The following is a 57,671-nucleotide window of genomic DNA, read 5'->3' on the forward strand; positions in this document are numbered from 1 at the left end:
ATGTTAGGGCGACCAGACATTTTTATTGGCTCCTTTACTTCTTACATAAGTCTATCACATCTTTAAAAAAATGGTATAACATAAATCCCCTGTTGGTTGAGCGCCGTTAAATGCGTCTCGTATTTAGGAGCTTGTTCGGGACAGAAATAGCAATAGGAATGTTCTTCAGAAACGGTAGTGGAATAGATTTCGCTATCCACCAAACCGAGAGCGTAACAAAGCGCGTAATTGTGAATTACCGGCTCTGTTTCGTAAAGTCTCCCTATCTCGCGAGTTGCAAAATAAAGGCTATCGTGCAACTCGATTTGACAGCGGTAAATAAAAGCCACGATTTTTACTCCGTAGGTGCAACTGCTTTCTTACCTTTCTTGCCTTTTTCAGAACTCTTTAAGATATGTTTCTGAGCATAAGCTGTTGATTCGGTATTAGCTTGAGTCAGCATTGCTTGCAGTTTAGTTTCATCGCTGGCAATCGATTTTACTTCGTTCAAAAGGCTATTAAAAGATTCCCCTAGAAAATCGCGGTGCGAGATGCACTCTCCATCCATCAGTTCAGAAATTGCTTGATTTGCATGAGTCAAAACATCATTTTCATTGAGAGGATCTGGGGGATTAATTTTGCCAGCAGCACTCATCAAATCGTAGATTTTTTGCGTCCACCGCAGATTGCTAACAATCTCGCCATCAGCAAAAATTACTCCGATCAATTCATTGCGAACTCGACCCGTGCGAGTAGTTTGCGCTCCGTAGTGTCGCGTTCGGAGAATGTTGTTGAAAACGTAGATAAAACCTGTTTCTGTCGGGTCTTTCAACGTTACAATGCTGGGAAAAAAGACTTGAGGCAAAATGTGGTCTTGACTGTTAATGCGACTGGTAACTTCCCCCTGACGGCTCATTGTTCCACTTTCAAACGGTGCATTGAGGGTGAAATTGAGGTGAGAATCGTCGAAGGGAGTGATGGAATAAGCAGTGTCTACAACTACCTTGGATTTCTCAGAACCCGAATCGCCGATCGCAAAACCGTACAAAATACAATCAGGAGTAGTTTTACTAAAATCAACGTTGTAATCGCACTTTTCCCAATCGCCAATTTTGTAGTTTCGCAGCAATTCTCGTCCGGTTAAACGTTCGGGTGTAGACTGTTTCCGCTTAAACATTGCTAAACGGCTGATGTGCGTTTTGTCTTCAATCCCAGCACTTACTCTGGCTTTATTCAATTCGCCGTCAGTCTGAAACAGTGGATAAGATTCGGTGACGCGGATGGTGATAAAATGAGCGTATTTTCCCATCGGTTTTGCGGGAATTTCATCGTGAAAAAATTTAGAATCGAGAGTTTTCAGAAATTTCATCGTTGTTTCTCCAGTACAAGTTGATTGAAAAAAAGCGGATAATTTAGGCTAATTCTGTTTCTGCTTCGGGAACTTCATCAGGTTCTTCCTGCTTGCGATCCCTGCGTTCTTTGTCATCTTCCAAGCGATAAAGGTAATCGCAAGTATCCCGGATTAAGTTGAGTTGACTGCCTGCTAAACGCGCGCGATCGCCCTTCAAACTTCCATTAAAAATCACCTCCACAAAATACTTGGCAAAATCATAAATTGCTTGCCGTTCTTCCTCAGAATTCAAAGCAGGTTTCCACTTCCCATCCACAAAAGCAAGTGTTGGTTTTCCTTCTGCGGCCCGCCGCCGCACGTTATTCATCAGCTTTGACAAACGCCCGGCCACAATATCTGTTAAAGATTCGGTATTGTTGGCTAAAGCTTTGTCAAATTTCAGAATAACGTCAGCAGCTTCGTCAATAGGTTTCAGGACGGCATTAGCTTTCGCATATTGACTTTTTGCCCGATAAAAGCGGCGGTACAGTTCGGTCAATTCTCGCATTTGATTCACGGTTTTTCCCTCTGGTTCAAAGTAGTAGTAAAAATTTAGGTACAGCCGGATTTTGGCAATGGGTACGGACTCAATTTTGTCTTGTTTCCGCAGCCATTTATTCAGGTAGTGAAAGACATAAAGAGGACTGGTTTCTAAATCTCGCGCTAAATCTGACAATTTCCCCCAGTCGGGATTGCCATCTTTTTTGCGGTTAACTTCTAAGTGAATGCAGTAAGCGGCACTTAAAGCATTTAGCGGTGAAATTTTAGGCGGATTTGATGGGGGAGGCAAAATGCCGTCTAAGCGATATTCATTTTGCTTAATTAAAGAACGAATTGCTTGATGTTCGCCATCAATCACAACGGTTTTTTCAAAATCTGCACCGCTAATGAATGGCGGTACTGGCGACTCGGATGCCACTGTTTTGACATCGAGGATTAGCGGTAAAGCAAAGGCTAACCAAGTCGGCATTACCCAAGATTCCGTATCTGTCGCATCTTTTCCTGGTGGCAATGCTAGGAAAAAAAAGGTCAGCGGTTGATTGTCGGGATAGCTGATCTTGAAAGTGCGATCGTCTTCTGATTGCAAATTCTCCTGAATCAATAATGAATCAACCTGTTGATAATTGTCAAGGGTAAAATTAGCAATTTGTTTCTCAGTAATTAAATGCTTGCGGATATCAGCATCAAATCGCGTTCTGGCAATCCAACTGTAAGCTTTCTGAAGAAACTTGTTGGTTTCTGGAGTAAAGAAGTAAGCTGGGTAAAGATAGAGATAGCGATATTTGCGCCCTTCAAAGTCTCCTCCCGTGGCATTGGTTTGATTCATCAAAATTTGTCTCAACATAATCTCGATCGACCAAATTGAGCAAATCTGACGCTTGGCAGCTTGCGCGTTAAACAAAATTTGGCGGTTGCTGTAAACTTGGGGAGTAAACAAAGTCGCCGCCTCCATTTGTTCCGTCACAGTGTAAGCCGAACTCGACATCGCACAAACATTTTCGCGTCCTCTGCCTGTGATTTTTGCTGCACTGTAGCGCGCCAATTCTAGTAAAAAAGGATCGGTTTCGGGTTTGACAACTGCCCCCGTCGGCAAGGAAACAATGCGGCTGACATAAGTCCGCAAATCGTTCCAGCCGTCGGGAATTTCAAACTTTTCGGCAATGGGTTTGATGAAACTGGTTGCACATTCAACCATATTGCTTAAAACGTCGCGCAATTCAGCTTCATTCAATCCTTTCTTTCGCTGCAAATACCGTGCAGCTAAGTAATACCAATCCAGAGGAACGCCACCTGTTTTTTTGAGAGATTGGATGGCTTTTAAAGCCGGGATTTCGTCAGCCAAACCCAAATGTTCTGCCAGTTTTTGAGTTAAATCTAATTCCGGCACATTTTGCCGTTTAGCTTTGGGCAGTTCTTTCTGAGAATTACTCAAGCGTTCTTGCCATTTATTCCAAATTCCCCGACACAGGATATCCCCAAATTCGGCTAGCCTATCAATCCGATAATCTTCGGGAAATTCCAGATTTAATTCACCGGGCAAATCTCCATCTTTTTGGAAACTTAGCAAGCTGTCGCTGCGCTTTTTGGCCGAGGATACTTTGGTGCTGGTAATGAGTTTGCAAGCTGCGTCGATGCTAACTCCCATGAGTTCGATTATATCAAAAAACAGCCAATAGAATTCACCAAATTTAAAGCCTTTTCCGTCTCGACTAAATCCGGTTGTTTTGAGCTTCAATCTGTCGGCACAAAGGCTGCGAATTTTGGCAATAACTTGGTTAGGGATTTCAGCAGTTTCGATAGCCGGTGCATTGGTTTTAGCTAGATAAACAGCACCGTCTGGCAAATACAGCAGCGGCGTATAAAACTCGCTGGGATGAGCGTCCATCAGAGCATTGTTAATGATATTTGTCAATACTCCGCGATTGTCAGAGAGCGAGTGATAGCTAAATTTAAGTTGTCCGTTGCTGAGGGAAGTCAAAACTTCAGATAAACCGTTAGTTTCGGCATCGCTGGGATGTTTGATAACTGAGACAAATAAGTCGGAAAGTCTGACTAAATTGGCTATAGTTCCTCTGATTCTACCATCGAGTTTAGGCTGCAATCCGCGAATTTCCAGACCGCGATCGCTATCATATTTGACTCCGGCATTGTTGCTCATCCACACAATATCATCGATGTGCGATCGCCAATTTTCGCCTAATAAACTATCTAATCCGAGTTGTTGAATTTTGAGAGCCACATAATCGCGTCCGAAATTGGGGGCTTCGTCTTTATGGGGTGGTTTGTCTCGCCAGTCTCGGTTGGCAAATTTTCCCTCTAAATCGTTAGTTTTCAGCCATTCACAATAATCGGGAAATTTGTCGAAGTCGTGCAGGATGTACGATGCTATGAACAAAGCTATTTCTGTTTCACCGCAGTTGCGTTTAACAGGATTGGTTTCAGGTGTATTTGTCTTGAGTTGTTTGAGAATTCGGTAAGTTGGGAATAAGCCGTTAAGCAGGTGAGAAGTAAATGATTGATCGTGTTTGCTGCGCTCGACGTTGTTGCCTTTGGCGCGCATATCTTCTGTAAATTGACCGCCTTTGGCTGTGGCTCCAACTAGCTGCTGAATCAGTTTTGGTAGGACATTTTCGGCGAAAGATGTTAAAAGGCGATCGCCCTGATTTCCTGCCGTTTCTCGAATTGCTTCTTTAAATAAGCGAACTGTCAAAAGTTCGTATTTTGCAGGCGTTTCACTGTCATCATCATCATCATCGGAAGAATGCAGCCATTGGTAAAGTTTATCTACATTCATGATTCTGTTTCCTCTGGTTGAGTGGGTTGATATTCCTGAATCGTACCCTGTCGAATAATCCACAATTTCCCAAAAACTTCGGCTTGCTCTAATCCGAGGATTAACGTTTCTATTGCTTCTCTCCACTCTGTAAAATTGGCACGAGATGTTAGCCGAATTACAACAATCCCCGCATACTCAGATGGATTAAACCGCATCCGATTGCCAAATCCGCGATCGGCAGTAACTAAACATCTTTCCTCTTGACGGCAAACATTAATCAGTTCCACATCGGGTGCCGAAGTCAAACCTTCATTTGGTACTGTTTCTACGTCATGCCCAGCCAAACGTAACAAGGTAACAACGCGAAGATCGACATTTTCATCTAGCTTTAACTTCACGTAGTTGCTTCCTCCTTTTTTGCTAATGGAATGTCGGTATAATAATCTCGCGTTACTTCGGCACCGTAAGCAATACAAGCGAATACATCGTCTCTTTCTATGCTGGGATATGCTTCTAGGATTTCCTCAACAGTCATTCCTCCAGCTAGGTAGTCAAGGATTAGGGAAACCCAAATCCGATGGCCGCGAATGCAAGGTTTTCCAAAACAGATATTTGGATCGATCGAGATTCGGGACAGTAAATTATCTCTAGTCATTGGTGTTCCTCCAGTAGCGTACATCTTTAGCAAATCCACCCTTCATCCTGCTGCGGCTTCCAGTGCCAAATCAGCGTCTCCAGCAACAGCGCCGATCGCCCAAATGCTATGGTGTAATTCGGTTTACCATCAAATCGATCGCTCAAAGCATAGGCTTGGAAATGCACGGGCAATCCACACTTGGCGCGTAAAGTAGCGCGATCGCGATCGGAAACAAAGCACACCAACCCCCGATTAGATAATTTGCGGCTAATCTCGTTAGTTCCCCCTGTCACTTCCAAATCTTTGAGAATTTGCACCTTGCCGGATTTAGCAATCTCGCTGAGGTCATCTCGCGAGCAATAAAACTGCCAATCCTCTCGCAATTCCCGATATCCAGTCAATTTCAAATAACACAAAGCTTTCTCAAAGCGGCTGACTGCTAACCCGGCTTTTTTAGCTCGATCCATAAACTCGGCGCTTGTCATCAAATCAAAATGAAAGTTACTCAGCAAACTGGGAATATTGTAAGTTTTAAACCGTTCTTTCTCAGGTTCGTCTGGATTAGTAATGTCATAAATCCCGCAATCTAACTGGCTGATACCGCGAAAACTTCTAGCCTCCTCAATAATTTTCTTTTTCTCTTTTTCCATACAGCGGAAAAGCTGTGATCGCATCTGTTTAATCGTAACTCCCAAAGCTTGCTCAATATCGGCTGCAAAATTATCCGCTGCTTCGGGATATTGGGTTTTCATCTGATAATTTCTTTCTAACTCAAAATGCACGCAAGCTGACTGAATTCCGCCCCAGCGTTTGGGATATTGCTTAAACTCGTTGACATAGCCGTAATGCTGGCGGATAGCGTCGGACAAACTAATGCGATCGCGCGTTTCGCCATCTTGCAGCGGGTGATTTTCCGCCTCAAACAGCCTCTCTACAATAAAGTTGGGCAGCAAAGCATAAGCTTGATAAATGTCAAAGCCTGGATGTCTCCCCAACCTGCCAAAACGCTGAATAAAATTCCCTGCATCCGCCGCTTCAAATACTAAAAAGTTAATCCGAAAGTCAACTCCCACATCAATTGTCGATGTTCCCAAAAGTAAATCAGCATCTTCAACAGATTTAGACTTCTCTGTCTCGCCAGTCAATCCGGTATTTTCTCGGACTTTCAATCCCAGCGGTTCAAAAATTGCTTTAAACTTCGGGACTAAAGTTTTAACAGCGGCGATCGAGTTGAGAATGATTGCGCCTTTACTCCCAGGGTTATCTTGAAAAAATTTCAAAATCGTTGTTTCGGCATTTTCGACAATCCAGTTATAACTGGAACGTAGATTGGGTTCTAACTTTTGCGGGAAACTCAAGTTAATCGGATAACTAATCTGCCGCCAGTTGTCACCGGCTGCAAACTGATAACCTCTCTGCTTGACTGGATTGATGATGCGATACTTTAATCCAGCTTTAGATAAAAACTCCTCTAACAAATCGTTCGGTGTAGCAGAGAGGAATAAAAACTTTTTGCAGGGAAATGTGTGTTTAATTAACAGGATGGCATTGATGACGCTGGCAATTTGGGGAGATGAGAAGATGTGGAATTCGTCAAAGATAAATAGTTTGTAGTTGTCGTCAATCTTGGCAAACAGGCGATCGGGGTTATCTCCTTTACCTTCTTTGTTGCGCCGCAAATAGCGGAAGTCGTGGATGTAGTGAAAGATATCGGGATTTGTCAGCAAAATCTCTGAGTTGTCCGCGCGATCGCACAATCCTGCTAATTTTGAAGAAAGTTTATTTGTGGCAATAAAATCCTCAAGAATCGCCGCATTCAAACGATAAATCTGCGGGTCGTTTTCCGGTTTAAACAGTGCTTTGTAGCCCCTTACCTGTTTTTCCTGATCTCGTGCGAGTTCATTTGTTGGGTACATTGCTAAAGTGTACGTGCGATTGGTCACGGCTGCCAGAAAAGCTGCTAAACTTTTACCGTCCCCTGTCATCGCTGTATTGAAGACCACATCAATGGTTGGGTCTTGCAGTGCTTCGTAGGTTTCGACTTGATGCCGCGAGAGTCCGTCCCAGCCCCCAGGTAAGGTAATGCCTGATGGAAGCGTCTGGGCGGGACGTGAGTACACGGGTTTAAGAGTGATAGAATAATTTGCCATTTTTAATCTATTCCCGATATATTATTGTCTCGAAGAGAATCTAGATAAGTAGTGACTTGCCGTTGATAAATCGGGTATTTCTGCAATACAATATCGATGGCTTGATGCACTTTAACAGGATCGATTGCGTCATACAGATGTACCAGACGGTTACGCAAAACACCGGATTGAGATAGGATTTTAGCTAACTCCGCTGTTATGATCCCACAGTTGCTAACTTCTATAAAAACATCAAAGTTGCTATTCGGTTGCTGGACTTCTAATCGCTTGAGCAAATATCGATTGACATCAATTGCAACTTGAATTATCAGTTGCAACAATCGTTCTATAATTAACTGCTTTCCCCGATCGCTGAGATATTCTTCTAAAGTAATCGACTCAAAAGAACTTAAACTCTCTAGATAGTCTGTCATAAAATCCAGCTTAGCGAGGACTATCGCAGGCTCAATCTCCTTCATAATCCCCTCCTTTGCAACGCCACCTCGATTTTTTGTCGCAGATTATGGCGCAGCATTTGTAGTTCTGCATCAGTCATCAAGCATTGTTGTTTAAAAGCTTCAAATTGACCTGATTCTGATTCGTAGAGTAAAATTCCATCTCGCGCCACAAAATGAGCAATTAGCGACGAACAGCGATGTAATTCCACAACATCAATTTCATCACTATTGATTCCAAAAACTTGACCCAAAATTCCTGGAACTTCAAACCAAGAAAATCCCCGGTCTTGGCAATATTCTTCCCTAAGCTTTTCATCGTAAAGTGCGGCAAAATCCCAGTCACTTTTGGCATGAGTATCGCCTCTGGCACGAGAACCAAAGAGAATTAGCATTTTGAGGTAAGGAATTTGTTCGGGAAGTTGTGAAGCAATTTCCTGAAGTTCAGTCAGCGTTGGGGAAATTTGGAGCATGATTAACTTTTGTAGAGTAAACAAATTCGAGGACTAGGACAGCAAATTTTCTGTTGTCAGAATAGTTTGTCTCTAGCACTTGATCTTTACAGGGAGATGGGAAGAAAATTTTCCCCAACCCCTGACAAAATAGCCTTACACCCTATTATTGACGTTCAGCAACAATCGGTTTCGTGCTACTGCCGGCTCTGGTGGCGTTTCTCAAGCTGATAGCCTTTGTTCTCTCAGCGGTTTGTACTTGCACTAAAATTATATTTGCATTGAAAACCAAATCTGTCAAGTATGTAGTTACACTTTTGTTGATGACCCGCAAAAAAGAGACAATTACACTTTCAATTCCGACCGGAACCAAAGAGCAGCTAGAGGCGATCGCCCTTCGCCTCGGTATCAAATGGGGCAAAAGTCCCAGTGTATCTGGGTTACTGGTCGCGATCGCCCAACAAAAAATCGAAGTGGGCGAACCCTTTACCCTAAATTCAGTGCAGGTACAATCATTGAACAAAGCCGTCAAATTCCTCAACGACTCTGGCGAAGTCGAAGCCGCCCAGATCGTCATGGCATTACTTTTGGACAAAGCCAATCTGGAAACCCCTTTCCGGCAAAAGTTGCTCGAACAAGTCAACCAAACTGCCGAAGCGTGGCGGCTTCGACTCAATCAACTGATTGACGATCGCCAACCGTTCAGACTGTTTTACCAGTCAGGCAAAGACAAAGTGAGCGAATTTACTGCCCGCAGTGCCAAAATTCGCCTCTACGACAAGCGCCTATACCTAGAAATCTGGTGCGACGATGCTGACTCCAGAGAAATCCCGGAATTAGCTCACAATCGGTGTTTGCGCTTAGACAAAATTGTTAACTTGCTACCTGCAAGTGAAAAATGGCGCGAAACCATAGACTACTTAGAAGTACACTTACACTTTTGGAGGAGATTGGCTGGGAACTATGAATTCAAAGCGGATGAAGATGTGGCAAATGAAATGGTGGGAGACGTGCGCCATGTAGTGAAGCGGGTATCCAGCCGATTCTGGCTGTTCCGAGATGTGCTGCGGTACGGCAAAGACTGCGTAATAGTCTCGCCCCAGAATGTGCGCGATCGCTTCCAACAAGAACTGATCGACCTCTGCCGCCAGTACAACCTGGAAATCCGCGATTAAATCAAAAAAAAAGCAGCCGGTAAAGGCTGCTTTGACAAAAAAACCGTTGTTGAGTTAGAGGAGAAAACTTTTAAATCGAATTCAAATTACCGCTGTTTCCACTCCTGCCTGAGTTTCCACTATTTTCATCTACCGCTGACTCACCCTGCCTTCAGAACAAAACTTCAAATCCCGATTAGAATGCTGCTGAAAGTTCGTTGACTACTTTCACTCGGCCTCGGAGCACGGCCCGCAGCAAGCGGTTGAGACAGCCTCTGTCTTCGTCATTCAGAGAGTCGTCGAAGGTGGCGGCCATCAAACCGTAGCGATCCGCCAGAGTCAAAACGCCTGTATCGGTTACAGAAGCGAGGATTTCTGAGATAGCGCCGGGGAGGAGTTGTACGGGGTGCATGGCAGTGCGGTTGAATTCGATATATTTATCATCTTCTGATTTCCTTAAACTATCGGTGATATTAATAAGGTCGCGAAGGTGATTCTCTAGGGTGAAAGCAAGTGATCCGAGTAGAGTAAAGTTGTGACTTGGGTCACAGGGTCACAGGTTGCTGCAGGCAATTCCATCCCGCGCCGATTTTTTGGTAGGACGTGGGGCTGACGGCATTTCGCTAAAATGATCGTTAATGCCCCAACCAGTTTAATTTTTACCCCAGTACCGAAAATGCTTGATTTTCTCAATCCCATCTTGGGCCGCAAGCCCGATCGCATCAAAGCCAATGTGGAAATCTATACTTGGCAAACCTGTCCCTACTGCATCCGCGCCAAAACTTTGCTGTGGTGGAAAGGCGTAAATTTCACGGAATACAAAATTGATGGCGACGAAGCGGCTAGAAAAGCAATGGCCGTTCGCGCTAACGGACGCCGCAGCGTACCCCAAATTTTCATTAATAACCAACACGTAGGCGGCTGCGATGACATTCACAAACTCGATGCAGATGGAGAGTTAGATCCGCTGCTAGCTCAACCAGCAGTTTAAATTAGTGTAGGTTGGGTTTCCTTCCACCTGCTCAACCTACAAATTTACAAATCTTTGGCAAATTTACTTAGATTATCTTGCCGCCATTTAGCATCGGCGCGCCTGTCTGTTTGCAATTCTAAGACGCGAATCCCGCTACTTGGCAAAAAACTTAATTTTTGTTTGAACTGTTCCCAATCGTCTATTATCTCGTGTTCCACGCCGTAAGTTGCACACAACTGAGCAAAATTGATATGCTGCGGCGTGGCAAAAAACTCTTCAAAGGGCGGGTCAAATTTGGCAACGGGCAACATTTCAAAAATTCCGCCACCGTTGTTGTTAATTAATATGATTGTCAGATGACCAACAAATTTATTTTTAATTAAAAAACCGTTCGTATCGTGCAAAAGTGTTAAATCGCCTGTTAGCATGATGCTGCTTTGATTGCGGTGAGAAACTCCCAAAGCTGTTGATAATGTGCCGTCTATGCCGTTAGCGCCGCGATTGACAAAAGGTTTTATTTCTAAGTGGTTTGGCTTCCAGAAAAACTCGACATCTCGGACGGGCATACTGTTGGCAATAAATATCGGTGTTCCAGGTGGCAAAATTTGGGAAAGCAGCCAGGAAACTTTGGGCTCGATTATGTTGTTAATTGCTGATATTTTTTGGTCTATTGTTTGTCTGACTTGGATTTCGGTGTTGCGCCAAAGTTGGAGGTATTCGTTGGTAGCAGGGGATCGATCCCCCCCTAACCCCCCCTTAATAAGGGGGGGGACAAGAGTTGATTCCCCATTGGTCAGGGGGGGGATTTGATGGGAGATATTAGTGGTAGCAGGGGCTAGATCCCCCCCTAACCCCCCCTTAATAAGGGGGGGGACAAGAGTTGATCCCCCCTTAATAAGGGGGGGGACAAGAGTTAATATAGTTGCGAGATTAGTTGCGAGATTTTCTACGGAGGTTCGCAGGTGAATTGTTTTGCCGTGTAGCGGATCGAAGTTGTGGTGGCTGGGGTCGATTACGTAGCGTTTTGGTTGGGTTTTGTCTAGCCAGTTTCGCAGTTCTTTGCTTGTGGGTAAGTCTCCGATTTGAATGGCAATTTCTGGGGTTAATTTATCTGCTAGTTCGCGGTTTCGCAGGATTAAATCGTAGGTGGAAATTAGATAAGGATTGAGTTGGGCGTAGTTTCTGACTGGGGATAGTCCTTCTGCTAAAACAGGCCAGTTTAAGGATTTGGAAATTTGGCCGATCGCACTACAGTATTTTGCGGCAAATTGAGGCTGTGCAACGCCTGCAATAATAATCCCTTTGCTGCACTTTTGCCACTGTTGCATGGTACTTTCTTCTCCCCCGCTTAACAAGGGGGGGCTGGGGGGGGTAGAGCTTTCTCTCGCGAAAATAGGTTCTAATCCTGCAAAGAAATCTTCGGGATTAAATTCTGTTTCTAAAGCTTCTACGGCTATGTCTGGAACGGGTACAAGCGGGTCGCGAAACGGGATGTTGAGGTGGACGGGGCCCGGTGTTGGAAATTGCGATCGCTCCCAAGCATACACGATCGTCTGCCGCAGATAGTCTAGCATTCCTGTGGACGCAGAAGGTATCGCTAATTCGGCTTGCCAGTTCGGATAATTGCCGTATATTTTCACTTGGTCGATCGCTTGTCCGGCGTGACAGTCCCGCAGTTCGGGAGGTCGATCGGCGGTGAGTATTAGCAGCGGAATTCGACTTTCTCTGGCTTCTATGATAGCAGGATAAAAGTTGGCGGCGGCGGTTCCCGACGTGCAAATTAGTGCGGTTGGCAAATATGATTTTTTGGCGGTTCCTAATGCAAAAAAACTTGCTGAACGTTCGTCGAGTATGGGAATAGTTTCTATTTTTTTGTTTTGAGCAAAGGCTATTGTTAAGGGTGCCGATCGCGAACCGGGACAAATGACGGCGGTAGTTAATCCCAACCGCTGCAAAGTTTCTGCTAATACGGAAGACCAGAGGGTGTTTGTGTTGCGAAAGTCAAGCATTTGGTTGTTTTGGCGATGATATTTTTATGATATATTCCTAAACTAAAGCATTTAAAAGTGGTTGTAATTTGAGCTGAATTTCTGCTAGTTCTTTCTCTGGTTCCGAACCCGCCACAATACCAGCACCAGCATAAAGTATAGCCCGATCGCCATCGATTAAAGCCGATCGAATTCCCACGGCAAATTCGCCGTTGCCGGTGCGATCGATCCAGCCGAGGGGTGCTGCGTACAAAGAGCGATCGCAGCTTTCGCAGCGGCGAATTTGTTCGAGGGCAACATCTCTCGGCACGCCCGCTACCGCTGGGGTTGGATGCAGTTGAGCTAAAATCTTTAATAAATGAATATCAGGGGGAATTTGAGCTGTTATCGGTGTCCACAAATGCTGAATGTTTGATAGTTGCAGCAGTCTGGGCACTGGGGAAAATTTGGGAGTAATGCCGAGTTTAGACAGGCGATCGACAATAAAGTCAATCACAACTTGATGTTCTCGAATATCTTTCTCGCTTTCTAGCAATCCTTGGGCTAATTTCGCATCTCCCACCTCAGTTTTTCCTCTCGGTGCTGAACCTGCTAAAGCATCTGTTAATAACTGATTGTTGTGAATGCTAATTAAGCGTTCTGGACTAGCACCGATAAAATTTTGTCCTTTGCCGTTACTGGTTGAAAATACATAGCAATCTGGATAGCTGAGGCGCAAGTTGTTTAATGAATCTATTAAACTGAAAGGGGTTTGAGAAATCACATTGATTGCTTGGGATAAAACAATTTTACTAAAATATTTAGAGGCGATCAATTCTAAAGCCGACTTGACTGATGTTTTAAATTGAGTGGCATCATTGACGGGGATTTGTTTCAAAGAGATCGAACTGTCGATCGCAGTTGTTAGTTTATGGTATTTGCGAGATTCAATTTTATCAAAGGTTTGCCAAATATTTTCAGCAATGTTTTTAACGTTTCGATCTTTTTCTATGATGGCATTTGCGACGAGAATGCAGCTATCTTTCTGTCTGGTGATCTGCCATTTGGGTAAAAATATGGTGGCGGGCGGAAAGTAAGAATTAGCAGCAATGTTCTCATCAAAAAAAGCAAAGCTACAAAAAAAGTGAGGCCCGCTAAATGGCAAGCGTTCCGCACCAATGGTAATTGTATTGGCAACTGTTGAACGAATAAAGTTTTGAGCTGCTACAAATCGATCGCTTCCTGCTACGGTGAGATGGATTGCCGAATCAAGGGCGGCAATTGCAAAACTTTTGCCGGCAATGGGGTCTCTTTTTTCAAAGTAAAAGTGCCGCTGACAAGGTTCGGAAATCTCTTGCAGTACAGCTAGCGGATCGAGGGGATAAATTTCCTGAGAAATACTAACTATTTTTGTGCGATCTTTTTCGGTTAAAGACTGCTGGCAATTTAACAGAAACTGATGCAGTTGATTGCGGTCTTGCAAGAGATTAGCGCGGTGCGGTATTACTGTCATGAAAGCGAGAATAGCAGATTTGTCAGATAGAGTGTGGGTTTGTCCGGCTAAAACCCCTATTTCGATCTAAGCACGGGAGGGCGATCGCAAAACACGACCTTTTGAGTTTCCCTCCCTGTTTGGGCTCTGTTGGGGAAAAAAACCCCCGTCGGGCGATCGATCGAAACATTTAGACACAAAACTTTAAGATCGATCGGCTAAATTTCGCAAAAGTCGATCGCCCCCTGCAGAGGTTTACAGACGGGCTACTTGCGCTGTTTGAGTAGCGCCACAGCCTCTGTGTGGATGTCTGCCGCGCACTCAACCCGATCGAGAGTAGACTTTGTTCACCAATAAAATTGTAAAATTACTACGCTGCTATCAATTGAATCAAGTTTGTGTAATGACAACAAAGTTAATTGAACGTTCAAATAGTAAATTGTGGCTGGCGGCAATCAAGCCGCCCATGTACAGCGTTGCGGTGATTCCTATTTCAGTAGGAACTGCAATTGCTTTTGCCGAAACTCAAACGATTAATTCGTCAATTTTTTCGACCTTTTTAATGTCAGCCATTTTGATTATAGCATGGCTGAATCTCAGCAATGATGTATTTGACTCAGAAACAGGCATCGATAAAAACAAGGCACATTCTCTAGTTAACTTAACCGGAAATAAAGCGTTAATTTTCGGGCTGGCCAATCTGTTTTTAGCCGTCGGAGTGTCAGGAATCTGTGCCATAAGCTGGTGGCAAAAAGACCCAACAGTAATTTTGCTAGTAGTTTTGTGCTGTGCTCTGGGCTACACTTATCAAGGGCCTCCGTTTCGTCTTGGCTATCAAGGTTTGGGAGAAATTATTTGCTTTTTCACCTTCGGGCCACTAGCTTTGGCTGCGGCTTATTACAGTCAAACTCAAACTTGGTCTGCAACTAATTTGGTGGGTTCTGCAATCGTGGGAATTACAACGAGTATCATCTTATTTTGTTCCCATTTTCACCAAATTGAGGACGATTTGGCGGCGGGTAAAAAATCGCCGATTGTGCGACTCGGTACGAAAAAAGGTGCCCAGTTGTTGCAGTGGTTATGCGGCAGCGTTTATGCTTTGACTGTGCTATTTGTGGCTTTGGGAATGTTCCCAATTTGGACGCTGTTGATTTTTGGGAGTTTGCCATTTGCGATCGACCTTTGCCGCCATGTCACAGACTATCACAACCAACCGGCAAAGGTCAGCAACTCTAAGTTTATCGCAGTTACGCTGCATTTTTCGAGCGGATTGCTGCTGGCGTTGGGGTTTGCTTTGTAGATCGGGCGATCGAGAATTCCGGTAAATTGGAGGTATGGTTTGCTAAGTTGATGGAGTTGGTGGAGTTGGCAGAGTTGGGCGACTTCTCAAAATCTTCTTTAATTCAGCAATCCGTACCTCACATTGAATCGTATAATTGTATATGGACAAATTTAATAATTATAACTTTCACTATTCCTTAACTGGCAACAAGAATCAGCCGACACTTTTATTTTTGCATGGATTCACGGGCAGCAGTCAAGACTTTAGCAGCGTCATTCCCTTACTTTCTAACAGTTATTGCTGCTTAGCAGTTGACCTTCCCGGTCACGGAAAAACCAGAGTAATCGGCGACGAAAGTTGCTACAATATGTCAAATACTGCCCAAGCATTAATCGAGTTATTAGATGATTTACAAATAGATAAATGTTTGTTGTTGGGCTATTCAATGGGCGGGCGGTTGGCACTTTACATGACATTACATTTTCCAGAAAGATTCGAGAAAGTAGTGTTAGAGTCAGCTTCTCCGGGATTGAAGACAGAAAAAGAGCGATCGCACCGCATGGAAGCCGATTTACAGCTAGCACAAAAGCTGGAAAATAGCAACATTAAAGATTTTTTATTCAACTGGTACGATCGCCCTTTATTCAAATCTTTAAAAAACTCTCCCCACTTCCACAAACTCATAGAAACCCGCTTAGCAAACAATCCCTTAGAGTTAGCCAAATCACTCCGCAACATGGGAACCGGCAACCAGCCATCTCTCTGGGAAAAACTCGCACAAAATCAAATCCCCATCCTCTTGCTAGCGGGAGCTTATGATGATAAATTTACAAGTATAAATACCGAAATTGCTAGCTTGTGTCCAGCCGCCCTTCTGGAAATTGTACCAAAAGCTGGCCACAATATCCATTTTGAAAATATTGAGAATTTTGGATCAGTTGTGAGAGAATTTTATGATTAACTAAAAAACTAATGCTTTATCAATTCGAGTTTCGCACTTATCAGCGAAAATTTAAGCGTCCTTTGCAAACAAGTCACGGCATTTGGGATATTCGCGAAGGAATTATCCTGCGACTTACTGACGAAAATTGTCAAATTGGTTGGGGAGAAATTGCCCCTTTGAGTTGGTTTGGTTCCGAAACTTTTGAGCAAGCTTTAGATTTTTGTCACCAGTTGTCAGGTAATATTTCATCAGAGATGATTTTTGCTATTTCCGCTGAATTGCCGGCTTGTCAATTTGGCTTTGAGTCGGCACTATCAAACTCTAGATCCCCCCTAACTAAGGGCGGGCACGGGGGCACCGCCCCTACTAAGGGGGGGACAAGAAATATTCTCAAAGTCCCCCTTATTAAGGGGGATTTAGGGGGATCTAGACTTCGCATAAAATCGAGATTGATTGCGGGTTCAGTCTTAAGCAGTCACCAATGGAGAGAGGTTGGGAATGAGGAAGAAAAAAATCGGTTCAGCGGTTTATTGCCAGCAGGTGAAACAGCTTTGCAGGCTTTGCAAGTGCTTTGGTTAGAGGGATATCGCACGTTTAAATGGAAAATTGGTGTTGCTGCAATTGAGGAAGAATTACAGATTTTTCAGCAGCTAGTGCAAGCAATGCACAATTTGTGCGATCGCGAAAAAGCATTTTTGCGCTTAGATGCCAACGGGGGACTCAGTTACTCGCAGGCTAAAACATGGCTGGAAGCTTGCGACAAGGTACAAGCAACTCCCGATTTTTCTGCAGACATTGAATTTTTGGAACAGCCGTTGCCCGTAACACAGTTTCAGGAAATGGTAGAATTGAATGCTATTTATGCAACTCCGATCGCCCTTGATGAATCTGCCGCCAACCTCGATCGCATCCAAGAGTGCTACAGCCAAGGCTGGCGGGGCATTTTCGTCATTAAACCTGCGATATGCGGTTCTCCATCCCAACTGCGAAAATTTTGTCAAACTCACAATATAGACGCTGTTTTCTCATCAGTATTTGAAACCAAAATCGGCCGACAAGCAGCATTAAATTTAGCAACAGAATTGTCTTTAAATAAGAGAGCATTAGGCTTCGGAACTGATTGCTGGTTCGACGACAATGATTCGATTTTAGATTTTAGATTTTAGATTTTAGATTAGTCTCACGACTAAATCCAGCGGGTTAGGTAATTGTTTTGAATCGAAAAAATTGGTGAAAGCATCTATGGCAACAAATCTCACAGTAAATATTCTGGATCTCGCGGCTGGCTTGCCCGATAATTGGCTTATCGGTTGTGATAGCCGCGAATTTGCCCGAATTGTCGATCGGCTATTTCAAGAAATCACCCAAAATTCCGCACAGAAAACACCCCCAAAAATTTGCCTTGCAGAACCAGAACCAGTACAATTTTTGGCGAGTTTCACCGCCGCCCGCGCCGCCAAATGCCCGATTTTTCTCTGCAATCCCAACTGGGTAAAACAAGAATGGCAACAAGTCTTTGATTTAGTCCAACCAGACATATTTTTAGGACAATACCCGCTTCCCAACAATCCCCATATCCCAGTCCGCGAAGGCGGACTTCGTTTGTATAGCCGCGAATTGCATTCGCCCACTAAAAACGGTTTTGATACGATTATGATTCCCACCGGCGGTTCGTCGGGAAAAATCCGTTTTGCCATCCACACTTGGGAAACATTAACCGCATCAGTACAAGGTTTTCAACAATATTTTAAAGTTGACAAAATCAACTCGTTCTGCGTTTTGCCATTATACCACGTCAGCGGTTTAATGCAATTCATGCGTTCCTTTAGTACCGGAGGGAAACTCGCGATTCAGCCATTTAAAGAATTAGAAATTGGTAAAAAAAGCGACATCGAACCCGAAGATTTTTTCATTTCTTTAGTTCCAACTCAACTGCAACGGCTGCTGCAAAACCCAGATACAGCTAATTGGCTGGGACGGTTTCGCGCTGTACTTTTGGGGGGTGCTCCCGCGTGGCCGGAACTTTTAGAAACAGCTAGAAACTATCAAATCAAATTAGCGCCCAGTTATGGCATGACCGAAACTGCCTCGCAAATTGCTACACTAAAACCTCAAGATTTTCTCGCTGGCAATAACAGTTCCGGTAAAATTTTACCGCACGCTAAAATAACTATTCGCAGTGCCAAGGGCGATATTTTGTGCGATAATCAAATCGGAAATATTGTGGTAAATGCTAAATCTTTGGCATTGGGTTATTATCCTAACAATTTTGGCGATCGCGAATATTTCCAATTAGACGATTTGGGATTTTTTGATAAAAATAACTACTTAAATATCGTCGGACGCAGCAGCGACAAAATTATCACAGGCGGAGAAAATGTATTTCCGGCGGAAGTTGAAGCCGTTGTGCGATCGACTAATTTAGTTGCGGATATTGCTGTAATTGGCTTGCCAGACAAAGATTGGGGTCAAGTCGTTACGGCTATCTACGTTCCCGCTAATCCCGAAGTTACTGTCAAAAATCTGCAAGCGGCAATAGAAGATAAGTTGAGCAAGTTTAAGCGGCCGAAATATTGGGTAATTGTCGAACAATTGCCGCGCAATTCTCAAGGCAAAGTCAATCGAGAACAATTGCAAGAAATTGCGCTCAAATATCAATAATTATTAGGAGCTCGCAATCAATGCAGAAGGCAGAATTTCTCATGCTTATTTCCGACTCCTGACAACAGTCAACAGTCAACAGTCAACTGACTAATTACGACAAACCTAATAGCCTTCTCGTCCTCTCTGCTTCTTGTCTTTGAAAATCCATAAACTTCAACATTCGGTAAACTACCTCTATTTGGGGCAACTTAATACCTGCTTGCTGCGCCACCCGTATCGGATTACCAAAAATCGCCTCAACTTCCAGGGGCCGCGATTCATCATAATCGATTTTCATGCTGGTGCGGTAAGGCTTCATTTTCTCAGTGTAGTCCAGCATATGTGGGATAAAGTCATCGGGAATAATGCGATCGCAACTTTTGGCTGCCGCTACCACTTCCCCCATGATTTCCTTAACTAAAATCAGAGTATCGGGATTAGCCATCAGTTCGTCAGTTCTCGCATCCAACACTACAGACAGCCCGTTATAAGGAATATTCCAAACCAGCTTTTTCCACCTTGACAAGAGCAAATCTTCGCTCATTTTAATAGGAATATGAGCACGTTTAAAATCCTTAGCAATTTGGTGCAATCTATCAGTAATACCGATTGCTTTATAGTCTTGGGCATATTCTCCCAGGGTGATAGTGCCGTAATCGAGGTGGCAGATGTGACCGGGCCCAACTTTATAAGAGCAGAGAAAACACAGCCCGCCAACTACTCGTTCTGCACCAACAATTTTAGCTACTTCCGGTTCGACATTCAATCCGTTTTGCAATACTAAAACCGCCCCGTTATCCTTTAATAAAGGAGGCAAAATTTTGGGCAACAAGTGATTTTGAGTTGTTTTCAGCGCTACAATTACTACGTCGCACTGAGGCATTTTGTGCGCGTCGTGGTAGCCGCGGACGTGGGGGAGTGTGAAGTTGCCTTCGGGAGACTCGACAATCAAACCGTGTTTTTTGACCTGATCGTAATCACTACGAAGCAAAAAATTGACTTCTAAACCTGCTTGTTGCAGTCTAGCACCGTAGAATCCGCCTAAAGCTCCCGTGCCCACAATGGCATAATTGCGATTTGACATACTATCAAAAAGTCAGAAATAATATCAACAGAACCAAAATTAGACTGTCATTCCCTGTTATTATTTAAAGATAAAACTAATCTGAAATCTCAATCTCAAATTTCCTCATCCACTGCATTAAGTCTTCAGATAGCTGTTTTCTAGTTCTGCCCACTGCATCGATGCAGACGTGCTTAGTCAGAGCTTTAGCAGCGCTTCTTCCTGCAACTTCCTCAGAAAATACTTGATAGGCAATTTCAAATTCATCGCCAGTAAGTTGTTTGGGCGTCAATTGAATTATCAGCCGATCGCCCGCAAACATTGGGCGATAAAAATCTACACTAGCATGAATTATGGGAAAGGCAACCTCGGGGTTGCTGAAAAATGCTTTGAGATTGATTCCAGATGCTGCTAGAGATGCCTCGTAAGCTTCGTGGCACATCGCCAAAACGTTAGCAAAGTAAACGACTCCAGCAGCATCGGTATCTTGAAAGTGAACAGTGCGGGTGTAAGTGAAAGGCATTGGAGGTAGTAACGGGCGATCGCAAATTCGATCGCCATTTTACCAACCATCATATCGGTAAAACCGCACTTTTGGAGAAGTTGTCAGCTAAGTAAGTAGGCGCTAATTTTTTATATTGTAAAATTCGCCCTCCTCACTCCTCCCCCTTCTTTCTTAACCTTTGTTCTTAATCAACATCACGTCTATAATCTTGAGGGCAATATCTTCGGAAAGCCCCAATGCACTGTAAAGATCGTTCAAAAGTTGTTCTTCTTCTTCTGAAACCTCGCCATCTGCTAAAGCGATATCAGTTGTCACAGCAAAAACTGTTTCTTTAAGTTCGTCGGGAAGCGTTGCCAAAGCAGCATTAAACAGTACCTCAACTCCTTGCCGTTGCAGAATCATCAGCAGGCGATCGAGCATTTTTCTCATCACGTCATCGGGATAACTGCGGAACAGTTGCATCCGAGATAGCGTCATGCTAATCGCTTTACTTTCGCTGTCATTGATGTAACCGTCTGCTGCTACGGCAATTAGCGCGATCGCCGCAAATGCTTCGGCAGGCCCTAACGTTACGTCCGTTTCTTGGCGAGTCTGCGATACTTTATCAAATAAACCCATGATATTTTCCTCTTTATTTAGTGGTGGATTTAGGGAGTCAGGATGGGTTCTGGCTCTGGAGGTTTCTTGGGAGATTTTGATAATTATATCAAATTTTGTTAGTTATTTATTATCAATAAAATTATGAAAAAATTAAGAATTTTTATTTCGCCCTTCGGCGCTGCAATGGCGGGTTTATTCAGATCCTGAATTGCCTTTCCATAGGTCAAGTGAAACCCGCCCTCCCAGCGCAGACGATCTACTTGTGAAAAATTGCTAAATCTGCTTTCAGGAAATCAACAAACTGCCGCGCAGTCCTGCCCGATCGCCCATTGCGACGAGTTGCCCATTCTTTAGCTCGGTGCTCCAAATCATCGGGAGCGAGTTTAATTCCAGCAAGCTCTGCCAGATGTCGGACAATTGTTAAATAAGTGTTTTGATCTGCCGGTTCAAAAGTTAAAGTCAAGCCAAATCGATCGCTAAATGAAAGTTTTTCCTGCACAGTATCCCAAGCGTGAACTTCGTCTCCGTCGCGGGGGCGAGGCCTGTCGTCAAAAAACTCTCGAATTAAATGCCGCCTGTTAGATGTGGCGTAAACTACCACATTTTGAGAGCGAGCAGTGACATTTCCTTCCAAAACAACTTTCAGAGCTTTAAAAGCATCGTCATCTTCTTCAAAGGAAAGGTCGTCCACAAAAATAATAAACTTTTGAGGAACTCCCCGCAACTGCTCGACAATTAGCGGCAAATCTTGCAAATCCGATTTAGATACTTCAATCAAGCGCAGATTGCGAGAGCCAAATTCATTTAATAGCGACTTCACCAAAGAAGACTTGCCAGAACCGCGGCTTCCGTACAGCAAAACGTGCAAAGCGGGATAACCAGCCAGCAAAAACTCCGTATTTTTCACCAGAGCATCCCGCTGCCAATCGCAGCAAACCAACTCTTTTAAAGTTATGCGATCGGGATGCGAAATAGTCGCCAACTGCCCTCCCCGCCACGCAAAAGCGCGATATTCGGCAAACAAACCCGTGCCAAACTGTCGGTAATAAACGGCTAAAGATTCCACCGCGCTAGACCATTTTTCCAGTTTTCCGTGGAGTGGCAAATCTCCCTGTTCTGCTACAGTTTCTGAATGCCAAATCAGAGGCACGGCGTCAAGTTGACCCGCTACCCGCACCCACTTGCTCAACTGTTCGCTGCTGCATTCGTAAATATTTTGCAGCACTTCTAAATCATGTCGGGCGGCCTCCACCAAAGCGGGGGGCAAACTTGCAAAATCTGTTTGCTGAGCTCGGCGTGAAAAGGGGTTTTCGTTTTTGAGAATTTCGGAAATCAAAGAATCTTTCCAGCTTAAATTTTTAGCAGCCTGAAGTTTGAACCAGTTCCCGTAAGCTACCTGACATTCCAAACCGCTGACTTCGCTGTGGTGGAGGGCTTGCAGCAAGTCGAGAAAGGCTTGACCGACAGGGCTTTTGAAAACCGATTGATACAGCAGCAGGGATGCTGCTTGGCGCTGGAGGTAACGGATTTGGGCGATCGCACCAGAAGTTAGGGCTGACATAATGGCAATTGTATAACAGTTAGATATCCTGACTGGCTTTAATAAATTTTCTAACAATTCGTGACACTGATTGCAGGCCGCGCTGTATAAATTTAGATGCACTTGTGAAATCGGGAGGATTAAAAATGAATTTAGGTACAGCAGCGGCGATCGGCTACGGCATTTTAACACTGGTTGGCGGCATCATGGGTTATATCAAGGCCAAAAGCCAAGCCTCGCTCATTTCGGGCTTGATTAGCGGTTCGCTGCTAATTTTTGCCGGCACCGCACAACTCATGGGACAAAGTTGGGGTTTAACATTAGCAGCAGTCATCTCGGCTGTTTTAGTAATAGTCTTTATTTTACGGCTTGTAAAAACTCGCAAATTCATGCCGGCCGGGATGCTGATTCTAGCTAGTTTGGCATCTTTGGGCGCGATCGTTTACGAAATCAGCGGTCAATATCAATAATCTGTTGACTGTTGACTGTTGACTGTTGACTGTTGACTGTTGACTGTTGACTGTTGACTGTTGACTGTTGACTGTTTTTAGTGGTCAGTGGTTATTTGTTAATTGTTAGTTGTTCGTTCTAATAACCAATAACCAATAACTACTAACCAATAACCAATAACCAGTGACCAATAACTAATGACTAAGCTGCTACGCATTTAAATTGAATCCAGAGAGGGGCAGGATGCCCGTTCCACAATAATTATAGAAAAATTGACTGTCAAATTAGGTGTACAACAGCTTAATGACTAATGACTAATAACTAATGACCAATGACCAATGACCAATGACTAATGACTAATGACTAATGACTAATGACTGCATCAATATACTGCTGAACTTCCCTGAGTTGCTGCCGCTGGTATTCGATCCAATCTTTTTCCGCCGCTCGCTGTTGGGGCGTCTCTTGCTGATACCGCGCCTGCTTCTCTAAAAAATCATTGTAGAACTTTATCGCTTTTTCAACTGTGTGAGTTGCCAGTTTCATGCGCTCCTCAAAAATGGCTACAATCAAACTATCCATGATTGACCCAATCACTTTACAGGAATCTTCAAAATCGACCAAACTGATTCCCATCTTGCTTTTATGAACCAGAGCTTCTACAGGTTGTTTCAGCGTTTCTTTAAAAGTCTTCACAGAAGAGCCAGGTAAATATTTCAGAGGTTCCGTAAACTTCGACACAATCTCGCCGCCTATTGATTGCAGTCGCTCTCTAAATCTCGATTGACTGTTGAGATCGAAGCATTCAATATAAAATTCAATTTTTTCTATATCAATAGATTGTAATTCTTTAAAAATCAAATGGAGTTCATTCTCCATAATTAAAATCACTCGCTCTGCCTGGTAATCAACTTCATTCCGTAACTCTTTGTGCAAATTATCTTTTTCAAAAAAACCGAGAGTATCTCTTTGAAATATTTGATGGTTTTTATCCCACAAAAACCACTGATTTTTTAACTTTGTAGCCTTGTCGCTCCACGATTTGCTAACTTTAAAAACAGCATCATATTGGCCCTGTTTTCCTAAACTGCGAATTCTCACATCGCATCCGCTTAGTTCGCCAATTTGCTCCCAGACATCAACAGGAGATGCTCCAGCAATTCTCGGCTTGCTATTCCAGACATCCTCAGCGTGAGATACATCTTTGAAACATACCTGAAGTAACCCCTTGAGTCTGAGGGCTGATTGCTTGATTTCCTGAATACAAGGTTCCACATCTAAGCTGAGTTGGGTAGCTGACTGTTTGATCTCTAGGGATTGATGTTCGTCGGCCAGCAATCGATCGCTAAACTGGGTAAGAGCCTGGAATACCTTGAGATACTCATTCATTTCCTTTGATGCCTCGTTTCCCTAAATAGCATACAATACAGAACATCTGCCTTTTTGAATACGAGCTAAGTCATACCATTTTAGATTTTAGATTAAAGAATTGAAGAATTGGGAATGACTGGTGACTATCGTGGTTTGGAGCTTGCCTACAGTTGCATTTTTTTTAAACTGGTGTCACAACATGGATTATATATTCACCCCTGCAACTCAGGCTCTACTTAATACTGGCAAACTGGTACAGCCTACTACCAAAACAGGAAAATTGCTCCCCGCAGCTAGAGATCCAGTGACAGGGGAGTTTGTCGAGCTTGCAAAAATCTTTTATCAATCAACAACTGGAACTAGCTCCTCGCGCGGAGTTCTAGGATTGCTCGCACAGTTAGCCGGAGGTGGCCCCATACAGCCGCTGGTAGCTCCCGTATACGTGACAGTGGCGCCGTTGCAGGTTGCTCAAACTCATCAGGGGTTTCAAAAAACATACAGAATGCTTAACTGTCTGAAAATTAATTTGGCAGTGATGCAAGCAACTGCTGCTGTCATTGGTATTGGCGCTGTATCCAGCACAGTTTTGTCAGCAGTAAACCTCAACCAAGTATTAAAAATCAGAGAAGAGGCAAAGCACCAGAAGCTAAAAATTAAAGACGGATTTATCGATCTCAGACACATCCTCAAAGATAGGGGAGTAGAGGTGATCCAGCAGATTTTTAAGGTGGCTCACGACTCTAATTTTGAAATGCACCGCCAGAAATGGGTTAACGGTTACGATATTTTTTCTAAGGCTGTCAAACGCTGTCAGTCAGCCCTAACAGTGCCCGATCTTAAACTTCGGAATTCCGAAATTAATGGCGGGCGGGATATGCTGTTTGAGGCTTTAAAAATTTATGACAATCCCAGTTTGTTGGATGGGCTGTGTTCTGCCGGAAAGCTCAGGCAAATGGAATGTGTTTGGGCGATCGAGCAGGCGATCGGGGTCACGTTTCACTTGCAGCGGGCCTACGATATGGTGAGCGATCGCCTGCTGGAACTCGAATCAAAAATTTGTCAAGATATTCTAACTGTTGTTAAAGGATGTGAATCCGAACCCGAACTAGATTTTTTATTTCCCGAAGTTACTAGGATTCTGGGTCATGATTTAAGTGTAATAGAATTTTGGCAAAATGAAGTTGATTGGATGCAAACTTTGTCTCCAAAAGAGCAGCACCAGTTAGCTAGTTTAGATAAACTCACCGGCGATAGTTTAAAAAGCAGCGTGTACACTACATTCGCGGTATTAGCTGCGGAACCTTCACTTTATGAAACTTTAAAGCAAAAGTCTCACTTTCTATCCTTGCGCGACCAGCTAACCTTCGCTGTGTCGCCGGAAATCCGCCGGAGATACGAATTTTATGTCAGCCAGCAGGCGATCGCTACTGGCTATCAAGGTTTAGCTGCCTCGAATTGGCAAGAAATATCCGATTTAACTGTCGCTAACCTCTACCACTTTTTTCAAATCCGAGAAAACTCCACTGAAAATTCTCAAACTGAGGACGAATTAGAAACGCCTTATTGGCACTTTCCCCAAACCTTAAAAAACGAGCTGAATTACAGCAATTAAATGACGAATGACTAATGGAGACTGTTGACTGTTGACTGTTGACTGTTGACTGACTTCTTCAGTCGTAGACACAACTTTTCAATTGTTACACTATCTGTAGTAGTAAGGTGTGCACTGCCCACCCTACAAGTATAGTCTGTGCGTCAAGGACTATTTTTCCTTCTTCCTTCTTCCTTCTCTCCTTTACATCCGTTACATCCGTTACATCCGTTACATCCGTTACATAATCCGTTGCCGAACTTCCTTCTTCCTTCTGATTACCTCAACCACAACTTAATAGTATTGTCTTTAGAACCGCTAGCAATAGTTTTACCATCGGGACTAAAAGTCACCACATAAACCTCATCGGAATGTCCCGTCAAAGTATTCAGCAATTCTCCCGTAGCAAAATCCCAAATTTTAATAGTTTTATCCTTGCTCCCGCTGGCAATAAACTTGCCGTCCGGGCTGATAGCAACCGAGACAATATCGTCAGAATGTCCCTTGATAGAGCGAATTAAATCTCCGGTTTCGAGATTCCAGATTTTAATACTTTCATCATAGGAACCGCTAACAATTGTCTTCCCGTCCGGGCTAACAGCAACCGACCTCACCGCGTCGCCGTGTCCCTCAAGAGTCTTTAGCAACCTCCCCGTTGCTACATCAACAACTGTAATTTTGTTATCCTTAGAAGCGCTAATCAAACTTTTTCCATCTGGAGTGAAAGCAACAGAATAAACAAAATCTGTATGGTCGGGCAAATTGTAAATCAAACGGCCAGTTGTTGCATCCGAAATCTTCGTGGTTTTGTCTCCGCTGGCACTAGCCACAAGCTGTCCGTCGGGGCTGAGAGCGACAGACCAAACAGAAGCAGTGTGGTCGAGACTGCGAATCACTTGCCCTGTTTTCAAATCCCACAGCATGACTCGCCAAAAACCGGTTCCAGTCGCCAGTCTTGTACCGTTTGAGTCAAAAGCAACCGACCAAACGGTGGATGAATCTCCTGGAAAAGTGCGGATCGACTTGCCTGTAGCTAAATCCCAAATTTGGATGGTTTTGTCTTTAGAACCGCTGGCTAACATTAAGCCGTCTGGACTGAAAGCAACAGACCCAACTGCATCTGAATGCTGAGCGAAATTTTTGACTTTGGCGTTCTTCCACCGCAGACCTGCTTGGCACTGTTCTTGTAACTCCTGAGCGGACGAATAGGTGCTGGAAGTGTTGGCAATTGTTGGTATTTGACTGATGCAGCCTTCATAATTGCTGGCTGTATAAAGAGCTTCAATTTGAGTGATCTGTTGGGATTCTTTCTGGACTCGCTGCTGCCATTCTTGCCACTTGAGATATCCGTAAACTCCGCCGATCGCAGCTAAGAGAGCCGCAATTGTTGCCCCGGCAAGATAAGGATTGAATTTGCGAGTTTCTTTGGGGACAAGTGCTGCTGCGCTGGCGATCCTCTCCGTTGGCGTAGCCCCCGTAGGGGCGGGCTGCGCTAACGATAAATCGGTTTTTCCGTTCAGATTTACCTGCGAGGATACCGCCGGACTTGCCTGCAATTCGAGGTGAGGGGCGCTACTCGGTGGTAGCCCATTGGGGTTGCGGTGTCCCTCCAAAACTGTGGTAATCGCCTTGTACAATTTAGCGAATAAAGATTTAGGAATGACTAATTCTTCGATTGTCGCGGCATCTTCGTCAGTAAGCCCTAAAACTTGCTGCAAGCGTTTTAACTCCTCGCGAGTTTCCACAGAAAAAGGATATTCTTGCTGCATTGCTTCTTGCAGTGATTGTTCGTAGCGTTCGCCTTTTTCCCTGTATTTCCGGTAAGGGTTCAATACCTCATCTTCGATCGCCTCTGCTTCTTCTGGCAGCAATTCCAAACTGACGCGCAGTTCATCTAATATTCTCCGACCGACGACTGTAATATCGCCCCGGCTGCTGCTGCGCCGATCGACTTCTTCGCGATATATTGTCAGCTTGGGAATCCGCGCCCGCGAGCGATCGCCAATTTTCCTCAAATCGGCTAAAGCTTCCGCCGCCGACTGGTACCTCTCCCGAAAATCGTAGCGCACCATATTGTCCAAAACATCAGCCAGCGCTTGGGAACACGTGGCTAAATGCCGCCAAACAATTTCGCCTTTATTAGAATTTTTCAAATCCCGCAGTTTCGGCAAATCGTAAGCCGGCAAACCCGTCATTGCTTGGATGCCAATCATTCCCAAAGCGTAGATATCGCTGTTGAGTTGCGGGTTGTATTGAAATTGTTCGATCGGCATATATTCCAGGGTGCCAATCCGCACCGTTACCGGCGCTTGTCTTTGAGCGATGTGAATTTCTTTCACCGAGCCAAAGTCGATTAAAACTAACTTGTTGTCGGAATAGCGGCGGATTAAATTTGCTGGTTTAATATCTCGGTGAATTACTCCCTGTCCGTGTACAAATACTAAAATTTCTAACAGTTCCTTCAGCAAAGGAATCATTTTTTCTTCGCTGAGAGGCTTGCCCGGTACAATCTCGGTTGATAGCGAGTGACCGGCAACAAAGGATTCAACTAAGAAAAATTCTTCATTTTCTTCAAAATAAGCGAATAGCTGAGGAATTTGGTCGTGTTGACCGAGCTTTTCTAGAACTTCTGCTTCTTTTTGAAAAAGACGGCGCGTAGTATTAATTAATTTCGGTTCGGTGGTACCGGGACGCAGGTGCTTGACAAAGCACTGCGGTTCTCCGGGACGGCGAATATCTTTGGCAAGATATGTTTGTCCAAATTCTCCTGTTTCTATGACTTCAATGATTTGATAGCGTCCATCTAAAAGTTGGCTCACCATGATAATAACGCAGCCTTTTTTTGGTTGATTTTCGCAAGAAACAGTTGCACTGTTGGGTCACTTGTCGTCGAGTCTCGCTCCCTATATCCTCCTTTTTGAGGGGTTTGGGGGGAGCGAAAGAATGCTCTTGTCCCACCCCCTACTCCCCTTTTTTTAGGGGTTTGGGGGGAGCGAGGAGCTAATCGTTCTTTCTTCTTCCTTCTTCTTTCTTTCTTCTTCCATACTTTATTTTTTCAAAATCTGCAAAGCTTGATATCCTAAAAAGAAAAAACCCAAAGCACCAAGTATGGCTATCCCGTTCGCCAACACATCGACTGTCACAAATTCGCCCATTCCAATATCCTCTGACAACTGATATCTATCCTCGGCTTTTCGGTCGCTGACTGGGTGAGGGGTCTTACCCCTCGCTGCGGGCGAGCCGAAAGATGCTCACAAATTATAGCAAAGGAGGCGGTCAAAATAACTTTTCGGGCGATCGACTAGCTTTTTGTTTTAATATTTTTTAATATTTAGGGAGACAAATCCTGTACCGAAAATTTGAGGTCAGTTCGCTTTGATATTGTTAACCCTGCTAATTTTTTCTCTGATTGTAAGTAGAGCTTACACTAAGAATTTGCGCCGATCAGTCGAAAATGCGCCTCGAACCGACAGAAGTTTGGCTAAGCTGTCACCGGAGTCCGCCGCGCAGTTCCCTAAAGTTTCGGTAATCGTACCAGCATACAACGAGGCAGAGAATATTCGGGATTGCGCGATCGCCATTTTGGAGAGTACATCGCTGTCTGTGGACAACTTAGAGGTTTTAATTGTAGACGATCGATCGACAGACGACACACTAGCGATCGGGCAAACCCTGCAACAGCATCTCAACGACCCCCGGCTTAAAATATTAGCAGGTCAGCCGCGACCAACCAACCAATATTGGGCGGGCAAAAACTGGGCCTGCGTTCAAGCTGTTCAAGTAGCAACCGGAGACTTCTTATTATTTATCGATGCCGACGTGCGACTCAAACCAGGGGCGATCGAAACCGCTATCGCCACAGCCGAAACCGAGAAAATAGACTTGTTCACCTGTATGCCAGCGCTGGTTTGTGAGTGTTTTGCCGAGTGGTTAGTACAGCCGTTAATGTTCAATAACTTAGCAGTTTGCTACGACTTTACCGCCGTCAACGATGCCTCGAAAACAGACAGTGCTTTTGCCGCCGGGCCGTTCATGTTATTTAGGCGATCGGGCTACGAAAAAATTGGCGGTCACGAAGCAGTTGCAAGCGAAATTGTGGAAGATGTGGAATTAGCTAGACGCATCAAACGTGCGGGTTTAAAGCTCGGACTTTATTCCGGGCCAAATTTGGCATCCGTGCGGATGTATCGGTCTTGGAACGCATTGTGGGAAGGCTGGACAAAGAATCTGTATCTCGGCGCTAACCGCAGTTGGGGCATGATGGTTTACATGGCCGCAATTATGTTATTTCTTTATCCTATGCCGTGGATAGGATTATTCATTATTCTGAAAAAAATAATTTCCGTCTTCCCTCTTTCTTCTTCCGTCTTCTCTCTTCCTTCTTCCTTCTTCCTTCTTCCTTCTTCCTTCTTAGTAATAATCGTAACTTGGCAGCATTACACTTTGCGCCGCTTAGGTGCCGAGATTTCGGAATGTCCGACGAAATACTGGTGGTTAGGAGGTTTGGGAGGTGGGTTAGTGGCCGCGATGGCGATCGGTTCTGCGATTAAAACCGAAACTGGTTGGGGGTGGACTTGGCGCGGTAGAACTTTGCAAATTAAGAGTTAATTAAAACTTGGATATGGGCAGGCAAGATGCCCACCCTACAAAAAATTAACTCCTTGTGGAACAGGCATCTTGCCTGTTCTTAAAAATCATCGAAAATGTGAGTTATAGAAGACAGAAGACAGAGCTAATCATAACATCCGTTACATCCGTTACAGAATCCGTTGCCGAACTTCCGCATAAACAAAAGCAGGTACGCGCTTGTAAGCAGGCGTGCCCGATCGCCTTTCAATCTCCGGGTGAAAAATCACATTCACTTCAGGATAAAACATCAAAGCAGAACCCTCACGAACCGCCCCATAAATCACCTCGACATTTTCCATTTTCCCCACATTTCCCTGCACCGTAACCCGCTGATCTTCTTGCAAACCCGCGCTTTGTGCATCCGCACGATTCATCAAAATGCAGTTGCGGTGCGGCATTCCCCGGTACTTGTCATCAATTTTGTAGACGACAGTATTGTGCTGAGAATAGCTGCGTCCCGTCATCAATGCCACAACAATACCCTGTGTGGATTCCGATACTCCAAACTCTTTCGCTTCCGGTAATTTCAGCTTAGGTAAAGGCGTGACAAACATCTTCGCTTTCCCAGACTCTGTAGGGAATTTAGGTTCTGTAAAAATGCGACCGCTGATGGTGAATTCCTCTTGTGTTTCATCAATTGTCGCCATCTTTTCATAGCCAGGAATAGTTTTAGCAATCAATTGCCGAACGTATTTTGTGTCTTGAAGTCTGCGCCAATCAACAGGAAAATCGCCGTGAATTCGGCTGGCTAATTCTGTTAAAAAATGCACTTCAGAAATCAAATCCGAATTCTTGAGATGAGTTTCGCCTTCATCATTTAAACGCACAAAGTTATTACCGGCTTCCACCGTTGTTTTGTGGGGGTTTTCAAAGCGATTCAGCACGGGAATCACAATTGTATTGTGCTTGGCTAATCCGTGAAAATGCCCTAAATTCGGTTTGGTTGCGAGGTAGATAACGGTTTCAACATTGCTTAAAGCGCGTTTTGCCTGATTTGAATCTGGATTCGCCCCATACAAGTTGCCACCCAGACAGATCAGCGTATCGACTTTGCCTGCATCTGCTGCTTCAATGAGCGATCGAGTGTCGTAGCCCTTAACAGGACTCAGGGGACGGTTCAATAACTTTTCTAAAGCTTGTTGAATTTCTTTTTTCAGCTTCACAGTGACGCCCATAGAGCCGAATCCTTGGACGTTTGAGTGTCCTCTCACGGGCATTAATCCCGCCCCTTCTTTGCCGACATTTCCTGTCATTAAGGCAGTATTGGCAATGCTGAAAACGTTATCTACACCGTTATCCTGTTGGGTAATTCCCATCGCCCAACCAAAGACAACTCGCTTTGAAGCGCCGATAATTTTGGCTGCCGCCTCAATTTCGGCGCGGGAAACTCCGCAGGTTTCAGTAATAGTTTCCCAGTCGGTTTCGCGGGCGTGCTGTACTACTGTTTCCCAGCCTTCTGTATGAGCTTGCAAATAGCTTTCGTCCAGCAAACCTTGTTCGATTATAGACTTTTGAATGCCCACAAATAGCGCCGTATCGCTACCGGGAATTGGCTGCAAGTATAGCGAGGAAATATCGGAACCGGGGATGAGCGACTTGACAGGAAATGCCGGAGAACCAAACTTGACTAACCCGATTTCCATCACCGGATTGATTACAATTATTTTACCGCCTTTGTCGCGAATTTTAATTAAATCGTTCATCAAGCGGGGATGGTTGTAGGAACAATTGCTGCCCGCGAGCACGACGCAATCTGCTTCCTTCAAGTTTTCTAGACTCACTACCGAGGTGCGGGTGGCAAACATTTCGCTTAACCCGATTGTCGAGGGAGCGTGGCAGAGATCAGAACAATCTGCTAAGTTATTGGAACCCATCGCCCGCATCATCAATTGCAACAGAAAAGCCGCTTCGTTGGAAGAGCGACCGGAACTGTAAGATGCCACTCTTTCGGGGGTTTTGCGAAAAGCAGCTTCGGCAATTTGATAAACTTCTTCCCAAGAAATGCGATCGTAATGAGATGAACCAGCCCGCAAAATCATCGGAAAACTCAGCCTTCCCAACCTGTCGGCTTCCATTGAAGTTAATTGCTGAAGTTCGGCAATACTCTTATTTTCAAAAAATTGAGTTGAGATAGCCGGCTTGATTTCAGCGGAGATTGCTTCGACGCTTTTCATGCAGCGCTGAAGTTTTTCGCCCTCTTCATTTGTAAAACCTCCTTTCTGCCCGCCAGTGCCCCAAGAACAGGACAAACAAGCACTTTTGTGCAGCAAAGTTTTCCAAAGTTTCGGCCCTTCCGGGGACAATGTATGTTTTGCCCAATATTCTATTACGGGCAAACCGCCACCTATCTCTGGTGTTTCCTCGTTTGTCTCGTTGAATGGCGGGATTGGTTGGACATTTTGGGAGTTGGTTTCCATGCGGTTTACCTTTTGTGGGAATTGCGGATTGATGCGGCGGGCAAACCGCCAAAAAAGTTAAGTTTCTTACTGGAATTTTACCGCAAATTTACAGCCAAAAACACCAGTCAACAGATAGATATTTTCATCTAAATTTAACTCTAGGTTCGCAGTCACGAATGCAAGTTTTTATTCATCCGCCGACAGAGAAATGCAGTCCTCACTAAAGGGTTTACTTCCTCTTATTTAACGCCTGCCTCCCAAATCCAAGACAAAGCAGTCGATCGCCCTCAGCAACATTCGGGTCATTCTGCAAATAATCTCCCAACCATTCGCAACTGCGAGCAATGATATTATTCAGTTCCAAATTCGCCACAGGCAACAGAATTACAGTCCTATCCCTACTAGCAAAAGCCAGAGTTTTGCTGTCAGAACTAAAAGTAACGCTCAACACGCGATCGCTCGATTCTAACGTCTTAGATAGCAGCGCCTTCTTGCCGTCAAAATCCCACAGCTTAACAGTATTTCCCCCACTCGCCGCCGCAATCAACTTGCCGTCGGGACTAAAACTCACGCTTTCTACAGTATCGCTGTGGTCGAGTTTTTCAGTTAAATTCGCCATTTTTCCATCAAACCCCCACAAGTAAACTTTTTTGTCACCGCAAGCAGCAGCAATAGTCTTACCGTCGGGACTGAAACTAACATTTTTAACGCTGTCTTGGTGGTCAAGAGTTTTCATAATTTTCGCCGACGAACCGTTAAATTGCCACAGGTAAACTCTCTTTTCTCCGGTAATTTCAAAAGCCTTTTTCTTCCCGCTTGCCTTGTCCTCAGCAGCGGTAGCAGTAGCAATAGTTTTGCCGTCGGGACTGAAGCTAACGCTAATTACTGGATTGGTGTGATCGAGTTTTGCAAACAAAGTTGCTTTAGAACCGTTCCAGCGCCAGAGGTACAATTTGCGATCGGCACTGGCGGCGGCAATTATCTTTCCGTCTGGACTAAAACTCACGCTTTTAACAATGCCGCTGTGGCTGAGAGTATCTAACAGTTTGCCGTTTAAACTCCAGACTTTCACGGTTTTGTCATCGCTGGCAGAAGCAACAGTTTTATCATCAGGCGAAATGCTCACCCAGGTAACAGAATCCTTGTGACCTTCTAAGGTTTTGAATAAACTGCCGTCAGCACGCCAAAGTCTCACGGTTTTGTCGCCGCTAGCAGAGGCAATTGTTTTATTGTCAGCACTAAAACTGACTTTGTAAACCCAGTCTCCGTGTCCCGATAAAATCTTATTCAGCGGAGTGCTGTCCGGTTTCCAAATTTTCACTATTTTGTCCTTACTTGCGGAAGCAATAGTGCCGTCGCCGCTGAAACTTACGGCTCTTACGTCGTCTTGATGTCCTCGAAAAGTGTTGAGCAAAGTGCCGCTGCGACTCCAAACTTTCACCGTATCGTCTGCACTGCCGGTGACAATTTTTTTGCCGTCGCGACTGAAACTTGCGCTGACAACTTCATCGTTGTGTCCTTTGAGAGTTCGGATTTCCTCACCGTTTCGGTTCCAAACTTTTGCTGTGGTGTCGGCACTTGCCGAGACGAGTTCTCGACTGTTTGGACTGAACTTAATGCTGTAAACAATGTCAGAATGTTTGGTTAATGTTTTGGGATTAATTCTAAATTTCTGGGTTTTACTTTCTCGGTTCCAAAGTTTGACAGTTTTGTCAACACTTGCTGAGGCAATTGTTTGGCCGTCGGGACTGAAACTGACCCCGAGTACCCAGTCTTTGTGTCCTGTTAAGGTTTGCAGCAATTTTTTGTTCGCAAGGTTCCAGATTTTGACGGTGTTGTCGTGACTGGCGGAAGCTAGGGTTTTGCCGTCGGGACTGAAACTGACGCTGGTGACGATATCGCGGTGGCCGGATAAAATGCCACTCGCACTTTTGTCGTTATCTACTTGCCAAATTCTAATTGTGCGATCGGCACAACCAGTAGCGATCGTTTTCCCATCGGGACTAAAACTAACACTCGTCACGCTATCCGGGTGATTGAAAGTTTTTAATAACTTACCTTCTTTGCTCCACAATTTAACAGTTTTGTCAGCACTTGCCGAAGCAACTGAATTGCCATCGGGACTGACACTCACATCCAAAACAAACTTGCTGTGCTGCTCGAAACGGTTGCGTTCTTGCACCCCGGAAACTGCTTGTCTGAGTCTTTCAGCAATTTGATTTTTAGTGTCCACAGGCAGCGCTGTACTTTTCAGAGAATCACGACCAATTTTGATACTATTTCCCAACACTCCTAATTGATTTTTTTCATTAGATATCACTAAAGCTTCCGACGCCGAATTTAGGGCATCAGTCCGACTTTTTTCTGCTTCTTGCCGCGCGCTTTCTGCTAATTTAGCTTGCTCGAATGCCATCCCCGAAACACCTCCGAGTACAAGCAGTCCTAGAACCGCCGCCCGCAATTGCCATCTCCGACTTTGGTAAAGTTGAGCTTCCGCTTCGTGCTGTTTCTCTCTAGCTTCCGACAGCAAAGCATCTTGCTCTCTGTCTTTGCGAATTTGTTCAATTTCATCTCGGTTAATTTGGTTTTGCTTTCGCAGTTCCTCAAATTCTGCCTTTTTATCTAATTCCTGCTGCTGGCGAATGAAGCTAACTAAATAATCGTGAACGAGCTGATAAAGCTCTGCCGGTAGTTCCGTCCATCGAAAAACTAAACCAGAGTTTACTAACAGTTCTAATACTAAATCTAATTTATCAGCTTCAGCAAAGGTCGCTAAATTTGATGCTAATTCGGCGCGGGTTTTTAGGGGACGAATCTGTTCTTCATCTGTGAGCAAGTACAATACTCGGCGCGCTGCTACTTCATTTTCCGGGCCACAATCTTTGATGACTTCTTCGAGAAACCTTTCGACTAATTTTTGTTGCGGATTGTCGCCGAGTTCCTGATATTGAGTTAAAGTTCTAATGTTCTCTTGTTGCAGTTGAGCGCCGACAAGTTGTAGTTCGATCGGGCGGACTTCTCCCAATTCTCCAGCTAAATCTTGGACTAATTCTTCGATCAGCTCCGGTTCTAAGTAAAACTGCGCTCGCTCAGTTAAAGTGCGAATTACCGATCGCGCATCGACCAGCGAAAAGTTTCCCAAATAAAACAGAATGTTTTTGCTGAGAATGTCCTCCAAAATATCATTGTTAACGAATCCTGTCTGGTTTTTGGGTCGGGAAAATTCCAGCAAGTAGTGCAGGTAATCTTCCCGCAAACACAGGACGACTTTTAAATATTTGATTTTCAAGCATTCCCGCAAAAAATCAAAAAATATTTGTCTTTCCGCTGGCTCTTTCCACACGAAAAAAAATTCTTCAAGTTGGTCAAATATCAGAACAGTCACTAAATGTTCGGAATTTATTTGCAGCTCCTTGAGAATATTTTCGTATTCGATCGCCTGTTGTTGTATGATTAATTCTACTGGCTGTGACTGCTCCCTTTGCTCCTCATTATTCCCAGTCGAGCCACCCTGAAATCCCGAAATAAGATTTCCCTTGACTGCACCTGCTTCTACGGTCAAATCTACAGGAAAAATTTCTGGTACTGGTTCGGTAATTTCCGGATCGAATATTTCAGCTTTCCCAGCAGATAACTGTCTGGTCAATTCCCGCGGCCAGTTGTTGTAAACTTGCAGCACTACGGGCAAAACAGTCCGCATTTCTATTTTTTTTTGTTTGAGAGCTGGTACTAATCCCCCGGTGACTATTGAACTTTTGCCAACTCCAGACTGACCGTAAATTACTGTCAGTTTGTCGGGGGTATTGTTCATCCTATATATTAAGCGGTTGAGGTCTTGCTCTCTGCCGGAAGCTGTAATTTCGTCAGCAATAGTAGCCGCGTCGGCAAGAGTTTCGGCGACGGAATTAACCGCTTCTCTGTGCGGCTGCAACTTTCCGGCTCCAATAAAAGCTCGGAACCGATACGTGTGTTCCACCGCTCGATAATCTTGCTTAATTTGAAATGCTTCGAGATATTCTCCCCGCTGAAAATAGAGGGATCGCAGCATTTCTAAAACCCTCAAATACAGTTGCGGGTTGTAGCAAGGTTCGGTTTCCAAGCGAGCAAGCTCTAAATTTGCGATCGCCTCCTCCATTTCCCCCAACTGACTCTGGGCCTCTGCTAAAATTAACAGATATAAGCCTAGATGCTGCGACTTTACAGGGGTTCCCTGTCCCGTCGCTTCTAAATTTGAATTGAGAACGTCTAGAGCGACTAAAGCCCATTCTTTCGCCCCTTGCCAGTTCTTTTGCTCTAAGGCTACTCTAGCCAAAAAGCCGTAATCTTGAGCCAAATTAACTGCTGAATTTTCCATATTTTCATGTAACCTCCGAGCTTTGATAGCTAGATTCCAGAGTGCATCCCAATCTTCTAAATGCTGCAATACTTCGCCAAGTTGATTGATGAATATACCAACGGCATCCGGCCGTCCCGCCCGTTCTAAAACATCAATACATTCCTGAAAATAATTCTTAGCTTCCGTCCAGTAAGGACGATTGCCGCTGCGGTGTTGTTCTGCTTGGAAGCGGTAGCAAAGACCGATGTGGAATAGCAGAATTCCCTCTAACACCGGTGCTGGGTGAACGGTAAATAACAAATCGCTAAATTCTGTTTTTGGCCCAATAAATGCTACTTGATACTTCCAAAAACTGAGACTTTTTTGATACAATTCAATAGCCGCAGGGATGCGGTGACAAGCATATTCGTGCCTTCCGCGAATAAATTGCAAACTCGCTTCAATAGCTGGTTCTAACCTGATGTTGCAAGTTTGCAAGTCTTGGCTAGCCGACTCGAGTTCACTCAAAGAATTGGCTCCGAGAATGGCAGAATTAGTTAAACGCCAATTGCCACTTTCTAAAATGTTGGAAAAAATGCGATCGGCACTTTTGCCCAGGAAATCAACCAAGTCGTCGGGGCCAATCACAAATTCCACACTTGTCGTCCAAGTTTCGATATCTGTTACTAACCGAATCAGTTTTTTTAAGATTTTGTCTGTCACCCACAGCACCACCGGGAAGGGAAAATTATTCCGAAATTCTTCCCTCACGTAGTTGGTAGATGTCAGCAGTCGATCGATCGCACTTACCGATTCCAAGCCAAACACCATTAAAGCTGCCGGATGGCTGCAGGAAAGTTTTGTTTCTATCGTCGTGTAAAGAGTTTTAACAGATGGGGGAAGGACAATTTCTCGAATCTCGATATCAGACTCCTCCCGCAATTGCCGTACAATTTTTTCTCTCATAGCGCTGTAATTGCACCGTACCAAAATCAGCGAAAATTGCCCCTGAGACATCGAGAGAGTCCGGGTGAGAGTTTGCAGCGAACTTTTGTTTTGTTGTGCTGCGGTGTCTTGCTGGCAGTGCGAATTAATCATAATTAATATTTGAAAAAGTTTCTCAGGATAGATGCTGTCAACTGCCGAAAAAAGGAAGTTCGGCAACGGATTATTTAACGGATGTAACGGATGTAACGGATGTAACGGATGGAAGTTCGGCAACGGATTATTTAACGGATGTAACGGATGTAACGGATGTAACGGATGGAAGGAATCGATCGCAGGGGGAAAGTGCAATTAAGAACTTCCTAACCGTTTTGGCGGTTGCTCTAACTAAGTTTACTTTTACCCGTTTTTACGTTTGCCAATCACAGCGAACAATCACATGATTAATTTTATTTTTGCCCTTTTCGGCGATTTCCCATCACTGGGAACTATCAATTAGTTAAGTTTATTTCAGCCTGCATACTTATTATTTTAGCCGATCGCAATTAAAGCATACCCCAAAAAATACATACTCTGTTATTCGCATATTCCCAGCAAAATCAACCGAATTTTACTGAAATCTTGATAATTGCTTTAATTCTACCCAGCAAATGAGTCTTTGTTTGCGGGACTCCCAGCCATCGCCCAAATCGCACCAATCCGATTCAGTTATTCGCATATCCCAGAAATCCGGCATTCCCGGGTTGACTGGCCCCTGGCCGCACTGAGATAAACTATCGGCGGCGGCTCATCAATTACAGCTTGAAGATTATTTGTCATAAATTTACTAATCTCCATATCTAAAGTAGCTGTAAAATCAGGTTCATCCCAATCCTCGCTTTCTTCAATGCTGATTGTTGTTGGTGGCCCAATATCAAAATCTAGCTCATCGCCCAAATCCGAAACTTTCTTAATTGGATCTATTTTCTGACTGGTATCAGCGGCCAAAGCTTGATTTGTATTAGCTATTAATACGATCGGCAGTGCTACTATGGCACTTATTGTTTGTCGCGCCGTGATTTTCCTCATGGTATCCTCCTGATATAAACTAAACTTTGGTGCTGCTATACATTCAACATCCGCCGCTACTGTAGAGCGCTGTCAGTCGATTTTAGATTTTAGATTTTAGATTTTAGATTTACTCCACAGATGAATCTGAGAGCTTGAACTTTGATCTAAAATTGTGGGCTGCTTAACACTCCAGCAGTGTGCAAGTATCCGTTTTTGAGCAGATTCATTAATTAATAGTCGCTTGCTTTTCCATAGGATATAACCTGATCTGTGACTTTTCGTGGCAAGTTTGCTTAACGGAGCATATCCGGTCAAGTGTTTGCCTTTGTATTTACTACGTGAAAACTCTTAAACAGTCAGGTTTTCCCGTTAAGTAATTCCCCAGCCTTTGCGAGTGTTCTCTCAGACTCAAAGCAAAGTGGGTGAAAAGTTCGATCGCACACCAGTTTTCGCACACCAGTTTTCGCACACCAGTTTTCGCACACCAGTTTTCGCACACCAGTTTTCGCACTCCCGCGCTGCCACCAGCAAGCTGATGTGACATACCACAGCCACCGGATAGCTGTCAATACTTATATCTTAACATTTCTAATTTTTTGCATAATTATCGTTACCAGGAAGAACCTGGTAACGCCGATGGCAGAGGGAGAGCCTCCAGCCAAGTCGAGAGGGCCCCTATTTCGTCAAGCCGTGTTCGAGAGCGAAGCGAACCAACTCAGTACGGCTGTTAGTACCCGTCTTGCTAAACAAACGGCTGACGTACTTTTCCACATTACGCACGCTAGTTTCCAAGCGGCGGGCAATTTCTTTATTCATCAAACCTTGAGCAACCAAATCCAAAACACTTTGTTCTCGCGGAGTCAAATCAATTTTAATCGGCGAAGGACTTTGGGCGATCGAACTCCGCCCACTCAGCAAAGACTCAATTCTCGCCATTTGGCTTGTCAAAGCAGCAATATCTGGACTTTCAGCATTTTCGCTCGTCTCCTTAGCAGCCGCGCGACGGGCTAGCAAATTCGTTACTATTGCTACTAATTCGTCGGGATCGAAGGGCTTAGAAAGATAAGCATCGCAGCCTGCTTGATAGCCTTGAATGCGATCGCTCGTCATCCCCTTAGCAGTCAAAAACACCACCGGCAAAGCCTTATAGCGAGGATCTTCCCGCACTTGCTTGAGAAACTGATAACCGTCCACCTGGGGCATCATAATGTCTGAAATCACCAAATCGGGATTAGTCTGCTGCAAGAGTTCCCACCCATCCCGAGCATTACTGGCAACCTCAACCGCAAAATCGCTATCTTCCAAATAAGCTTGTACTGCTTCCCGCAAGCCCGGTTCATCGTCTACCAATAATAATCGTGCTGACATCTCTGTTACCTTCTTAATAGTGTAAATATTGTAGGTTGGGTTGAGGAACGAAACCCAAATCTTCATTTTAAATAAGGTGTTGGGTTTCGCCATCGCTCAACCCAACCTACAGAATAAAAACTTGAGCTCAAAACTCACAACTATTGTCTTTTTTTCCCCTTAAACTTTTGAACGATCGGTCAAAATTTCATAGCCAGTTTCTGTCACCAACACAGTATGCTCAAACTGAGCCGACATAGCATTGTCAACCGTTACAGCAGTCCACTTGTCAGAAAGCGTCCGAGTGTACTTAGAACCCGCATTCAGAATCGGTTCGATCGCCAATGTCATGCCAGCTCGCAATTTCACGTTTGGCATTTCGCGGGTGCGGAAATTGAAAACCGACGGTTCCTCGTGCAAATTTCGCCCGACACCGTGGCCGGTAAACTCCTCAACGATGCTAAAACCGTTGCTTTTGACATGATCTTCGATCGCACCCGCCAGATCGAGCAAATAGGCTCCAGCCTTCACTTGTTCGATGCCTTTGTAGAGAGCTTCTTCTGCGACTCGGATTAATTTTGCCGATTCGGGAGTCACTTCCACAACTGCGATCGTAATGCAAGAATCGCCGTGAAAACCTTGATAATATGCCCCAGTATCTACCTTGAGAACATCTCCTGCCCGAATTACTTTTTTGGGACTGGGGATGCCGTGAACAACTTCGTTATTAATGCTAGAGCAAATCGATCCAGGGAAACCGTGATAGCCTTTAAAACTCGGAGTTGCCCCCATAGCACGGATGCGTTTTTCGGCATAAGCATCCAAATCAGCAGTAGTCATTCCCGGTTTCACCATTTGGGAAATTTCTTTGAGTACCGTTGCAACGATTTTCGCTGCCTGTCGCATAATTTCGATTTCGCGTTCCGACTTAATTTCAATGCCTCGACGCTGTTTTTTGACTTGGGGTGCTTGAGTTGGGCTAGAAAGCAGACTGCTAAAAATATTCATGAATTGATTGGCGGGTAATTTTGTACTTTGACGGCAGGTTGAAGCAAAAAAACGGCAAATATCCAGTTTTTTGTGAAAAAACGGGTGTCTTGTTCCGAACTGTCGATCGCGTTTCCTTTTAGCTAGCTTAATATTTTTCTCAGTAATCAGCACGGGATTGGGGGTCAACAAAGCGGTTTTAACCGCCGATTCCCTTGGAAATCACCGAATAGCACTATTGTCAATCAGCCTTCACGGACGGGCTCTCCTGCCCAACCCCTACTCCCCACAATAAAATCTAATCTTTGTGGAACAGGCATCTTGCCTGTTCTTGAGCATCGTGCAAGATGTGAGTTGGATCGGGATTTCCGAGGATTCCTGTGAGGTTAGCAATTGCGGCAATTAACTTATTTATGTCAACTGGTTTAGATAAGTGCATCTGGAAACCAGCTTCCAGCGCTTGCTTGCGCTCTTCCTCTCTCGCGTAGGCCGTCAGAGCGATCGCAGGCATCTTTCCACCCCTGAGCCTTTCCATTTCTCTCACCCGCGCCATCAACTCATAGCCGTCTGCTTCCGGCATTCCAATGTCGCTCAGCAGTAGATCCGGCCAATAACTCTCCAGTGCAGCTAGAGCCCCGGCCACCGATGCCGCCGATCGCACCATCGCTCCCTCGTCTTCGAGTAAAGCAATCAAAAACTCCCGCGTGTCATCGTCATCATCCACCACCAGCAATTGCAAATTAGCCAGAGTGGGGAGGGTCTCTGCCTGCTCATTGAGGTGCGACCAATCATCGTCAGCAGCAAGGGCGTTCCTCTGTGCCACAGGTAAAGCCACCGTAAATTTCGCACCCTCGCCCGGATTATTCTCTGCATACACCTTACCGCCGTGCAGTTCCACCAAGTGACGGACGATCGCCAATCCCAGTCCCAAACCCCCGTAAGACCTAGTTGTGCTGCTATCAGCTTGGCGGAAGCGATCGAAAACATAAGGCAAAAAATCAGGAGCGATACCAATGCCGCTATCAATTATCTGAATGTGAGCCTCATCTCCAACTGACTCTAACCGCACCTGTACTTTACCATCTTGCGGACTAAACTTAATGGCATTTGACAGCAAATTCCACACAATTTGCTGCAAGCGATCGGGATCGCCGATAACTTCACCTACATTGGGACTGCACGTTAATTCTATGACTATTGATTTTTCCTCAGTCAGCGGCTGCAAAGAATCTATTGCTAGCTTAATCGCAGATTCCAACCGAATCGGATGCTTATTTAAATTTAGTTTGCCCCGCAGAATCCGCGAAACATCTAAAATATCTTCAATGAGTTGCGCTTGAGATTTAGCATTGCGCTCAATTGTTTCTAGGGCTTTCTCAATAGTGTCTTGGTCAAATTTTTTGGAACGAAGCAGCCTAGACCAGCCGAGAATGGCATTTAAAGGAGTGCGGAGTTCGTGAGAGAGAATAGCTAGAAATTCATCCTTCATCTGGTTAGCTCTCTCAGCTTCTTGGCGCGCCACTTGTTCGCGGATTAGTCTCCCGCGTTCTTCCTCTGCTTGCTTGCGGTCTGTGACATCTCTAACCGTGCCCACATGACCGATAAGTTTTCCCAAATCCGAAAACATTGGCGACGACTGCACGTGAATCCAACGCACAGTTTCGCTACCAGCTAATCGAAACTCGTTAGAATATTCCTGACTTTCTTTAATCCAAGCTAACCAATCTGCTACTACGCGCTCGCGATCTTCTGGATGAACTTCCCGCTGCCAAACCTCTGCCAAACTTTCCTCCAAAGTTAACCCACAAATCGCTTGACAACGCGGGTTGATGTAAGTACAGCGGCCTTCAACGTCAGCTAAGTAAATTCCCAGTGGTGAACAAGCACACAAAGTGCGAAACCGCTCTTCACTTTTACTTAGTTCACTATTAACCGCAGCTAACTGTGTTGCTTGCTGCTTCACCTCGACTGTTTTTTGGAACAATTCCACAAATACCTGTACCTTCGAGATCAATATTTCCGGTTCTAAGGGTTTGAACAGGTAATCCACCGCACCCAGAGAATAACCTTTAAACACGTGAGTGTCATTACTGCTGAATGCTGTGATAAAAATAATCGGAGTCGATCGCGATCGATCTCTAGAGCGAATCAATGTTGCTGTCTCAAATCCATCCATTCCCGGCATCTGCACATCAAGCAAAATTACCGCAAAATCTTCATTAAGCAGACATCTCAGAGCCTCCGCGCCCGAATTAGCTTGTACTAGATGATAAGAGGGGCTGTTGAGGATAGCTTCTAGAGCTACCAAATTTTCTGGGCGATCGTCAACTAAAAGGACATTTACTCGATGGGGGGACTGCAGATTCATAAATTTTTTAATCTTTAATTCTTAGCAAGTTGACTAAACAGGGAGCGATTTTAGAGAGGGGTAAAATCCAGTCTACTTCAACATTTGCGATCGCCGACGCTGGCATGGTCGCGCATAGGGCCGAAGCCGGTTCCTCCACAAATGTCAATCCTCCCTCAGCTTTAATTTTTGCCAGCCCTTTACTGCCATCCGAATTAGCTCCCGTTAAAATTATGCCGATCGCTTTTTCCCCAAAGGCATCCGCAGCAGACTCAAACAGCACATCGATTGAGGGCCGCGCGTAGGAGACAGGACCCTCAGTTGATAGTGCAAATGTAGGAGCTCCGCCATTGGGGATTGGGGATTTTGAATTATGGGTTGACTCCACTGCCACGCCCCCCCATTCTGTAAAGTCGTTTTCATGCAGGCTAAACTCCTCCTCAGAGGGCGATTCTATTAGCAAGTGATAGTCCGCAGGAGCCAAGTAAACCCGTCCCGGTGCGATCGGCTCTTTGTCTTCTGCCTCTGTGATTGGGAGAGAGCTTTGCTTTTGTAAAAAATAAGTAAGCCTATTCTGAGAACTCTTATGGCGGTGTTGGACAATAACTACAGGCAAAGGAAAGCTTTGTGGCAAATCTGCCAGCAGCACAGTCAGAGCCTCTAGCCCTCCCAAAGACGTGCCAACAACCACTATTTCAAAATTTTTTTTATTTAACTCTTCGGTAGATTTTATCACTACTTTCAATTGGTTCATAGTATTTTTCATAAGGTGTAAAAGTCAGAGACTCCTGATGTCCTAGTCCTAAAACGCCAAACATTCCCAGGCTCTCGTAAAAAAGCTTGTGTACCCGCTCTTGGAGGTGTGAATTGAAATAAATCATCACATTACGGCATAAAATAACATTAAATTCATTAAAAGAATTATCCGTTGCTAGGTTGTGGTGAGCAAAGACAATATTATCTTTAAGTGAAGACCGAAAAATCGCATTTTCATAGGCAGCAGTGTAATACTCAGAAAACGCTTTCGTGCCCCCCGCTTGGTGGTAGAGTTGCGTATATTCTTGCATTTGCTTCAGCGGAAATATCCCTGTTTTGGCGGTTTTCAAAACTAATTCATTCATGTCCGTAGCGTAAATCCGACAACGGTCATACAGTCCTTCTTCTTGCAGCAAGATTGCCATAGAATAGACTTCTTCTCCCGTTGAACATCCAGCGTGCCAAATCCGAATAAAAGGATAAGTACGCAGCAGCGGCACCACTTTATTTCTGAAACTAATGTAAAAGCTGGGATCGCGAAACATCGCCGTTACATTGACAGAAATGTCCAGCAGTAAACGGTCTAGGTAAGCAGGATTGTGAAGTACCTTTTCCTGAAGTGAAGAGACAGTGGTGAGCCGTTCCGAGCGAATAGTGTTCCAAATACGGCGCTTGAGAGAGGCAAGAGCATAATTGCGAAAATCAAATCCGTAATAGCGAAACATTCCCTCTAGTAGGAGTTGAATTTCGATTGTTTCAAGTTCATGGCTTTCGGACATTTGTAATTGGTAATTGGTTATTGGGCATTGTTGACTGTTGACTGTTGACTGTTGACTGTTGACTGCTGACTGTTGACTGTTCACTGTTCACTGTTGACTGTTGACTGTTGACTGCTGACTGTTGACTGTTGACTGTTCACTGTTCACTGTTGACTGTTGACTAATGACTGCTGACTAATGACTAATGACTAATGACTAATGACTAATGACTGTTGACTGTTGACTGCTGACAACTGCCAACAGTCAAGTGCCAACTGACAACTGACTTCATTATCGATAAAGCCAGACACGCAGCAGCGAGAGCAACTGTTCCGTATCAACAGGTTTGGTAATATAGTCAGACGCACCAGCTTCGATACATTTTTCCCGATCGCCCTTCATAGCTTTCGCAGTAAGAGCAATCATTGGCAAGGAAGCAAAGTGAGGCATTTTACGAATGGCTTGCATTGTTTCGTAACCGTCCATCTCTGGCATCATCACGTCCATCAACACAATATTTATGTCAGGCGTATTTTGCAATTTAGCAATGCCCTCTCTGCCATTCTCAGCATACTCAATTTTCATTTTATGGCGCTCCAGCATACTCGTGAGGGCGAAAATATTCCGCATATCGTCGTCAACAATCAAGACTGTTTTGCCCGCGAGCGTCGAATCGGTTTGATACAATTGCTCTAGCATTTGGCGCTTCGGTTCCGGCAAATCTGCTTGGACTCGGTGCAAGAACAAAGCTGTTTCATCTAACAAACGTTCCGGCGATCGCACATCTTTAACAATGATTGTTTCCGCCATGCGCTTGAGTTGAGTTTCTTCGGCTTTCGTCAAGTCTTTGCCCGTATAAATAATAATCGGCAGACTTTTTAAAATTGCATCTTGCTTGATTTGCTCGATCAGTTCAAAACCGGTCATATCTGGTAGTCCCAAATCGAGTACAACGCAGTCAAAATGCCCCGATCTCAAAGTTGCTAGCGCCTCTGCACCACTCCCCACAGCCGTGGTAGAAACATCGTGATTGCCGATTAAATCCACAATGCTCAGACGCTGTGTTTCGTCGTCTTCCACGACTAGCAAATTCTTCACTGGCCGCTCGACAAAACCCTTAATATCTGTCAAAGCTTTGCTCAAGGCTTCGCGACTGACAGGCTTTTGTAAGTAGGCGATCGCCCCTAACTGCAAACTGCGCTGCCGCCCTTCTTCAACTGATACAATGTGAACCGGAATGTGGCGCGTACTTGGGTCGTGCTTCAAGCGATCGAGCACTGTCCAGCCATCCATCACAGGCAAATTTAGATCCAGCATAATCGCAGTGGGCTTGAACTCTCGCGCCATCGCCAAACCGATATCGCTCCGCAAAGCCACCAAACCTTTAAAACCCTGTTCCTGCGCCATATCCAACAGAATTCGAGCGAAGTTTACATCATCTTCAATAATCAACAGCACGCGATCGTCACTCTCAATATTTTCTCGATCATCAGAGATTAAAGGTGAGGGGTAAGGCGCGATCGGCAAATGGAAATTCGGCAAAGGAAGTGCGGGAGAATTAGCAGCGGGTAATTGAGGCGTTTGCTTGCCCGTTCCCGAACCCGTTTCATTCATTATTCGCGATTCTTGGTAAGTTTGTGGCAGATAAAGCGTGAACCTACTACCCTCACCAGGGCGACTTGTCAATTTAATTTCTCCACCTAACAAATTAGCGATTTCTCTACTAATTGACAAACCCAAACCCGTGCCCCCGTATTTGCGGCTAGTGCTACCATCTGCTTGTTGGAAAGCCTCAAAAATAACCCTGTGTTTTTCAGCAGAAATCCCAATCCCCGTATCGCTAACTGAGAAAGCCAAAACAGTAGGGGAACTCCTTAAACTTTCTATCTCTAAACTCCACCCTTCCCGCGCTACTTCGGCACGCAATTTCACCTCACCTCGCTCTGTAAACTTAAACGCATTAGAGAGGAGATTCTTCAAAACTTGTTGCAGCCGTTTAGCATCAGTATAGAGACCTTTTGGCAACCCAGCCTCAAGCTCTATTTTAAAACTCAACTTCTTATCCTGCGCGATTTGGCGGAAAGTCCGATCCAAATGATCTCGCAAGTCCGTAAACAACACTTGCTCAATTTCCACCGACATCGTGCCCGATTCAATCTTAGCGAGATCCAAGATGTCATTAATCAGCCCCAGCAAATCATTTCCTGCCGAGTAAATTGTGCGCGTGTATTCAACTTGCTTCTGAGTCAAATTGCCTTCAGTATTGTCAGAAAGCAATCGAGCCAGAATCAACAGCGAATTCAGCGGAGTTCGCAACTCGTGAGACATATTTGCCAGAAACTCCGACTTATACTTAGAAGTTAGAGCCAACTGTTCGGCTCTTTCTTCCAACAACCCCCTCGCCTGTTCGATATCTCGATTTTTTCGCTCAACTTCCTTATTTTGCAGCGCTAGCAATTCAGCTTGTTCTTCTAGTTCTTCATTCGTTTGTTGCAACTCTTCCTGCTGCTGCTTCAACAGTTCCTCATTCGTCTTCTGCACCTGCGCTTGCTGTTCTAGCCGCTGGTTAGTGTCCCTTAGTTCCTTTTGCTGAGTTTGCAACTCTTCAGCCAAAGATTGCGCCTGTTTCAGCAACTCTTCCGTCCGCATACTGGCCGCAATTGTATTTAAAACAATGGCGATACTTTCTGTAAGTTGATCCAGAAATGTCAAGTGAATTTCGCTGAAGCGGCGGAACGAAGCTAGCTCAATTACCGCTGTCACCTGCCCTTCAAACAGTACAGGTAAAACCACGACATTCAGCGGCGTAGCTTCTCCCAGACCAGAGCTAATTTTAACGTAGTTGTCCGGCACTTCTGTCAACAGTATTCGTTCCCTTTCCAGGGCGCACTGTCCTACCAAACCTTCGCCTAAATGGAATCTATTTCCTAAACTTTTACGTTCCCGGTAGGCGTAGGTACTTAACAGTTTGAGGAACGGGTCGTGTTCTACAGTTTCCATCATAAAGAAGACGCCATGCTGAGCAGAAACCAGTGGCGTTAATTCTGATAAAATTAATTTAGAAACAGTTTCTAAATCCCGCTGACCTTGTAGCATCCGAGTGAACTTAGCAAGGTTTGTTTTCAGCCAATCTTGCTCAGTATTCTTCTGCGTTGTCTCCCGGAGATTGGCAATCATCTGGTTGATGTTGTCCTTGACGACCGCAACTTCTCCTTCAGCGGCGACGGAAATTGACCTTGTTAAATCGCCTCTGGTAACAGCAATTGCCACTTCGGCGATCGCGCGCACCTGAGTAGTCAGATTAGCCGCCAATTCATTCACGTTGTCCGTCAAATCTCGCCACGTCCCCGCCGCACCCGGAACCTTCGCCTGACCACCTAACTTCCCTTCAATTCCCACCTCGCGCGCCACCGTACTAACTTGATCCGTAAACGTCGCCAGCGTGTCGATCATCTCGTTAATCGTATCTGCCAGCGTCGCAATTTCTCCCTTAGCTTCCAGCATTAATTTGCGCTTCAAATCGCCATTCGCCACCGCCGTCACAACCTTAGCAATACCCCGCACTTGCGCTGTCAAATTTCCCGCCATCGAGTTTACGTTGTCGGTTAAATCTTTCCAAGTTCCCGCAACTCCTTTCACATCAGCTTGACCGCCCAATTTACCTTCAGTTCCCACCTCCCGCGCCACCCGCGTTACCTCAGAAGCAAAAGAATTAAGCTGATCCACCATCACGTTAATAGTGTCTTTCAGTTCGAGAATTTCGCCTTTGACATCGACGGTAATTTTCTTAGACAAATCCCCATTTGCCACCGCTTTAGTCACTTCCGCAATATTCCGCACCTGCGCCGTCAAATTCCCAGCCATCAAGTTAACATTATCGGTTAAATCTTTCCAAGTTCCCCCTACACCCCGCACGTAAGCTTGCACGCCTAATTTACCTTCCGTTCCTACTTCCCTCGCCACCCGCGTTACTTCAGATGCAAAGGAACTCAACTGATCCACCATGATGTTAATCGTGTTTTTCAGTTCGAGAATTTCGCCTTTAACATCTACTGTAATTTTCTTCGACAAGTCGCCATTTGCCACCGCCGTTGTCACTTCGGCAATGTTACGCACTTGTGCTGTTAAATTCCCCGCCATCGAGTTAACTGAATCCGTTAAATCTTTCCAGGTTCCTGCAACTCCCCGTACTTCAGCTTGCACGCCTAATTTCCCTTCGGTTCCCACTTCCCTAGCAACCCTGGTTACTTCCGAAGCAAAGGAATTTAACTGATCCACCATCGTGTTGACGGTGTTTTTCAACTCCAGAATTTCACCTTTAACATCTACAGTAATTTTCTTCGACAAGTCGCCATTTGCCACCGCAGTAGTAACAGCCGCAATATTCCGTACTTGCTCTGTCAAACTACCCGCCATGAAGTTAACGCTATCCGTTAAATCCTTCCAAGTTCCTGCTACGCCTCGCACATCCGCTTGACCGCCGAGTTTACCTTCGGAACCCACTTCCCTAGCAACCCTGGTTACTTCAGATGCAAAGGAATTAAGCTGATCCACCATCACGTTAATGGTGTTTTTCAGTTCTAAAATTTCGCCTTTTACCTGTACCGTAATTTTTTTAGATAAGTCGCCGTTAGCAACAGCCGTCGTCACCTCAGCAATGTTGCGGACTTGTGCTGTTAAATTCCCGGCCATTGAGTTAACTGAATCCGTTAAATCTTTCCAGGTTCCTGCTACTTCTTGCACTTCAGCTTGCACGCCTAATTTCCCTTCCGTTCCCACTTCCCTAGCAACCCTGGTTACTTCAGAGGCGAAGGAATTTAACTGGTCAACCATCGTGTTGACGGTATTTTTCAGTTCGAGAATTTCCCCTTTAACATCTACGGTAATTTTCTTAGATAAATCGCCCTTGGCCACAGCGGTTGTCACTTCAGCGATGTTCCGCACTTGTGCTGTCAAACTGCCTGCCATGAAGTTAACGCTATCCGTTAAATCCTTCCAAGTTCCGGCAACTCCTTTCACCTCAGCTTGACCGCCGAGTTTGCCTTCGGAACCTACTTCTCTCGCCACCCGCGTTACTTCAGATGCGAAGGAATTTAACTGATCCACCATGATGTTAATCGTGTTTTTTAACTCAAGAATTTCACCTTTAACATCTACTGTAATTTTTTTAGATAAGTCACCATTTGCCACAGCAGTCGTCACATCGGCAATGTTCCGTACTTGTGCGGTAAGATTGCCGGCCATTGAGTTAACTGAATCCGTTAAATCTTTCCAGGTTCCTGCAACTCCCCGCACTTCAGCTTGCACCCCTAATTTGCCTTCCGTTCCTACTTCTCTCGCCACCCGCGTTACTTCAGATGCGAAGGAACTCAACTGATCCACCATGATGTTAATCGTGTTTTTCAGTTCGAGAATTTCGCCTTTAACATCTACTGTAATTTTCTTGGATAAATCGCCATTTGCCACAGCCGTCGTCACTTCGGCAATGTTACGCACTTGTGCTGTTAAATTCCCCGCCATCGAGTTAACTGAATCCGTTAAATCTTTCCAGGTTCCGGCAACTCCTTTAACTTCTGCTTGCACGCCTAATTTCCCTTCCGTTCCCACTTCCCTAGCCACCCGCGTTACTTCCGACGCAAAGGAGCTCAACTGGTCTACCATTGTGTTAACAATTTGCGCTGTTTGGAGGAATTCTCCTTTGAGGGGTCTGTCTTCTATTTCTAAGGCGATGGTTTGCGATAAATCTCCTTTTGCTACGGCCCGAATTACTCTGGCAGTTTCAGAGGTTGGTTGCACTAAATCTGTAATTAGGGTATTGACAGAGTTGACGCTAGCTGCCCATGACCCCTCGGCGCTGCCGATGGTTGCCCGCTGGGCGATTTTGCCTTCTTTACCGACAACTGTGCCGATGCGATCGAGTTCGGCCGCCATTCTCTCATTGAGATCGATAATGTCGTTAAGTTCGTCAGCAATTTTCCCCGCTAGACCGGTCTGGTCTATGGGCATCCGAACTGAAAAGTCCCCTTTTTTGACTGCTACTAAGGTTCTGAGTAACTGTTTGGCATAACCATTATTGGAATTGGGGCTTGTTATCTGTGCAGTTGACATGACCGTTACCTTTGACGAGTTTGGAGGGGAAGGGGGGAATATTTTTGAGATTATTGATATTATCCAACTAAAGCAGTGTCTGATTGCTTCTATCGAAAGATGGATGACAAATTGCTGTTTATCAGCTATCTTGTTATTGGTTATTTTATACTGGTTAGCAAACTCTTCTTGTTAACCCGTGAATTGTCGGGTGTCAGGAACAGACCCGAAAGCCTGTTCCACCCTGTTCTACAAAGAGTGAATTTTATTGTAGGGCGGGCAGGATGCCAGCGCTACAGATTACCAACTGCGATTATTTCCAATTTTGCCACGAACTATTGAAAATAGAAGTACCCGGAAAGGCGATCGGATTGGCATTTTGTTGCAACCGCAACTGCAATACTTCCAAGTTCGGCTCGCGGGATGGCAATTCGTCCACTAATTCATAAGGTAGAATCCCTTTTTCCAAGGAAAAAGCAGCCGTAACTCCCGCCGCCGCACCGGCAGACCATTCAAAAGAATGCACTCGATAAGCAGCGGCCGCTGTGTGGCTAACAGCAATACTTTTACCTGCCACTAACATATTGTCAATTTTCTGGGGAATCATTGCCCGCAGCGGAATTTGGAAGGGATAAGCTTGCCCTTGAGCTTTGCGAGTACCTTCCCGTTCGGTATTTCCCGGTGCTTCCGGCGGACTGTTAGTCATGCAGGGGTGAAAGTCGATCGCATAATGACCGATACCCACAGAATCAGGATAAATCGTAGCGCGCGATCGCGATTTTGTATCCTCAACAGATTGACTTCCCACAGCCAAAGCCGGTGCATTCAAACCACCCACAGCCAACCACAAATTGCGATACTCTTCCTCCGACAAATTCTGGCGATAAAAATCAGCCGTAAAGTCAGTGCGAGACATATCAACTTCCCACACCGTAAAACCTTGAGGCTGATTGAAACTCGGCCGCCCAATAATGCGCCGGCCCTCCCGCATATAAGGATACTTAGAAAGTCCGTGCACCGTCCCCATCGGCGAATCCAACCCGCTCAAAAAACGATTGTTTGGATTAGGCTTTTTGACTCCCTCTCCTAGCTGCGAGTCAGTGGTTCCTGTTACCAGCCAGTAGAAAAATCCTTTGGCATTTTCCTCTCCCTTTCGCAAAGTTTCCGTTCGCAAACCGCCCATCCATCCCCCCGGTTGCAGTTGACCTGCTGCTTCCAACTGCGCGCGAGAATAAATTAAATTATCCTCAGCAGAACCGGGGCGATAGTCATTGCCCCAAGTCCAGTTTTGCATCGAAATATCCCCCGGATAAATGGGGAATTGCTTCGGGTCGGAAGGTCGCTTTTGATCTGGTCTCATTGTCCTGATTTGGCGGTAGCTGAAAACTAAGGGAAAGCTCGCCAATCTCTGCAATTCGTAGCTGTAGTAAGGAGCATATTGTTGATAAAAAGACGGCACTTGATGCTGCTGCGGTTCCTTCGTTGCCTGCATCGCAAAGGTGTAGGTAAAACCTTGAGTGCAATAAGCGTCGCCGCTTGGGCTAGCGGAGGAAGGTTCGAGGGGGGAACGCGGGTCAATTCCGAGGCGGTAGGGAACATCGGTAAGTCCGATCAATTCGCCTGTTTCAGTGGCATCTACAACGTACCAATCAGCACCTTTAGGTTGAGAATTGGACTGGTTAGGTGGTTTAGGAATAAACCGAATAATAGTTTTATTAAATCGCGGAGAATTTTCGTAGCGATAGGCATCTTCGATAGTTTGAGAAAGAGTTTCGGTGTTGAGTAGTGGGGTGTTGGCGGCGGGTTTGTGTTGAATGGCGATCGCACTTTTAATTTGTTGACCCCCAACCGCATTCCCCGCCACAGCAGGAGTAATTGCTAGTTCTTTAATAACCGTATTGGGAAACCATTTCAGCGTGCCTTTGCCTTTTCTAGCGGCATCCTGCAAGATGTTAAAGAGAATTTTGTGACCGTCGTAGGGCATGAAACACGAATAGCTAACCCAACAGCCTCCGGGATTTAGCCGGCCGTAATGTTCCTTGATCCGCCCCCGCAATTCGAGGTAGCCACGGGGGTAAAATAAGAGCGATCGCTGAGTCTCTCTTTCATCGAGTGCGGAAGTTCCCTGGGAGGAAATTTGACCGCCTACCCAATCAGTAATTTCAGTGAGGCAAACTGTGCGCCCCGCCAGCAAACCTTCGTAAGCGGTAGCAGCGCCTGCGAGCCCGCCGCCTGCTACTAAAATGTCGCAAGTTTCTGTATTGTCTGGATTGCGGGGAGGTGCGGCAAATACTGGCGAAATGCTCCCTATCGCGGAGATTATGCCGAGGGTGAGGCTAAGGATCGATCGACCTTTGAGCAAAAATAGATACTGTCGAAGTTTCATCGGAGATTGTGGAATTAATTTTGACATAGCGCGGAAAACACTCATCCCATCTAAATGTTTATTTTGCAGTATACTGGTATTTCGCGGTGTTGTCAGGGAAAACTTTTTTAGAGAAGAGGCATTAATACCAGCAACAACTATTGAACAGCCGGATCGACATTATGCTCAAGATCGTCAAATTTTTTAGGTTATTTATTCCGTTTGACAGTTTAACAATTACCACCAGTTTAACTTATTCGGAAGTTTTACGCAGGTTGGACGAAGTTGTTACTCCTCCCAAAGTTTTTAGAATAATTATACCCTTTGGTCAGCCCCCTGCGAAACCCTATGAAGGAACGATTTCTGGCAAAACATTCAAAATTAATCGCATCATCATCGGTAGACATTTATTGTTCCCAATTATACAAGGAGATATACAGAATCAACAGTTCGGTTGTTCCATCAAAATTAGGATGACTTTACATAAAACAGTTCTAGGATTTCTGATTCTTTGGCTGTGGACAACTGGCAGTATTGGAATGTTTTCTTTATTTGCTTGGTTAGTCGAACCATCCGTGGGAGCCATATTTTTACCAATTTTAGGAATGTTTATTTTTGGCTGGCTTTTGTGCTTGATTCCCTTTAAGATAGAAGCAAAAACAGCTACAAAATTTTTGTCAATCCTCTTAACATAAAGTAATTTATAACTGCAAGAGTGTAGCTGTATTATTAAAAATAATCTGGGTTGATCGGCATTCCCCCTAGTAAAAAAATACCAATTTATGCGTCAAAACCAACTGAAACAAAAAATTAAACAAGGCGAAACAGTCCTCGGTTTATTTATGAACTGCCCTTATCCCGCATTCATGGAAATATGCGGTCACGCTGGATTTGATTTCGCCGTTATCGACATGGAACACGGCCCCCTGAACCCGCTTGCTGCTGAAGATTTGTGTCGCGCCGCCGACTGCACTGGAATTGCCCCGATTATTCGCGTCCGCAAAAACGACGGGCCGCAAATTCAACGAGCTCTCGACATCGGCAGTGCAGGCGTTCAAGTACCTCAAATTGAAAGCAAAATCGATGCTGAAACCGCTGTCAAAAGCGCTAAATACAGTCCTCTGGGTACGCGAGGCCTTTCCTTCGCTACGCGGGCGGGACTTTACACCGCCGCAGGTACAAATATCACCGACAAACTCAACGAAGAATCCTTAGTTGTGATTCATGTCGAAGGCAAAGGCGGCATCGACAACCTGGCAGAAATTGTTACTGTGCCAGAGGTGGACGTGATTTTTCTGGGGCCTTACGATTTGTCACAGTCGATCGGCATTCCCGGCCAAGTCCGCGATCCCCGAGTCATCGACATGATGCAGGAGGCAGTGCAAACCATCCGCAAAGCAGGCAAAGCGGCCGGTACTTTTGCCGAAAACCCCGAAATCGCCCAGCAGTGGATTGAGGCTGGCGTTCAGTACGTCACACTTGGGGTCGATGTTGCCGTTTTCCTGCGGGCCTGTCAGTCGCTGGTGAAAGCAGTCAATCGATTTTAGATTTTAGATTTTGGATTTTGGATTAAAAGAATAACCAGCCCCCGGATTCATCTTGCAAGCTTTACGATATCTTTGCAATTTTGGTAGTGTCTTTTACGACACTACCAAAAAACCTGCGCTAGAGTAGAAGCATACACCTCCTCAAGGCAAAATTAGGGAGGGGAGCAAGGCTTCAGGGAGTAAAATCTATGAAAACCGTATTAGAATCCATTCATTTGGATTATGCCTTCATGTTTACTTTCAAAAAAGTAAACTCGATTAAGCTAGAAGGTTTCAAGGAATTTTTTGACGATATGCCTGTCGATCCGTATGTGAAAGGTAAGTATCGTTCTAGAAGATTATCGCGGTTTGCAGTCAACGGAGATGAGTTAGTTAAGTTACCTCACGGCTATTTGTTTCAAAGCAAAACATACAATCCGCTAGTGGGTGATATCAGGCGGGAATTTGCCGAATTGGACGATCGGCTAATTGCCCTCGATAATTTCAAACAGATGATTTTTGCTTTTTTCGATTCCTGCAAAATTCACCCGGAAGCTGAAATCGGCATCCATCAAATCAGGACGACTTGTTCGCCGCACAATTTCGGCAACCCCGCACCGGAAGGCATTCACCAAGACGGTACTGACTTTATCGGGATTTTCTCGGTTGACAGAACTAATATTGTAGGCGGGGAAACGCATTTGTACTTGGCTAAAAAAGAGAAGCCTGTTTTTAATAAAGTTCTGCAGCCAGGGGAATTGCTGTTAGTTAACGACCACGAGTTTTTCCACTTTACTACACCGATTAAACCGGAATCTGAAGGGGTGGGAACCAGGGATGTCTTTGTGCTGACTTCTCCGAGTTTGCTTACCGATTGAGGATACAGTCTGGGACGAATAACCTAATGATGTAGGGTGCGCGCCCCGCACCTTACTTCGATTACCCATTACTGCATCCCACAGATCACCTTTTGGTTGCGCCCCTCCCCATTTCAATGATGGTTAATGCTTGGGAAAATCGATTCCTGAAATGGATATTCCTTCCATCTTCTGCACATATCGTCCTTGAGCCGCTACACATTCTGCCATTTTTTTAGCTTGTATGGGTTGACTCCTGGGATCGGGGGAGATACCTCTATACTCCCATGTACCGCGAATGTCGCCAGAGAATGCTTTTCCATTGTTTTTTAATACTAGCTCCGTGCCAGTTGCATCAATATAGTATTTCCCATTTTCCAAAGACACGCTGCTAATTGTGATAGATTCGACTCCTTTGTAGGGACTTGCAGGGCCATTGACGATCTTGATGCAGATTCTATTGTTTTGATGTGCAATCTCTCTACGGGAGTTATTGAACATTGTTCCTTGAGCGTAGTAAGCTCCTGTGGGTAGAATTGTAGAGCCTTGTTGATTACTTTGAGCAGATGACAATGATGAGATTGACAGAAGGATAGAACTAAAAATTAGTGTTTCGATCGCCAAAAATTTCATTTGCAACAAAACTCCATTAAAATTGTTTTTTCATATTCTACACGATCGCAGATGCTCTATAAACTTCTTTAGAGTTCTGGCAAAAGTCAAATTTACCCCCCGCAAGTCGCCCCTTATTAAGGGGGGAAACAAGAATAATCTTGCCTCCTCCCCTGATTCAAGGGGAGGGTTGGGGTGGGGTGCTTTGTATTTTTGCAAGAAATCTAATCATGACTCAAGTCATTACTACAAACCTTTCGTTAGTAGTGATGACTTTATTAGTCTTTCGGGCCTTGAGTCAATCATGACTAAAGTCCTGACTACAAACCTGCGTATTTTCCTAAAAAACCAGGTTTATGCGTCTAGCCCCTCACAGATAACTCCTATCTAAACTTCCGTTCAGATTCTTGAATGGGAACATCATTAATGCTAGCTTCACGTCTTCGCATTAACCCATTTTCTGCAAATTCCCACTGTTCATTACCATAGGCGCGATACCAGTAGCCAGAATCATCGTGCCACTCATACTCGAAGCGAACAGAAATCCGATTGTCTGTAAAACTCCACAGTTCTTTCTTTAAACGGTAATCTAATTCTTTGGCCCATTTTCGTCTTAAAAAAGCCTTGATTTCTTCCCGTCCGCTGAAGAATTCGGCACGGTTTCGCCACTGAGAATCTTCCGTATAAGCTAAGGCTACTCGTTCTGGATCGCGGGTATTCCAGGCATCTTCAGCAGCTTGAACTTTGGCTTTAGCTGTTTCCAACGTAAAGGGCGGTAGAGGTGGTTTAGTTTCCATC

General features: G+C 44.9%; 43 protein-coding genes. 13 read left to right on the plus strand and 30 right to left on the minus strand.

From position 1 onward, the window contains the following. Positions 1-62: 62 nt before the first annotated feature. The 8 genes from cas5d to mntA are packed head-to-tail and all read right to left on the minus strand — an operon-like array spanning position 63 to position 8,340. Positions 63-329: a type I-D CRISPR-associated protein Cas5/Csc1 gene (cas5d, locus tag QUB06_RS20225; RefSeq protein ID WP_333436767.1), complete on the minus strand. Its 267-nt coding sequence runs from the start codon at positions 327-329 to the stop codon at positions 63-65. Between the two features lie 5 nt (positions 330-334). After that, positions 335-1,348, minus strand: coding sequence for a type I-D CRISPR-associated protein Cas7/Csc2 (gene cas7d / locus QUB06_RS20230; protein ID WP_333436768.1), 1,014 nt, complete (start codon positions 1,346-1,348; stop codon positions 335-337). Between the two features lie 43 nt (positions 1,349-1,391). Continuing rightward, a complete protein-coding gene (gene cas10d, locus QUB06_RS20235; protein WP_333436769.1) occupies positions 1,392-4,664 on the minus strand; it encodes a type I-D CRISPR-associated protein Cas10d/Csc3 in 3,273 nt (1,090 codons plus the stop codon). After that, on the minus strand, positions 4,661-5,044 hold the full coding sequence (locus QUB06_RS20240) for a DUF5615 family PIN-like protein (RefSeq protein ID WP_333436770.1): 384 nt from the start codon (positions 5,042-5,044) through the stop codon (positions 4,661-4,663). Before QUB06_RS20240 ends, cas10d begins: the two co-directional genes overlap by 4 nt. Next, the gene (locus QUB06_RS20245) at positions 5,041-5,301 is read right to left on the minus strand and encodes a DUF433 domain-containing protein (protein ID WP_333436771.1); all 261 of its coding nucleotides are present in this window, start codon (positions 5,299-5,301) and stop codon (positions 5,041-5,043) included. The genes QUB06_RS20240 and QUB06_RS20245 overlap by 4 nt, the downstream gene beginning before the upstream one ends. 26 nt (positions 5,302-5,327) lie before the next feature. Then, positions 5,328-7,433, minus strand: a complete 2,106-nt coding sequence (gene cas3 / locus QUB06_RS20250; RefSeq protein WP_333436772.1) for a type I-D CRISPR-associated helicase Cas3' — start codon at positions 7,431-7,433, stop codon at positions 5,328-5,330. A gap of 2 nt (positions 7,434-7,435) precedes the next feature. Further along, positions 7,436-7,891, minus strand: coding sequence for a type VII toxin-antitoxin system HepT family RNase toxin (gene hepT / locus QUB06_RS20255; protein WP_333436773.1), 456 nt, complete (start codon positions 7,889-7,891; stop codon positions 7,436-7,438). Then, a complete protein-coding gene (mntA, locus tag QUB06_RS20260) occupies positions 7,888-8,340 on the minus strand; it encodes a type VII toxin-antitoxin system MntA family adenylyltransferase antitoxin (protein WP_333436774.1) in 453 nt (150 codons plus the stop codon). Before mntA ends, hepT begins: the two co-directional genes overlap by 4 nt. A gap of 260 nt (positions 8,341-8,600) precedes the next feature. On the opposite strand from mntA, the gene QUB06_RS20265 reads away from it, so the two are divergent. Next, positions 8,601-9,494, plus strand: coding sequence for a WYL domain-containing protein (locus QUB06_RS20265; protein WP_333436775.1), 894 nt, complete (start codon positions 8,601-8,603; stop codon positions 9,492-9,494). Positions 9,495-9,669: 175 nt separating this feature from the next. Here the strand turns inward: QUB06_RS20265 and QUB06_RS20270 are convergent, their stop codons facing one another. Next, positions 9,670-9,885 carry a hypothetical protein gene (locus QUB06_RS20270; RefSeq protein ID WP_333436776.1) on the minus strand — a complete coding sequence of 72 codons (216 nt, stop codon included), beginning with the start codon at positions 9,883-9,885 and terminating at the stop codon, positions 9,670-9,672. Positions 9,886-10,149: 264 nt separating this feature from the next. Between QUB06_RS20270 and grxC the strand changes: the two genes are divergently transcribed. Beyond that, positions 10,150-10,464 (plus strand): glutaredoxin 3, encoded by a 315-nt coding sequence (gene grxC / locus QUB06_RS20275; RefSeq protein WP_333436777.1) that lies wholly within the window; start codon positions 10,150-10,152, stop codon positions 10,462-10,464. A 44-nt stretch (positions 10,465-10,508) separates the two neighbouring features. Here grxC and menD read toward each other — a convergent pair whose 3' ends face one another. After that, positions 10,509-12,455, minus strand: coding sequence for a 2-succinyl-5-enolpyruvyl-6-hydroxy-3-cyclohexene-1-carboxylic-acid synthase (gene menD, locus QUB06_RS20280; RefSeq protein ID WP_333436778.1), 1,947 nt, complete (start codon positions 12,453-12,455; stop codon positions 10,509-10,511). 37 nt (positions 12,456-12,492) lie between these two features. Beyond that, positions 12,493-13,926: an isochorismate synthase gene (locus QUB06_RS20285; RefSeq protein WP_333436779.1), complete on the minus strand. Its 1,434-nt coding sequence runs from the start codon at positions 13,924-13,926 to the stop codon at positions 12,493-12,495. Between the two features lie 382 nt (positions 13,927-14,308). On the opposite strand from QUB06_RS20285, the gene menA reads away from it, so the two are divergent. The 4 genes from menA to QUB06_RS20305 all read left to right on the plus strand — a co-directional run bounded on the left by menA (position 14,309) and on the right by QUB06_RS20305 (position 18,791). Then, positions 14,309-15,205, plus strand: coding sequence for a 2-carboxy-1,4-naphthoquinone phytyltransferase (menA, locus tag QUB06_RS20290; protein ID WP_333436780.1), 897 nt, complete (start codon positions 14,309-14,311; stop codon positions 15,203-15,205). A gap of 142 nt (positions 15,206-15,347) precedes the next feature. Further along, positions 15,348-16,148, plus strand: a complete 801-nt coding sequence (menH, locus tag QUB06_RS20295) for a 2-succinyl-6-hydroxy-2,4-cyclohexadiene-1-carboxylate synthase (protein ID WP_333436781.1) — start codon at positions 15,348-15,350, stop codon at positions 16,146-16,148. An 11-nt stretch (positions 16,149-16,159) separates the two neighbouring features. Then, complete coding sequence (locus QUB06_RS20300) at positions 16,160-17,296, plus strand: o-succinylbenzoate synthase (RefSeq protein WP_333436782.1); 1,137 nt, start codon at positions 16,160-16,162, stop codon at positions 17,294-17,296. A gap of 76 nt (positions 17,297-17,372) precedes the next feature. Further along, positions 17,373-18,791 carry a 2-succinylbenzoate--CoA ligase gene (locus tag QUB06_RS20305; protein WP_333436783.1) on the plus strand — a complete coding sequence of 473 codons (1,419 nt, stop codon included), beginning with the start codon at positions 17,373-17,375 and terminating at the stop codon, positions 18,789-18,791. Between the two features lie 94 nt (positions 18,792-18,885). Here QUB06_RS20305 and QUB06_RS20310 read toward each other — a convergent pair whose 3' ends face one another. From QUB06_RS20310 to QUB06_RS20325, 4 genes are all read right to left on the minus strand, one after another. Then, positions 18,886-19,857 carry a putative 2-dehydropantoate 2-reductase gene (locus tag QUB06_RS20310; protein ID WP_333436784.1) on the minus strand — a complete coding sequence of 324 codons (972 nt, stop codon included), beginning with the start codon at positions 19,855-19,857 and terminating at the stop codon, positions 18,886-18,888. Between the two features lie 76 nt (positions 19,858-19,933). Beyond that, the gene (locus QUB06_RS20315) at positions 19,934-20,359 is read right to left on the minus strand and encodes a thioesterase family protein (RefSeq protein ID WP_333436785.1); all 426 of its coding nucleotides are present in this window, start codon (positions 20,357-20,359) and stop codon (positions 19,934-19,936) included. A 153-nt stretch (positions 20,360-20,512) separates the two neighbouring features. Next, on the minus strand, positions 20,513-20,959 hold the full coding sequence (locus QUB06_RS20320) for a tellurite resistance TerB family protein (RefSeq protein WP_190739853.1): 447 nt from the start codon (positions 20,957-20,959) through the stop codon (positions 20,513-20,515). Between the two features lie 238 nt (positions 20,960-21,197). Continuing rightward, complete coding sequence (locus QUB06_RS20325; RefSeq protein ID WP_333436786.1) at positions 21,198-22,502, minus strand: ATP-binding protein; 1,305 nt, start codon at positions 22,500-22,502, stop codon at positions 21,198-21,200. 125 nt (positions 22,503-22,627) lie between these two features. Between QUB06_RS20325 and QUB06_RS20330 the strand changes: the two genes are divergently transcribed. Beyond that, complete coding sequence (locus QUB06_RS20330; protein WP_333140147.1) at positions 22,628-22,951, plus strand: TMEM14 family protein; 324 nt, start codon at positions 22,628-22,630, stop codon at positions 22,949-22,951. Between the two features lie 343 nt (positions 22,952-23,294). Here QUB06_RS20330 and QUB06_RS20335 read toward each other — a convergent pair whose 3' ends face one another. Next, positions 23,295-24,320, minus strand: a complete 1,026-nt coding sequence (locus tag QUB06_RS20335) for a hypothetical protein (RefSeq protein WP_333436787.1) — start codon at positions 24,318-24,320, stop codon at positions 23,295-23,297. Positions 24,321-24,441: 121 nt separating this feature from the next. Here QUB06_RS20335 and QUB06_RS20340 point away from each other — a divergent pair, with 121 nt between their 5' ends. Then, a complete protein-coding gene (locus QUB06_RS20340) occupies positions 24,442-25,914 on the plus strand; it encodes a hypothetical protein (protein WP_333436788.1) in 1,473 nt (490 codons plus the stop codon). A gap of 257 nt (positions 25,915-26,171) precedes the next feature. Here QUB06_RS20340 and QUB06_RS20345 read toward each other — a convergent pair whose 3' ends face one another. Continuing rightward, complete coding sequence (locus QUB06_RS20345) at positions 26,172-28,715, minus strand: protein kinase domain-containing protein (RefSeq protein WP_333436789.1); 2,544 nt, start codon at positions 28,713-28,715, stop codon at positions 26,172-26,174. A 553-nt stretch (positions 28,716-29,268) separates the two neighbouring features. On the opposite strand from QUB06_RS20345, the gene QUB06_RS20350 reads away from it, so the two are divergent. Continuing rightward, on the plus strand, positions 29,269-30,501 hold the full coding sequence (locus tag QUB06_RS20350; protein ID WP_333436790.1) for a glycosyltransferase family 2 protein: 1,233 nt from the start codon (positions 29,269-29,271) through the stop codon (positions 30,499-30,501). A gap of 149 nt (positions 30,502-30,650) precedes the next feature. Here the strand turns inward: QUB06_RS20350 and QUB06_RS20355 are convergent, their stop codons facing one another. Then, positions 30,651-32,939 carry an FdhF/YdeP family oxidoreductase gene (locus QUB06_RS20355; protein WP_333436791.1) on the minus strand — a complete coding sequence of 763 codons (2,289 nt, stop codon included), beginning with the start codon at positions 32,937-32,939 and terminating at the stop codon, positions 30,651-30,653. A 211-nt stretch (positions 32,940-33,150) separates the two neighbouring features. Next, a complete protein-coding gene (locus tag QUB06_RS20360; RefSeq protein ID WP_333436792.1) occupies positions 33,151-38,334 on the minus strand; it encodes an nSTAND1 domain-containing NTPase in 5,184 nt (1,727 codons plus the stop codon). Positions 38,335-38,365: 31 nt separating this feature from the next. Here QUB06_RS20360 and QUB06_RS20365 point away from each other — a divergent pair, with 31 nt between their 5' ends. Beyond that, complete coding sequence (locus QUB06_RS20365) at positions 38,366-38,536, plus strand: hypothetical protein (RefSeq protein WP_333436793.1); 171 nt, start codon at positions 38,366-38,368, stop codon at positions 38,534-38,536. Between the two features lie 353 nt (positions 38,537-38,889). Here the strand turns inward: QUB06_RS20365 and QUB06_RS20370 are convergent, their stop codons facing one another. The 9 genes from QUB06_RS20370 to QUB06_RS20410 form a co-directional block, all read right to left on the minus strand. Further along, positions 38,890-39,249, minus strand: coding sequence for a hypothetical protein (locus QUB06_RS20370; protein WP_333436794.1), 360 nt, complete (start codon positions 39,247-39,249; stop codon positions 38,890-38,892). 316 nt (positions 39,250-39,565) lie between these two features. Beyond that, positions 39,566-39,775 (minus strand): hypothetical protein, encoded by a 210-nt coding sequence (locus tag QUB06_RS20375; protein ID WP_333436795.1) that lies wholly within the window; start codon positions 39,773-39,775, stop codon positions 39,566-39,568. Positions 39,776-39,906: 131 nt separating this feature from the next. Then, positions 39,907-40,599 (minus strand): response regulator transcription factor, encoded by a 693-nt coding sequence (locus tag QUB06_RS20380; RefSeq protein ID WP_190663224.1) that lies wholly within the window; start codon positions 40,597-40,599, stop codon positions 39,907-39,909. A gap of 159 nt (positions 40,600-40,758) precedes the next feature. After that, a complete protein-coding gene (gene map / locus QUB06_RS20385) occupies positions 40,759-41,586 on the minus strand; it encodes a type I methionyl aminopeptidase (protein WP_333436796.1) in 828 nt (275 codons plus the stop codon). A 277-nt stretch (positions 41,587-41,863) separates the two neighbouring features. Further along, complete coding sequence (locus QUB06_RS20390; protein ID WP_333436797.1) at positions 41,864-43,933, minus strand: response regulator; 2,070 nt, start codon at positions 43,931-43,933, stop codon at positions 41,864-41,866. Between the two features lie 7 nt (positions 43,934-43,940). After that, positions 43,941-44,666 (minus strand): chemotaxis protein CheB, encoded by a 726-nt coding sequence (locus QUB06_RS20395; protein WP_333436798.1) that lies wholly within the window; start codon positions 44,664-44,666, stop codon positions 43,941-43,943. Beyond that, complete coding sequence (locus tag QUB06_RS20400; RefSeq protein ID WP_333436799.1) at positions 44,620-45,531, minus strand: protein-glutamate O-methyltransferase CheR; 912 nt, start codon at positions 45,529-45,531, stop codon at positions 44,620-44,622. The genes QUB06_RS20395 and QUB06_RS20400 overlap by 47 nt, the downstream gene beginning before the upstream one ends. 186 nt (positions 45,532-45,717) lie before the next feature. Then, positions 45,718-51,534, minus strand: coding sequence for a HAMP domain-containing protein (locus tag QUB06_RS20405; protein WP_333436800.1), 5,817 nt, complete (start codon positions 51,532-51,534; stop codon positions 45,718-45,720). A 292-nt stretch (positions 51,535-51,826) separates the two neighbouring features. Then, entirely contained in the window at positions 51,827-53,899 is a 2,073-nt protein-coding gene (locus tag QUB06_RS20410) for an FAD-dependent oxidoreductase (RefSeq protein WP_333436801.1), read from the minus strand. 161 nt (positions 53,900-54,060) lie between these two features. Between QUB06_RS20410 and QUB06_RS20415 the strand changes: the two genes are divergently transcribed. The 3 genes from QUB06_RS20415 (at position 54,061) to QUB06_RS20425 (ending at position 56,282) form a co-directional block, all read left to right on the plus strand. After that, positions 54,061-54,573, plus strand: a complete 513-nt coding sequence (locus QUB06_RS20415) for a hypothetical protein (protein ID WP_333436802.1) — start codon at positions 54,061-54,063, stop codon at positions 54,571-54,573. An 87-nt stretch (positions 54,574-54,660) separates the two neighbouring features. Then, a complete protein-coding gene (locus QUB06_RS20420; RefSeq protein ID WP_333436803.1) occupies positions 54,661-55,425 on the plus strand; it encodes an aldolase/citrate lyase family protein in 765 nt (254 codons plus the stop codon). 188 nt (positions 55,426-55,613) lie between these two features. Continuing rightward, complete coding sequence (locus tag QUB06_RS20425) at positions 55,614-56,282, plus strand: 2OG-Fe dioxygenase family protein (protein WP_333436804.1); 669 nt, start codon at positions 55,614-55,616, stop codon at positions 56,280-56,282. A gap of 123 nt (positions 56,283-56,405) precedes the next feature. Here the strand turns inward: QUB06_RS20425 and QUB06_RS20430 are convergent, their stop codons facing one another. Further along, positions 56,406-56,894 (minus strand): hypothetical protein, encoded by a 489-nt coding sequence (locus QUB06_RS20430; protein ID WP_333436809.1) that lies wholly within the window; start codon positions 56,892-56,894, stop codon positions 56,406-56,408. Positions 56,895-57,256: 362 nt separating this feature from the next. Then, positions 57,257-57,670, minus strand: coding sequence for a nuclear transport factor 2 family protein (locus QUB06_RS20435; RefSeq protein WP_190657739.1), 414 nt, complete (start codon positions 57,668-57,670; stop codon positions 57,257-57,259). Position 57,671 lies beyond the last annotated feature (1 nt).

The organism is Microcoleus sp. D2_18a_D3, assembly GCF_036702455.1.
GTDB lineage: Bacteria > Cyanobacteriota > Cyanobacteriia > Cyanobacteriales > Microcoleaceae > Microcoleus.

Excerpts from the sequence above, each read along its gene's own strand:
- cas7d (WP_333436768.1), bottom strand. The coding sequence starts at position 1,348 with ATGAAATTTCTGAAAACTCTCGATTCTAAATTTTTTCACGATGAAATT.
- cas10d (WP_333436769.1), bottom strand. The coding sequence starts at position 4,664 with ATGAATGTAGATAAACTTTACCAATGGCTGCATTCTTCCGATGATGAT.
- QUB06_RS20245 (WP_333436771.1), bottom strand. The coding sequence starts at position 5,301 with ATGACTAGAGATAATTTACTGTCCCGAATCTCGATCGATCCAAATATC.
- cas3 (WP_333436772.1), bottom strand. The coding sequence starts at position 7,433 with ATGGCAAATTATTCTATCACTCTTAAACCCGTGTACTCACGTCCCGCC.
- hepT (WP_333436773.1), bottom strand. The coding sequence starts at position 7,891 with ATGAAGGAGATTGAGCCTGCGATAGTCCTCGCTAAGCTGGATTTTATG.
- mntA (WP_333436774.1), bottom strand. The coding sequence starts at position 8,340 with ATGCTCCAAATTTCCCCAACGCTGACTGAACTTCAGGAAATTGCTTCA.
- QUB06_RS20270 (WP_333436776.1), bottom strand. The coding sequence starts at position 9,885 with ATGCACCCCGTACAACTCCTCCCCGGCGCTATCTCAGAAATCCTCGCT.
- grxC (WP_333436777.1), top strand. The coding sequence starts at position 10,150 with ATGCTTGATTTTCTCAATCCCATCTTGGGCCGCAAGCCCGATCGCATC.
- menD (WP_333436778.1), bottom strand. The coding sequence starts at position 12,455 with ATGCTTGACTTTCGCAACACAAACACCCTCTGGTCTTCCGTATTAGCA.
- QUB06_RS20285 (WP_333436779.1), bottom strand. The coding sequence starts at position 13,926 with ATGACAGTAATACCGCACCGCGCTAATCTCTTGCAAGACCGCAATCAA.
- menA (WP_333436780.1), top strand. The coding sequence starts at position 14,309 with ATGACAACAAAGTTAATTGAACGTTCAAATAGTAAATTGTGGCTGGCG.
- menH (WP_333436781.1), top strand. The coding sequence starts at position 15,348 with ATGGACAAATTTAATAATTATAACTTTCACTATTCCTTAACTGGCAAC.
- QUB06_RS20300 (WP_333436782.1), top strand. The coding sequence starts at position 16,160 with ATGCTTTATCAATTCGAGTTTCGCACTTATCAGCGAAAATTTAAGCGT.
- QUB06_RS20305 (WP_333436783.1), top strand. The coding sequence starts at position 17,373 with ATGGCAACAAATCTCACAGTAAATATTCTGGATCTCGCGGCTGGCTTG.
- QUB06_RS20310 (WP_333436784.1), bottom strand. The coding sequence starts at position 19,857 with ATGTCAAATCGCAATTATGCCATTGTGGGCACGGGAGCTTTAGGCGGA.
- QUB06_RS20315 (WP_333436785.1), bottom strand. The coding sequence starts at position 20,359 with ATGCCTTTCACTTACACCCGCACTGTTCACTTTCAAGATACCGATGCT.
- QUB06_RS20320 (WP_190739853.1), bottom strand. The coding sequence starts at position 20,959 with ATGGGTTTATTTGATAAAGTATCGCAGACTCGCCAAGAAACGGACGTA.
- QUB06_RS20325 (WP_333436786.1), bottom strand. The coding sequence starts at position 22,502 with ATGTCAGCCCTAACTTCTGGTGCGATCGCCCAAATCCGTTACCTCCAG.
- QUB06_RS20330 (WP_333140147.1), top strand. The coding sequence starts at position 22,628 with ATGAATTTAGGTACAGCAGCGGCGATCGGCTACGGCATTTTAACACTG.
- QUB06_RS20335 (WP_333436787.1), bottom strand. The coding sequence starts at position 24,320 with ATGAATGAGTATCTCAAGGTATTCCAGGCTCTTACCCAGTTTAGCGAT.
- QUB06_RS20345 (WP_333436789.1), bottom strand. The coding sequence starts at position 28,715 with ATGGTGAGCCAACTTTTAGATGGACGCTATCAAATCATTGAAGTCATA.
- QUB06_RS20355 (WP_333436791.1), bottom strand. The coding sequence starts at position 32,939 with ATGGAAACCAACTCCCAAAATGTCCAACCAATCCCGCCATTCAACGAG.
- QUB06_RS20360 (WP_333436792.1), bottom strand. The coding sequence starts at position 38,334 with ATGATTAATTCGCACTGCCAGCAAGACACCGCAGCACAACAAAACAAA.
- QUB06_RS20365 (WP_333436793.1), top strand. The coding sequence starts at position 38,366 with ATGCTGTCAACTGCCGAAAAAAGGAAGTTCGGCAACGGATTATTTAAC.
- QUB06_RS20370 (WP_333436794.1), bottom strand. The coding sequence starts at position 39,249 with ATGAGGAAAATCACGGCGCGACAAACAATAAGTGCCATAGTAGCACTG.
- QUB06_RS20375 (WP_333436795.1), bottom strand. The coding sequence starts at position 39,775 with ATGTCACATCAGCTTGCTGGTGGCAGCGCGGGAGTGCGAAAACTGGTG.
- QUB06_RS20380 (WP_190663224.1), bottom strand. The coding sequence starts at position 40,599 with ATGTCAGCACGATTATTATTGGTAGACGATGAACCGGGCTTGCGGGAA.
- map (WP_333436796.1), bottom strand. The coding sequence starts at position 41,586 with ATGAATATTTTTAGCAGTCTGCTTTCTAGCCCAACTCAAGCACCCCAA.
- QUB06_RS20390 (WP_333436797.1), bottom strand. The coding sequence starts at position 43,933 with ATGAATCTGCAGTCCCCCCATCGAGTAAATGTCCTTTTAGTTGACGAT.
- QUB06_RS20395 (WP_333436798.1), bottom strand. The coding sequence starts at position 44,666 with ATGAACCAATTGAAAGTAGTGATAAAATCTACCGAAGAGTTAAATAAA.
- QUB06_RS20405 (WP_333436800.1), bottom strand. The coding sequence starts at position 51,534 with ATGTCAACTGCACAGATAACAAGCCCCAATTCCAATAATGGTTATGCC.
- QUB06_RS20410 (WP_333436801.1), bottom strand. The coding sequence starts at position 53,899 with ATGAAACTTCGACAGTATCTATTTTTGCTCAAAGGTCGATCGATCCTT.
- QUB06_RS20415 (WP_333436802.1), top strand. The coding sequence starts at position 54,061 with ATGCTCAAGATCGTCAAATTTTTTAGGTTATTTATTCCGTTTGACAGT.
- QUB06_RS20420 (WP_333436803.1), top strand. The coding sequence starts at position 54,661 with ATGCGTCAAAACCAACTGAAACAAAAAATTAAACAAGGCGAAACAGTC.
- QUB06_RS20425 (WP_333436804.1), top strand. The coding sequence starts at position 55,614 with ATGAAAACCGTATTAGAATCCATTCATTTGGATTATGCCTTCATGTTT.
- QUB06_RS20430 (WP_333436809.1), bottom strand. The coding sequence starts at position 56,894 with ATGAAATTTTTGGCGATCGAAACACTAATTTTTAGTTCTATCCTTCTG.
- QUB06_RS20435 (WP_190657739.1), bottom strand. The coding sequence starts at position 57,670 with ATGGAAACTAAACCACCTCTACCGCCCTTTACGTTGGAAACAGCTAAA.